Raw genomic sequence first — 57340 nt, 5'->3', positions numbered from 1 at the left:
GTCGACGGGACCGTCACATGACCCGCAAGACGCTGGGTGGCCTCGAGACCGATCTCGCGGTGCCCGGGCTCTATGCTGTCGGCGAAGTCGCCGGTTTCGGCGGCGGCGGCGTGCATGGCTATGCGGCGCTGGAAGGCACGTTCCTCGGCGGCTGCATCTTTTCCGGCCGCAGCGCGGGACGGGTGGCGGCGGGCACGATTGCGTGAACGCGGTGCGCGGGTGATCGCCGGTTCGGCGACAAGGCTGTAGGCTTTTTCGGTCGATCGTTTCCGACCGACGTTCCAACGCCAATCACAACGGGAACAGCATGCGCATCATCGTCTATGGGATTGGCGCCGTCGGCGGCGCCATCGCGGCCCAGCTGAGCTTTGCCGGACATGAAGTCATCGGCATTGCGCGCGGCAGGCAGCTCGACGCCATCCGCGCCTCGGGACTGACGCTCTCCAGCCCGCAAGGCTCCAGGACCGCCCAGTTTCCCGTCCATGCCGATCCGGTGGAGATTTCGTTTGAGCCGGACGATGTCGTATTCCTGACGATGAAGACGCCCGATACGCTCGGCGCGCTGCAACGGCTCAACGCCGCCGGCATGACGACGCAGCCGGTGTTCTGTTTCCAGAACGGCGTCGCCAACGAGGCGCTCGCCTTGCGTTTCTTCGCCAATGTCTATGGCGCGACGGTGATGCTGCCGGCCGATTACGAGACGCCCGGCCAGGTCGCGGCCTATTTTTCGCCCAAGATCGGCGCCTTCGACATCGGCCGCTATCCTTCCGGATCCGACGAGACGGTCGAGAAACTGTGCGGGGTGCTCAGCGCGGCCGGCTTCATCGTCGACCTGCGGGACAATGTGATGAGCAGCAAATACCGCAAGCTGCTCGCCAACCTTCGCAACATCATCGACGCGGCGCTGGGCGACACCGAGTTGCAGCGGAAATGGTATGCCAAGGCGCGGGCCGAAGCCGAGGCGGTGCTGACTGCCGCCGGGGTCGACTGGGATAGGACCGACGCCATGGCGCGCGAGGAACTGACGATAACAGCCATTCCCGGCCGCACCCGCGTCGGTTCCTCGACGCTGCAGAGCATCGTGCGCGGCACCGGCTACCTCGAAACGGACTTCCTCAATGGCGAGATCGTGCTTCTCGGGCGTCTGCATGCCATCGCGACGCCCGTCAACGCTGCCCTTTGCCGGCTGTCGATCGAGCTGGCCAGCGGCCGGATGCAACCGCAATCGGCCGGTGACGATACGATCGCTGCGATGATCGACGCAATGGATGCGTCGAGGAGAGGTTGACCCGTCGTAACAATCGGTGTGGCGCGATTTTCTCGAACGTCACTCTTGCATAGTTATTTTATGACTAGTATACTTATAACTATGAAACCGCCAAAACGTTCTCCCATCGCGCTTGCCGTGCTGACCATGCTGTGCGAGGCGCCGATGCACCCCTACCGCATGCAGCGCCTCATCAAGGAGCGCGGCAAGGATGAGGTTATCAACGTCACCCAGCGCGCCAGCCTTTATCAGACGATCCAGCGGCTGGAGCGGGAAGGCCTGATTGCGGCGCAGCGGACCGCGCGCGACGAAAAACGCCCCGAGCACACCGTCTATGCGATAACCGAAACGGGCCGCGCCATCGCCGTCGAATGGATGCGGCAGATCCTGTCGACGCCGACGAACGAATATCCGGAATTCCCGGCGGCGATTTCATTCCTTCCCTTGCTTTCGCCGGACGACGTGCTGCGTCAGCTCGAAGCGAGGGCCAAGGCCATCAAGGCGGAGCTCGAGCGGATCGACGAAGGCCTGAAGCAGGCTGCGGCCGTACCAAGGCTGTTTCTCCTGGAGATGGAATATCTGCGCGCCGTGCAGACCACGGAACTGTCCTGGGTGACGTTCGTCGTCGACGATCTGCGCTCCGGGCGCCTGACATGGAGCGAGGCCTGGCTGCGCCAGATCGCGGCGCAGTTCGCAAGCGAGCCTGCAAGCAGTTCGGAGTAAGCCATCATGCATATCCTGATCATCGGCGCCGGCACCGGCGGCCTGGCCCTGGCGCATGCGCTCAAGCAGGCAGGCATCGCCGTCTCGGTCTATGAACGCGACACGGCGCCCAACGCCGATCAAGGCGGCTACCGCGTCGGCATCAGCCCGGCCGGAAGCCGGGCGCTCAAGGCTTGCGTGCCGGCGTCGAATTACCAGCTGTTCGTCGCCACCTGCGCCCGGCCGCCGCGCTGTTTCAACATGCTGACCGAGCAGTTTTCCGAGGTGCTTTGCCTCGAACTGGACGGCGAGGCGGTCGACCTGATGGACGGCGAGAAGAACGTGATCCGCAAGACGCTGCGGCAGGTTCTGCTCAGAGGGCTCGAAGACGACGTCTTCTTCGGCAAGCGCTTCGTCAGCTATGCGCAGAACCCGGACGGATCGGTCACCGCCCGCTTCGCGGACGGAACCGACGCGACCGGCAACGTCCTGGTCGGCGCGGATGGATCGGGATCGCCGGTGCGCAACCAACTTCTGCCGGACGCAAGGCTGGAAGACACCGGCATCGTCTCGCTCGGCGGCAAGCTGCCGATGACCGCGGAGAGCAAGGCGCTGCTCACCGACAGGATGTTCCACGGCATGTCGCTGATCATGGCGCCGCGCGGTTTCGGCGGCATCGTCCATTCGCTGGAGTTCGCGCAAAATCGAGCCAATGCCGACATTGCCCGGCGCTGGCCGGACTTCGCCGAAGCGCTCGACGACGACAGCATCGGCTGGGGCCTGTGGGGCGCCCGCCAGAATTTTCCAGCGGATCCATCGACGCTGAACGGCGAAGACTTGCGGCGCCTGGCGCTGGAACTGACGCGCGACTGGCATCCGCATATGCGCCGGCTGATCGAGATGACCGAGCCTGCCATGGTGCAGTATATCGGCGTCAGGACCTCGGTGCCGCCGCCGCCCTGGGAAAGCTGCAACGTCACCTTGCTCGGCGACGCCATCCACACCATGACGCCCGGACGCGGCGCGGGCGCCAACACGGCGCTGCGCGACGCCGCACTTCTCGGCCGGTTGCTGATCGAAGCCAGTCGCGGCGAGAGGTCACTGCTGCAGGCGATCCACGACTACGAAGCCGAAATGCTTCGCTACAGCGCCGAAGCCGTCAGGGAATCGAAAAAACAGATGAGCGCGGCCGACCTGATCCACAAGCCGGTGATCGGCGGGCTGCAGCTGGCAGCGATGCGAGGGGTGATGCGGATCATCAATGCCGTGCCGCCCTTCAAGCGGCGGCTGCTGCAAAATATGATGCGGGTCCGCGGCGCGAATTGACGGGCGCCGATGCCGCAATCCGGGCGTCGCCAATCCGGCCCACCGGTCTATAGTGCCGGCCGACGATATGAGCGACAGGACACCCCATGCTCCCCTCCGGCGGACTCGAGCGGCTGACCGCTTTCTCGGATGGCGTGTTCGCCGTTTTGATCACCGTGCTGGAGCTGCGGCCACCGGAAATCCCGACCTTCGCGGCGCTGCTGGCGCTGTGGCCGACATGGTTGAGTTATGGCGTCAGCTATCCCTTCATCGCCATCGTGTGGGCGAACCACCATCATGTCCTGCGCCACGCGGCAGAGGTGACGACCGGTCTGATGTGGCACAATTTCTCGCATCTTTTCTCAGTGTAGCTGCTGCCGCTGGCGACCGCCTGGATGGCGACGAGCGAGCTCTCGCCGCAGCCGGTCGCCTTTTATGCCGGCGTCTTCTTCCTGTGAACCTCACCTATTTCCTAGTGAACCTCACCTATATTTTTCTTATTCGCGAGCTCATCGAGCCGCTGCCCGTCGATGCCGTTCCCCTTACCGTGCGCAAGGCGATGCGCATCCGGTCGGTAGCCACGCTCTGCCTGTTCGGGATCGCCGCGATCATCGCGCTGAAGTACCCGATCGTGGGCCTGGCGACCTGTTGCTGCTGCCTGGCCGTGTACCTTAGGCCGCAAGCGCCCGGCACGAGGAGATAGGCGGAGACCGGCGAGAATTCCGCCGGCGCCGTGGTAGTCATTGCCAACAGCAGCTCATGCAAAAATGAGTCGGTCGTTTGGTCGCGGCAAGTTAGGCTCGCTTGGAAGCAGCAGACAGGCCTATTCAGCCGATTACTGCACGCCGTCGGCCGCCTGGCGGATCACATCGTAGACGCGGCGGGGCTGGGACAGCATCGGTACGTGGCCGTTGCAGGTCGGGGTGGACTGTGTGGTCCTCGCTGCCGATTATGTAGTAAGTCGGCTTTGTTTTCCACGCCGCACCCGGAACAGGCTGACCGAACAGGTCGGCAAGAGGCGCCATTTGCGTTGCCCATATGAGCTTCTGCTCCGCTTCGGTGAGATCGCCAGCGAATTCCGGGAGGCCGGAACGACCAAGAAACAGCCGGCCGTCGGTCAACTCGATATGCTGGAAGACAGCGGTCTGGGGGAATTTCGTCTGATCGGCCTGCGTCGTCTCGCCGTCCTCCGGCGCCAGCGCGCAAATATAGACGAGCGCCTTGACGCGCTCATCCGTGCCCGAAGCGGTGATGACGGTGCCGCCATAGGAATGCCCGACCAGCACCACCGGACCGCTCGCGCGGCCGAACGAAGTCCGCGCCGCCGCGGCGTCGTCGGCGACGGTATTCAAGTGGTTCTGCGTCGAGATCACTTCGTAGCCGTCGGCGAGCAGCAGTTCGATAACTTTGCTGAAACAGGATCCGTTGGCCCACAGGCCATGGACGAAAACAATGCTGGGTTTACCGGGCATGCAGCACCTCCAGGGACAATCGCTCTCCTGAGTCACGCCGTATGGCAGGATCCCGGTCAGGAAAGGACAGGCCAATTTTCCAGCTTAGGAACTCCGCCAGGCAATTTAGGCCGCTACGGTCTCTTTTCAATCTTGCCTGGTAGAATTTCGCCTGGCGGCAATGTGGCGATCGCTGTCTGATCCTGAGATGGACGGGCCGGCTCGCCTGCGCAATTGTACCAGATCGTTCAGCGCTCGAAGCTCCAGCATCTTCGCACCTTGGCCACGGGCAGTCTCTACCGCGCGTTCAAGTGCCTCAGCGGCGGCTTCCGGGGAACTTCCCGACTGTAAAAGAAGAGCCGCTTTGATCCGGTGGAGTTCCGCATCGAAGAAGTGCGCGTTTACGGCCGCGCTGCTAACAACCGCTTCGTCGATATGGCGAAGCCCCTCGCTTGGCTCCCCTGCTTTGCCGCAGGCTTCTGCAAGAAGGCCGAGCGCATAACCGCGAAAAAGCTCCGCGCCTGTTGCGACATACGCCTTGATTCCCTCGTTGAGTATATTGATCCCTGCATCGGTTGAGCCTTGCTCGGCGATGGCCCAGCCACGAAGGATGGTGCCCCAGGACATCCAGTACAAAAGGCTATTCTCGGTTGCTATCGAAACGGTGCTCGTCGCAAGCTCCTCAACAATTTCTGGTTGGTGGAGGCCTTGGTGGACGGCTGCCGACATACATAGTGCGTAAGTGAGGCTGAGCGGATGCGCGAGCGTTTCTGCCAGACGGATTGCTTCGCGACTTCGCTCAACTGCACGCTCGTAATTACCAGCGCACCATTCAAGCCAGGCAAGATTGGCAAGTCCGGCAACACCTGCGTCGGATCCGTATGTGAGGATGTTTCGGCGCGACAATGTTCGATCGTAGCCATCGAGGGCAGCCTCGAGCTGCATTCTGCTGGCAGTGAATTCGCCGAGGCAGAAGAGACACCAGCCGAGGGCGCGGCGGGCTTCGACTCGGATTGATAGATCATTACCCCGATCTGCCACCTCAAGCAGTTGTTCACCGATCTCTCGAGCCGCTTGAACGGGGCCTCGCACCTGGTAGTAGGACTGCAAGCCACGGAGGGCGGCAGCGAGCTGTGGGGTGTCTCCTATTGACTGGCACAGCAGACGCGCCCTGGCGTAGATGTGCTCCGCCTCTGAAGCAGCCCAGCCTCTGATCGCGGTCAGCGCAGTACCAAGCCCGATCAAGAGCGAAGCCTCCCGTTGCTGGCGTTGGCGTAAGGAAGGGAGGCCCATGATGGCAGCCAATGCCTTTCGAAAGTGAGCTTCCGCCTCTAGGTTCGTATAGCGGCTCAGTGCTCGTTCGCCGGCTGTTTGCCAGTAGTTTATGGCGCGCTCCGTATCTCCCGCGAGGTTGAGATGTCCAGCTATAAGCTCGGGCTGCCGCTCCGCGAAATCCGGGAACTGAACAATCAGCGCCTCAGCGGCCCGCAGATGATAACGGCGCCGCGAGCTTCGAAGCAGAGATTGGTAGGCTGCTTCTTGAATAAGTGCATGCTTGAAAGAATATGAAGCCTGCGGAGGAATGCCACGCTGTAACAGAATCTGACGGTCGACCAGCTGGGATAGAGCGCCCAGCAGCTCTACCTCAGAGGCCAACGTGACTGCCTTCAACAACTCGAACGGAAACTCGCGGCCGAGAGTTGCCGCGATCTGCGCGGTCGCTTTGATGGAATTCAGCCGATCCAGTCGGGCCATCAGGGAGTCACGCAACGTTACAGGGATGGCAGCCTCGTCGAGGAGGGCCGGGGTCGTCGCGCTATCGCCGGCCTCCACAAATTCAACAACGGTTTTGGTTAATTCCTCCACGAATAGAGGCACGCCGTCGGCCCGTTCAATCAGCTGGCTGCGCAACGCCGGTGACAACTCGGTGCCTTTGGTCAGATTGACGATAATCTCGTTGGTGTCGCCAGAGGAAAGGCGCGAAAGCGTAAATCGCATTGCGTGTGAGGGATCGACCCAAGGCTGGACGAACTCCTGGCGAAACGTCAGAAGGAGAAACAACTTCGCAGTCGGGACAAGCCGAAGAAGCTGCTTGACGACGTCGAGCGTTGAGGGATCAGCCCAATGGAGATCCTCTACAACGAAGATCAGTGGGCGACGCTCCGTGTCTCGAAGCAACCAAGTCAGCAGGATTTCAATCGTCCGCTCCCGCCGCCTCCGAGGAGGCAGATTGGTGGTATCCAATCCGGCAGGAATGGGGAGCGACAGCAGTGACGCAATCAGGGGCAGCGCTTCTTCCACGCGAAATGGTGATTGTTTTAGCGATGTTTCAAGTTTCGCGAGTCTTTCCGCCGTACCATCCGACGAGCTAATTGCAAGATGCCGATGCAGCAGATCGATAATCGGCAGGAACGCGCTGTCGGACGAATGCGGCTCGCAATTACACGCAAGCATGGAATGCTCTTCGGCTATGCTGGCGTGAAAAGCGTGTACGAGACGTGACTTGCCAATTCCCGGCTCGCCGCAGATCAACGCCACTTGGCCCTTGCCCTGCAGCACGCGCTCCCAACCCTCTTTGAGGTACGCCAGCTCGCGTGCGCGTCCAACGAGGGGAGTAAGGCTCCGAAGTTCGAATGCGTCCTGCCACGTGAAGGCTGATTCAACCAACGGTACGTAGAGCTGGATCGGACGCGATATGCCTTTGACGTGGCGCGCTCCCAAAACGCGGCATTCAAAGCGATGCTTGACCAGAGCGTATGTAGCATCGCTGATGACTACCGTCTGGGGCTCGGCGAGCGCTTGCAGGCGAGCTGCCACATTGGGGGTTTCGCCGACGATAGAGAAGATTTGCCGCTCAGAACCGCTAGGGAGATCGCCGGCAACCACCAATCCGGTATGAATGCCGATGCGAACCTGCAAGCTGGCACCGAAGCTATCGACCATTTCAGTGCTACGTTGCTGGAAACGTGAAATGATTTCAATCGCAGCGCGCACGGCCATTACCGGATCGTCGTCGGCTGCACCGGGATAGCCGAAGTAAATGAGGAGACCGTCCCCGAAGTATGACGCTATCCACCCGCCGCAATGTCGGACCACCTCATCGCAAGTGGACCGATAGGTGGTAAAAAGGTCGCGGAGATCCTCGGGATCGAGTCGCTCCGACAAAGCAGTTGACCCGACGATGTCGCAGAACACTACAGTGATCTGCCTGCGCTCTGCGGAGGCGATTGCGGCGTCATCGGGCAGAGGCGAAGGTGCGTTAGCGAGCTGTGCTCCGCAGTTGCCGCAGAACCGCATCCCAACTCCGTTCTCGAACCGACACCGAGGACAGCGCATATGGAGCGTCTCCAGCTTATAGACCTGCGAGTGCCTGTCCCGAGAAAGGATTGTGATGCGACTCCAAAGGTTGTCGAAGCCTTCTTGGGACCCGAAGTGGATCCCGCTGCAATCATAGCGGCGATGGCCTAGGTTAGAAACTCCAAATTAGCTCTGACCTAGCCGTCCGTTCCGAACCACGCGCCAACTCGTCCGCCTGAAAATCATCAGCGCGACCTCATGCCCTTCCGCAACGTTGCCGCTATGCTCTTGCGAGTTCGGCTCGGCCCCTGAGACGAACCAGGTTCGGTGCACCGATTGATGCAAAAACAAGGCGCCGTCTTCAAGGCTGCCGGTCGGAGCGTTTGGCAGCAGCGTGTTGGTTTCCCCAACGAGAGGTGCTATTCTCGTTGAGGAGGACTTGAGTTGCAACCCGTCTTGAACTCACCCCTAAGCATAACACTGTCGATAACTCAGACGTGCAATCTAGAGTGCAAGCATTGTTATGCAGATTGCCAGGCAGAAGAAGCCTCTGCCGAACTCACTACTGATGAATGGCGGCGTTTTCTCGACTATTTGGTTAAAAATAATTTCATTTCCGTTTATTTCGAAGGCGGAGAACCTCTTTTCCGGGAAGATTTCCTGCAAATTTTGGAACACTGCGCTCGCCGGATGATGACCATGTTGCGGAGCAACGGAACTCTCATCAATCGTGAGATGGCACATCGTCTAAAACAGATCGGAATAGGACGTGTGCTCGTTGACCTGATGGGAGCGAGAGCCGAGACACACGACTATTTCACCGGAGTCAGCGGGAGCTTCGTGAAGGCCTGCGAGGCGGTCCGCCACCTGCTTGAGGCAGGCATCGATACTGATGTGCTCACGATTCTAAATCGGAGAAATATGGGCGAGTTGCAAGAGTATTTGAAGCTTGCACACGAGCTCGGTGTGCCCCGCGCAGGAATTCTGCGCCTCTATCCTCTAGGGCGGGCCAAGTCCCGGTGGGACGAGTTGGCAATGTCCCTGCAAGAGCAGATGGCTGTGCTTGGCTCGCTTGTACCACCGCCCGGCCTTACCGTGATGAAGTCCTGGCATCCGAATGACCGGAACTGCTGCTGGCAGGCTGCCGCGGTAGATCCATTCGGCCGATCAATTGGCTGCGCCTATCTCCGCGAGTACGTCGATTACGGCAATATTCGCGAAGTGCCTTTCCTCGACACCTGGGAGCATTCCCTCTACCGGGAACTGCGCTCGGGTGTGGTCGAAAAGTCGTGCCCAACCTGCGATGCCGTTGAAGGAACGCGCGGCGGTTGCCGGTCGGTCGCCTATGCCTTTCATGGTCGTTGGGGGGCACCTGATCCATTCTGCTCGACATTGAATGAGGGAGTCGACTTGCGTGTCTTACCGTCGCGTCTCCTTTCGAAAGGTCGCTAACTTACGTGTTCGCCCCGTCGATGAGATGGGTATCTGCATAGTGTTCACCCCGGAGAACCCGAGGCTATACACGCTCAATTCGTCTGCGTGGCTTATAATGGAATTGTGTCACGGGCGAAGTTGGAGATCGCTGGAGCGTAGCTATTTTGCTACTATCGAGCCCTCGCGCTCGCGCGAAGCGGCGCGGTCTGAACTGCGGCGGGGCATCGACGACCTTATTAAGCAGGGCGTCATAGAGCTTGTAGAACCGGCTTGAATATGGGGCAGGAGAAACTATTCGGCGACCTAGGAGGACTGGCTAGTGGCACGCAATCCGACTATCGAACAGGTCAAGCGCTTGGTACGTCGGCAAGGAACCCCGGCGCCGCCGGCGGTCCAGCCCGTCGTCGTGGAGGTTCGCACGCACGGAGCTATTTCATTTACGCCGTGCGAGCCGGCTATTCCGTACGCCCTGGGTTGTATTCTGATTGAATGGACATTTGGCATCCCCTACGAGGATGTGCCCGTATTCCATAAGTTCCTGGAAGACAACGAGGCTTTTATTCGGCAAAGCGTGGAAAAGGTCGAGGGCGCGAGATACCTGGGAACGTATTGGTCAATTGGCCACCAATACCATTACAAAACATTTTGGTCATACGATTCGGAATCGGCGATTGGTAATCTTAATGACGCCATTCGACGTTCGCCCAACCTTTCCGAAGCAATCGCAAACCTCCGGACTCACTGGTCGAAGGATCCGTCCCGACAAGAGTTCAAATACCAGCCTGCTTCCCTGATCACCGCCGAAAAGCTGCAGGATTACGCGAAAGAGTATCCCGTGGTCGGCATGGGACTGGGCGCATCGGCACAGACCCGAAAACGACCGAAAAGCAAGTAGGTCGCGAGCGATTACTGCGTTTTGACAATCGATGCCGAAATGGCGCGCCCGAAGAGATTCGAACTCCTGACCCCCAGATTCGTAGTTTATTGTTGGCACTTCGCCCTGGTATCCAAGTTTTCGCTGCGATCCGATATTCGTGTTGTTTTTTAGTTATTTGCGCGCTACGTCGGTATTTTGCGTAGACAGACCACCTAACCCCGATGCAAGCTAAGACCGGCTGAAAAACCGGCTTACTTCTTGACCTATCACCACCTACCTTGCGGAACTACGCTATGGCCGACGTTCGTATCCTCCTCAACGACCGAACGATTAGCGATCTTGATCCGCCCAGTTCGGGGCAGTACCGCGCTCGTGATACTCAGCTGAAAGGGTTCCACGTCGTCGTCGGAAAGCGATCAAAAATCTTTGCTGTCCAAGGAGATCTAAGAATGGACGGAAAACGGGTCTCCTCGCTATCGGTGCGCATTGGCGATGCTGAGACCATGTCCACGCGCGAGGCGCGCGCAACTGCCAAGACCTACCTTGCGCAAATCTCAAAAGGCGAGCACCCGAATCCGAAAACCGTCGTGGCGGCTGATGATCCCGATCAGGCAACGTCTGATGCAGTGGGGCAATCCGGGCAACCGAATGCCGTTCCTAAGGGTGTCACGCTGCGGAGCGCATGGGAACGCTATCGCGATGCCCACCTCATTCGGAAGGGGCGGAGTGAAGGCACCATCGAAGGCTATCGAGACCACGTCGAGCGCCTCTTCAAGGATTGGCTTGATGCGCCCTTGCAAGAACTTGCGGAGGATCCTGCGAAGGTGATCACCAGGCACGATGAGATCACCAAGGAGCACGGACCTTACATTGCAAATGGTGGCATGCGTACACTGCGCGCCGTCTACAACCACGCGCGGAAGGCGCACCGCTACCTTCCCGCCGACAACCCGGCGAGCGTTGTGGATTGGAACTCGGAAGAGCGGAGAAACACGGCGATGGGGTCGGACGACTTGCCCCTGTGGTTCCACCAAGTCGCCGGCCTGCCCAGTCCGATACGACGCGAGTTCCATCTGTTCTCGCTACTGTCCGGGTGCCGTCCAACCGCCCTGATGGAGGCAAAACCGCAGCACCTCGACCTGCGTCGCCGCGTGCTGCACATCCCGCGGCCGAAAGGCGGCGCTGACCGAGCCTTCGACATTCCACTATCTCGCCAAATGATCTTGTGCGTTACGCGGGTCATGCGCTTTGCGCGCCACTGTTACCCGGAGCGAGCCAATGATTGGTTGTTTCCTGCGGAGAGTGAAAGCGGACATCTCGCCGAGCAGAAGGAGGACCGCGCCGTACTAGCAAAGTGGGGCAATGATCTTCGTCAGACGTTCCGAACGTTGGCGACGCCTGCAGGCGTCTCGGAATTCGATGCGCGGTTGCTGATGAATCACGCTATTCCGGGTGTCAACGCCGGCTATATTTCGCGCCACAAACTGCTTGAAGACCACTTGCGCACTCAGCAACAGGCGATTAGCAGCACCATGTTTGCGGCGCTTGGCAATTTGATCGCTAAGGACGGCACCATTCGTTCGTGGCTCGGCCCCCGCGCGGTACAGCGGGCAATAGAAGCCTCTAAACATAGCACAGAAGGGGACGCATTGCGCGCAGCAGCTTAGCGGAACATCGCTTTGAGCACGCCAACCGCAGTTATGAGCAACTACTTCCGTGCGCTGCGTGAGAGTGAGCAGGTTAGTGCCGGTCATCGCGCTCTATCTGGATTTGCGGAAGGACGCCGTCAACATGCGAGAACGCGGCGGTGACAAGCGGCCGAATAGTCCGTCACCTCAAACTGCAGAATTTGGTCAAGGCCAAGGGCCTGCAACAATCGCTTGAGCCTGACGCGGCGCGGCTAAGAGGTGGCCACCTTTTGGATAATCCGATCTATCAGCGCCTTGGCCGCCTTTCGGTTCGTCGAGCAATCGTAGATGAGCTCAACCATATGTTCGTACATTGCCCGTTTCGGGGCAGGTAGCCGCTCGAGCGGGCCGCCGTTTGCTTCGGCTTCACCCGCCATGTTTGTAAGGGCCGCGCGCAGACCAACAATTCTCCGTTCGAGATCCACCGCGACATCTGAGAGCGAATCTAAATTGGCTAGTTTATCCAAGCGCAAAAGGGTTGCCTCGATGGCAAGCACGCTAACTTTGCGCTGGGCGCGGCCTAACGCACCTTGCCGCAGAATTTCCAAGCGCCCGCGCACCTCTTCCTCCAACAAGTCAAACTCCCGCAATTTGGACCGCCTGGCCGAATTCGTACGACAGCGTCGGGCAATTTCTCGACCAGGCGGAGCAAGATGATTTAGCAAATTGCTGAAATGGCTGTTCTGCTCGAAGTGATCTCGTCGCCCGTTTGGCACAATGCGCGGATCAAAAACGTGAATCTCGCCAACAGACCAGGCATTGAAGCGACTTTCTGGAAACATCTCCTCCAGGATTGTATGGTCACCTATCTGCAGATTTCCAATCCGCAGGCGAACACCCTTGATCAGTGTCGCGACCGGAAGTGCGCCGTCATATTCGTGATGAAGGAACCAACCAATCGCTGCAATGCCACCCTCCATACCGGGAATCTCGACGAGCGATAACTCCTCGAAGGCGTTGGTCTTCCCTGGCGCCAACAAGAAGGTGTCTTGATGAGGCTTTCGCAAAGGCTCTCCGCCATTGATACGAATCTCTATCTCGCTTGGCTTGGTGACGGCTTGTAAAGCAGCCAAAATGTCGCCAGCAAAGCGGAACTCGGAAGAGAAGGGAATAGGCGCCACTTGCATGAGATAGTCTGCAACCATCGCGGCATTCATCAGCTTGTCGCTACGTTGACGGATGACTTTCGAAAGCTCGACCTCAAAGAAATGCAGCGGATAATCTGAGCCGGGCAAATGACGTAGGGACACTACCTCTGCGATAAGATCGCCGACATCGCCATCAAAGGCTGGATCGGCCAGAATAGTCTTGAGGCGCCGGCAATCCCACCGCAGTTCCGACACGTCGTCCTGCCCGATTGCACGTGAGCGGAATACAAGTTCCTGAGCCTGACCAAGTCCAACCAGTCGGCCAACACCACGGAAGCCACGCGCTCCCGTGCCACGCTTCTTGCTCGCCCCCAGTGTCGTCAGCCTACTTGCAAAATCAGCGGTGGCGACGCCAACGCCATTGTCCCGGATACGGATAGACCGGTTTGCCAGATCGATATTGATGTCGATCTGTCCGCTGACGACATCAGTCAACAGACCGTTCGCGCGCGCAGCATCGATGGAATCCGACGCATTCTGAATGTACTCTCGATATACGGTCATCGGTTCGACGTACATGGCCGTCGACACCAGTTCGATCACGTCCTTGCCTAGACGTATTTCATCCCGGGCTACGGCGGTTATCGGGGCCGACCGGAGTTTGATTTTCTGCGGGGTGGTTGTCATACGGCGGCCCCATGTTCTGGCGGCCGTGTTGCAAGCGAAGACACCGCGATGTTCTCCTCATAGTCTAGACCAGCATCCTCAACTCGCTCATCCTCAGCGAGCCCAAGGTCGACGAAATCGCGATTTCGCGTGCGCTGCTTCTCCCAGATAGCGAACAACTCGCTCTTTGGCCGAGGCACGTAGAAGCGCAGAATTTGCGAAACATCCGCGCTTACTGCCTGGTCCGGTAGGAAGGAAAACTCCCTTGGGTCGCATGATGAGAGCAGAGTAAGCAGTTCACCGCGCTCTTGAGCGCCTAGCCGTGAAAATGCCTTCTGAAACTCATCAAATTCAGGACGTCCGTCTCGATATTCGTACCAGTCGCGATTGAAGATGAAGTCGTGCGGTAACGCGAGAATATTCTCGTATTCGTCAGCGGTATCACCGAAGGCTCGTTTGAAAAACTGCGGCTCGCCACTAACAACGCCGTGGGTAGCCTGGAGAATGAGCTGCATGGAACGCAACTGATAGCGCGTCCATTTTGCGGCCACATGTCCCCGGTCAGGCCGATTGGTCGGCTGATAGCGCATGGGGAATGACCAGATTCGAACGCCAAGCTCCTCGTTCAAAGCTACGTTCATCCGCATACGCTCGAACAGATCTGAAGGATCGTCGTGGAAATTGTAGAGCATATAGTTGGATAGTTCGGTCAAGCCGAATTCATGTGCATAGCGGACAGCCTGCTCATAGGGCTTCTTGACCCCAAGATGGTCAAAAGCAATCCGCAGCGGCTTGAGGCAAATTGTGGACAGCTCGCGCAAATACATTGGATCCTTGCACAGAATCCGCGCATCCACCCCCTGATTGAAGTCAACTCGCCGCTGAACCGGAACCCGCATTCCTTCGCGCTGAAGCTTTGCGCCCGGGATGAAACCAAGGTCACGAATTTCGGCGATGATTTCCTTGAAACGGGCGCTCGCAACCACATTGTTGTCCATCAGTATCAGGTCCTTTTTTGGACCGTAACGAGAGTCGATCGCGCGCACGAGTTCGGTCAGCGAATCGGTATCTCGCTGCATTCCTTCCAGTTTCGGAACACCGCAAAAATGACATTTCCGAATGCAGCCGCGCGAGGTGTAGGCAAAGTACGCATCGCGCACTGCATACTGGTAGTCCACTTGGGCCAAGATGGAGTAATCGGGAATCAGATCTTCGATCGGCTTACCTGTGAAGTCATCCGAGTAGAGCTCTTCGGCGAACTCATCGAGCTGGAGCGCAATCGCTGGCGGCTCCGATAGGAGGCCCTTGATAAAGCGTATGCCGGCCCAACGGCGTTCCTCAAGAAACCGCTCATGCATCAGCGACGCAGCGATACCGCCCACGAAAACCTTGTCGGCTTGGCCATTCACCACAGTCAGAGCAAAATCGATGGTCTGGGCAATTTTGGGGTATTCGAAAGAGAAGAGGGTAGTTACGTAGACACGATCCCAAGCCTGACTGAGAACTGAGCGGTCCTGACCTTTGATGAACCTCACTACATCCCGCTGACCATCAGGCCCGTGATATTGTGCGATTTTCATCAGCCCCAGAGGCGGGTACTTGTTCTTGTAGTCAGGCTCGATGAGCAGAATGTTCTTATTAGCCATGCGCCACCTTCAATCGCGCTCGACGCCGGGCGTCACGAACTAGCCTAAGGGCTTCGCTAACCCCGCCTTCTCCCCCCAGACCCTTCAACGGGCCGCTGGTTGACCAATCAAATCCGGTCGCGAAGTCCGCAAGGCTTGCGGTAAATGTGGCTGTGTCTGGGATTTTGCCGGGCTGTTCGCAGACGATATCGGCGGCGAGTTCCATTAAAGCATAGACGCCGATACCTTTTGTCACGAGATACGACCGCGGCTTGGCAAATGCATCAGGCAGGACGGCGGCCACCGCCACCCAAAAATCATGAACCGTCTGAGCCGCCTGCTCGGCACTCATGGGCACGGACGGTTTTGTACGACGAAGGAAAACCTTTACCGCCTTTTGGACTGTGCGTAGCGAAGCACGCCGGTCGAGTCCTGACACCGGATTACCTCCGAGATCCAGGCGCCGATACCAAGGGGAAGTCACCTCATTCTTGAGAAATAGAGCAACCAGCAACTCAGGGCGCTCTGTGGCGAGGTCTTCACATAGCTGGGCATCATGAAAATCGAGCAGGCTGCGCGAAAGGCCCTTGGCCTTCCCGTTGATGATGCCAAAGATCTCCATCTCCTCACGCGCGTCCAACTCGATGAAGCTCATGAAGGGGAGATCAAGATCAATATCGGAAAGATAGCCGAGACGATGCTGGCAATCGACCTGAGCGAGAACCCTTGAATTAGTATCCACATGGAGGGCGGCCATGCCAGTCGGTAGGTCGATGAGACGCCACGCGCCATCGACACGCGCACGCAGGTTGAATGTCAGCGGAATGGTCGCGCTTCCGGTCCGCTGGATATAGCGACGAAAATCCAGGCTGTGCTGTGCATTGAAGCGGCGCTGATAGCCACGACCTGTTTGCTCGTCAAGAACGTCGGCGAAGCTGATCGTGTAAAGCGTCCTCGCCGACGCCGACCCGAGCAGCACCGGCCGCCCGGCGGACATGCCTCGCAGACAGTTCAGCACCAGATTCGCCATCCCGTGACTCCCTACGATGGCAAATCTGCAGCCGTTCAATGCAGTTTCGTCACCTTAAGAATTCCGATAGCCAATTTTTGAAGCGGTGTCGATCTAAAACGCGCTCTGAGGCGAAAATACCGGTCAGCCGATGGTGTTCTTTTTCTGTTCCAGCGTGTCCTTGAGCTTTTTGGCCTTCTTCTCGATCTCTTTGAGTTCGTATTGAATGGAGTCCCGGATGGCCTTTGGCGCTTCGACTAGGTCGTCTTCGGTGGAGGCGGCTGCGAGCCAATTGCGGAATCGCTTAAGCTTGTTAAGTGCATGGTTCTCGCCGCCGGCGGTCACAGCCGCCTCATGAGCCTCTGCAAAATCCCAGGTACCGGCCATATAGCGCTTCAATATCTTCGGGTTGGCAGCGCAGATGGTCGGGAGCTTGTCACGCAGATCCATTGCTTTGCCGAATCGACCGGCCTGAACCTCACCGACGACGAAATCGTCAAAGCCAGGCACCTCTTCTCTGGCCTTCTTGATCTTCCGCGACTTCAGGAGTTCGTCGTAATAACTCCAATGCTCGCGGTCCTGATCGTCGTGATCGATCATAAACTGGTAGACAGCAATCAGGTGCTTTACCTCATCCTTCGTTAGCCCGATCTCGGTGGCAACGACTGGCAGGTCCACCTGCTGGTCTTTGAAGCGCCGATAAACGAAGCCGGCCTTTTCGTAGGGCGCCCAATCCTTCTTTCCCTTGACGTGATATTGGGCGAGCAAGGCATAGACGAGCTTTTCGTCAATGTCCGCGGGCAAGAGGGTACAACGGACCTTTCCCCAGCGACTCTGATCCTGTCCGGCGAGATAGTGATAGGCCGCTAGCCGGCTGTTGCCCTCCAGGACGACAAAGTCGCCATCCCTCACTATCAAGGGATCAATGAGACCACCATTGGTTTGAATGTCCTGCACCAGCTCACGGACATGCTCTAGACCTTGCAGCCGCTTCAGGATTTCAGTTTGATTTGGAGAGTGCCCATCGCCCCGCACAAGGGAATAGATACGGGGATTGTCGACATAGAATTGGAGCGCGGTGTAGGTGATGTCGCGCGTGGTCGTGGCCACGTCGACGCCGCGCAGACGAAGCGTGCCGGTCAGCTCGCGGGTTTCAGCCTTCGTCGGTTTGTCCATGCGCCTCCAATATCTCCTTCACAATGCGCCCGAAATCATAATTCGCCAGTCTGGAATATTCGTTTTTGTCTACATCCGCCTGGGCGAGTTGAGCAGCGAGACGCTTTGCGGCTAGAAGCGCATCCACCCATTCGTCGACGGTGTCAGCTCCAATCAAATTCCAGACGTAGCAAGTCTGCGACTGTGAGATGCGATGAATCCGGTCTTGAGCTTGCAGATAGTCATCGAGACTAAAGGAGCGGTCGTAGAAGATGGCATGATTGGCGACCGTCAGAGTGAGGCCTTCCTTCGCGGCGCCAGGCGTTGCCACCAGTACACGACAATCAGGGTCTCGCTTGAAGACGGAAATGGCTTCATTCCGAGCCGCAATATCTAGCGCACCATGGACCTTGACTGCACCATAAGGCTTGAGGTGATTGGCAAGCTGGTCGACATTCGCGACAAAACTGCTCCACACGATCAATTTCGAGCCAGCAGATACCGCGCCCTCGACTAGCCTGTCGAGTGCGGCGAATTTCCCAGGTTGCTCCTCGTAGGATTCATCGATCAATCGGGGGTTTGAAGCAAGCTGCACGAGTCGTAGCAATCGCTTCAGTACCTCTTCGGCATCATCTTCAATCAGTTGGCTGCCGACGACAACCGACGCGCTGAGCTCATCCTTGATTTCATTGTAGAGCGCGCGCTGTCGTGGCGCGAGTTCCACCGGCACGTTCTGAATCCGCTTCTCTGGAAGCTCTATGCCCGTCGACGCTTTTGTCTCACGGACAGAGAATTCGCGGATGCGGGCAAATACACCCGCCAGCGCGTCCTCAAATCGCTCGCGGCGGCTGTCGTTGGCCCAAAGATCATTGGTGAGATCAAGTTGCTGCTTGAAGCTTGGGAAATCGGTTCCCAGAGAAGCACCTTGATCGAGGAAGAATACCTGTGACCATAGGTCATAAGGACGATTGGCGACCGGGGTGCCGGTCATGATGATGCGTCGGACAAACCTTGGTGCTAGCCGATGAAACGATTTTGCCAAGTCAGTTTCAGGATTTTTAATCTTCTGGGCTTCGTCGAGAATAACGCCCACCCGGCGTGTTTTGAGGAAGAGCTCCATTCGGCGCTCCTCGCTTCTGATTACCTCATAGTGCCCAAGATACAGCGGAGTTTGACTATTAAACGCGTAGAAATTAGACGCGTGATTTTGATCCATCACGCGAGGTTTCAGATAGGAATGTGCCCTAATTTCGTCGAGCCAGTTTTGCACAAGGCTCCGTTTTGTTACAAATAAAATGCTATCGACGACATCTTCACGCAGCCATTCGAGAGCAACATCGATGCCGATTTTGGTTTTTCCTAGTCCTTGCTCGTGAAACAAAGCTGCAAACGGCAGATGTTTGACTGCCTCAACCGCGTCAAGCTGATAGGCAAAACCTTTATGCAACGCACTCAGATTGAGGTCAGCCATGCGCCTAAGGCGGGGATGAGCTTCAGACGCCATCGATGACCTCAATGGAGACGCTTGCGTGGTGAGGAAGACGAATGCGATTCAAAATTGTCCATGATCGAGCAGAGGTGAACGGCGGGACCGACAGGTAGAAACTCGTATTGGGGCGCAGCGCGAGATAATTGAGAAATGCTCGTATTTGCCTTGCGGACCGTTGGGTCTCAAGGTCTAGGGGTGTCTTGGCCTCTCCGATTACCTCGAACGTCACTGGCAGGTCGCTCGCGAACACGTCGGGCATGTAACCCTCAATGGAGGTTGGGCGATTGATTCCGTGACTGTGGTGATCGGCCAAAAGGAGAAGCCCTCGCGGCGCGAGATGTTGACCGCGGATATGGACAACGAGACGTTCCACTAACCGCGAATGAAGCGCCGACTCACCCGACATTGCTCTGCTGGTTAATATCGGCGATTAGAGTTTGGAGAGCGTCAAGCGCATCCACGATATAGCGGATTGCGTCATCGTCGGGATTGGCTTGCAGTCTCTTCATTTCTGCATATGGCAATGTCTCGATCTTCTCCGTCAACGCTCGCGACAATTGGCTGATCGTAGCGTTGCGCAAGTCGGCGCTAACTTCCGGTTTTTCGATTGTATCGAGGGCGGCTTTGATGCCCTTCTTAAGGAAAACGCTGCGCGCAGCCTTGTCAGCGAGCACACGTGGAAGCTGGCGCACTGTGGCCAACCCGCCAATACGACCATCCTTGATCCAAGCCGCGAAGTCGTCCAGCGACAGCCCGGCCTTTAGGATAGCCGTCTTCACCTTATTGTTCTGCAGTTCGACAAAGCCGCTGAATCGCTGCGTGTCATAAGGTTCGCCCGGTTCGTGTAGCTTGCGGTAGTGGTTTTCCATATCAGCGTAGGCGTTGATTGATTTCTGAACGTCGCGCCGGTCGCCACCGCAGAGTTCCACCAGCCGATCAAGTGGCATCAGGTGCTTGTAGTGTAGCTCATATTGGTACTTGGCCTTCGAGTAAGCGTCCCAGGCACGTGGGCCGACCAGATGTGCCTGAAGACGAATCGCATCCATTCCGTCGCCTTGTAGACCTTCATGAACAATGGCTGGGATGTGCGACCAATCTCCCTCAACCCCCTCGGCATGAAACTGGCGGTAGATATAGAGTCTGGTGTTCCCCTCAATGCACACGAGTCGTCCGTCTGCCTGACGATTTACGATAATTGGCTGCATGATGCCGCCATAGGCCAGGATCGAATTTCGAAGCTTCTCCGGCGTAGTGGCACCCTTCCCCTCAGAGTCAAAATCGCCGGCGACATCAAGTGCCAGCGCGATCCGGTCGTCCGTGAGTTCGCCCTCATAGCCTTCAAGAAAGCGACGAATCCGTGGGTTCTCGCGGTCGAGTTCCACGTCATAGATTGCGAGATTGTGCTGCGCGCCCACCATGCTTCTTCTCCCCCGCTGAAAAAATCAGCTCATGCCCAGCAAGCTGATTATCAAATCTTTCTGCCAAGCGCACCAAATTCACTACTGTGCGGCTGACAATCGAGAGCGACTCAGTCAATAGCATCTCAATCCGTTCACCTCACTATGAAGTTGACCTTGAGATGGGGGCATGCTGATTTCGTAGCTGGGGCTACTCTGGGGGAACTAATGACTACGGAAGAGGACATACGACGCGAGCGTGTCAGGCAGTCAGAACGTACAGTTGATAACCTTAAGCGCCTCTATGCGGTCTTGTTTGCAATAAGTTTCGGCGTTGTTGCCGCTTCCACTTACGAAAAAATACAGAATTTTGACAAGATTGAACAATTTGGAATAGAATCAATTATCCTTCACGCGGAAATGACCATTGCTTTTATCATAACCGCTGGATTGTTTTATTACCAAGGCGACCGTTTTCTTGATGTAGTATATGCAAAGGAGCCACTGGCCCCTGTTGGACCATTTCAATTCGGTATAGACTACCTTGTGAACGTCTTCACGATGGTGCCATTCTTTCTTATGGCCCATGCTCTCGCGGAGAAGTTTACGAGTGCGGTTGGATTTACTTGGTTTTTTGTGTCGTATGTTCTTCTCATTGGACTGGGGCTAGCGCTTCTAATTTTCCGTGATGCTTTTTCGCTTATTCAGAAGCCGGCGAGCGAGTCGGCTCAGATTTCGGCCCTTAAAGTGTTTTGGCTCTCAATGAACAGCTTCTTGCTTTTATGCCTCGTGGGTATGTACGCACTTTTCATAACCATCGGGGATACCTGTCCGGCTAACTATCACGGGAAGTCCATCTTTGGCTTTCCCTTGGTAATGGGCATCCTTATTTTTTCGAGGGACTACCTCGATTTCACGCGAGGATGGGCTATATTGTATCCCGTCGATGGTAATTCCAGACACGCCGATTTGCTGGCGCCCATACCTTGGCTGACTCATAAGTCAGCCCGTGTAAGAGCACGGGTCTTTAGTCTTGTTGTCATAGCCTTATTGATATTCTTGATCTGGAAATTCGACCTCTGGGACCTTCCGGCTATCGCGTCGCGGTGCGCGCTTCCTCCGAGTTAGATTGTGCGAATTCGCAAGCTCAGCGGATCAAGAGGGAAGGTCGCAGGAGGCAACCACAGCCGACCTTGAATGCCGCCCGTAATCGGGGCGAGCGCTTGGCCGAGCAGCAAAGCTGTCAACTGGCGGTCGCCGGCGACTCGGCGGCAAAGTCTACTCCTGTGAATCAACGCAGGAGGCGGCTGATGGAATTCTTTTGCGGACTGGACGTAGCGATGGATGAGACAGCAGTGTGCGTCGTCGACGATCATGGCGTTGTGCATATCGAGACGACTTGGTGACCAATCCCGACGCGCTGTTTGCGGTGCTAAGGCCGTTTCTGCCGTGCCTTCGCTGCGTTGGCCACGGGCCGGCTCGTTATCGCCGTGGCTGCAGAAACTTGGCCTGCCGGCCGTCTGCCTGGAGACGCAGCACGTGCGCGCCGCGATGTCGGCCCAACGTAACAAGACCGACAAGGCCGATGCGCTGGGCATCGCCTACATCATGCGCACCGGCTGGTTCCGGCAGGCCCATATCAAGTCGGAAAGCTGCTACCGGACGAAGCTTCTGCTGACGCACCGGCGCAATCTGAAGGCCAAGTTCCTCGACCTGGAGAACGCCATCCGCCATTCGCTGAAGGCATTTGGCATCCAACTGGGCAAGGTCGGGCGACGGGCTTTCGAGCAGGCGGTGCGCACCGCGGTGGCAGAGGATCCGCTGTTGTCCGAACTGATGGACGCCATGCTGTCGGCACGAGCAGCGCTGTGGAGGCCGTATTGCCGGCTGCACGATCTCGTCGTCAAAATGGTGGCCCGCAGCTAACTGTGCCGACGCTTCATGGCCATCCTGGCGTCGGTCCGGTGACGGCACTTTCGTTCATGACAACGATCGATGATCCGTCGCGCTTCCGCCGCTCACGCGATGTCGCGGCCTACTTCGGGCTGACCTCGCGGCGATGGCAGTCGGGCACCACCTCGATCGACGTTCAGGGTCGCATATCGAAGGCCGGCGACTCGGACGTGCGACGCTCGCTCTACGAGGCGGCATCAGGGCTGATGACGCGCTTCAAGGCAGGGACAAGGTCAAGAGCTGGGGCCAGGCGATCGCCAAACGATCATGTCACCGCAAGGCCAGTGTCGCCGTAGCGCGCAAGCTGGCGGTGATCATGCGCGCGATCTGGACTGACAGAACGTTCTATGTCGGCGATCCGGCGACAAGACAGGCGGATGCCGGGCGGCGCGCTCATATCAATGATCGCCGGCTGCTGGGAGCGCATCGATGAACAGAAGACCGGCAGTTGAAATGCATGGCGCCGGCACGCTGACGAGCTCCATCTGACACAAGGAATCCGCTCCGGCGGATGAGGACTGATACTGACCAGGAACGACGGAACGCACGTTATCTTGCCTGCGGCCGCGCCGATCGCGAGACGGCCGGACCGCGCCGGATTGCCTGTGACGATGCTCCGTCAGTCCGATGGAGAAGTGCGCCACGACGGTTCCAGTACTGCCTTCATGCAGCCGGTAGACCCCATCGCAGAGCGCGGAAGACTGCACGGCGCATCGGAACTCAACGCAAGAGTACGAAATCGTGACGTAGAGCATAGAATAGTGTATTATCGTAATTTAGAAGAGTGACGACGACGGCAAACAAGTCTCGAAAAGCACGACCGATTAAGACGGCAAGATAAAAGGCCGCACATTGCGCGGTGGTCGGTTGTTTGTTTTTGCTTCGTTTTTCAACGTGTTTCGCACGTTGCTGCCTAAACGCGTAATGTGTCGTTTGCCTTCTACTTATTGAATTGGTAGAGGAATTTGCACCTTGCGCGGCATATTCATTCGGAGAAAGCCGCAACGGCCGCAGCAAAACGTCGTTTTGCAGGCGATGCTAATGTACAGATCCGGGCCGATTGCGATCCGTCCGCTAACGGCGCGACTGGCCAAGGGAGCGTATCTGTGATTTTCGGCCGAAGACGTCCTTGGCGCTGAGCGACTCAGGTTGGTGCTCGACTAGATACATCGAGAACAACGACAGCCGTAGTTTTGGCCATGTCCGACGGAAGGTCTGCGATAAGCATCGACTCGAGATCTTCCCATGTTCGGGGCCCGGCTAGTCCGCGAGGGTGGCGCGGAACCGGAAACTCGGTGCCAAACCAAAAGACGAGGTAGACGCCGTAGCCAGTTGCTCCCTGGTCCGAAGTGTATCCGCGCAGCTGATTATCTGGCGCCGTCCATAGCTCCGAGTTGTTGTGTCGCTTAGCCTCTATAGGCACGTTCTGCCCGAGGTAGCTCAATAACAAAATATCGGCACGGGTGTTGTCGCGACGACGGGTTTCGGGCGCCGCGGCGACGATCCCATATCGTTCAAAGCGGAGTTTCAGTAGCTCCAAAAGTCGGTCGCGGTCCTCATTTTCAACCTGCGGCGTTGTCGGTTTGCCGACCGAGTTCGTGTTCCAGTACCGCTTCCACGGCATATCATCGCCGGTGCGAATGGTTCGACGATAGCGACCGAGCTCTTCCTTAATGACCGCGAAAAGGTCCGCCGAATTTGCCGGCCGGCCCGCTTCAAGGGCCGTTCGTATCTGATAAGCGCTGGGCGGCGAGAACGTCCGGTCGCGCCGCAACCGCCGAAACTCGGCAAGGCCGTGCTTGAGATCGGCTGCCCACGCGCCGAGGTCGGCAGCACCAAATAGATATTCAAGGCGCCCGCCGCTCTCATCTAAAACAGACGTGGCGAGGTCGGAAATTGACATTCTGACGACACTGCTTGGTGTCCGCCCCGACATCCAGTCGCGAGGGTTGGGCGGGTTCGCCGGTCCCAGCGCCCGAATCGTCATCTCATCGACCATCGGACAATTTGGACAGACATCCTTGAGGCGCGCCGCCAGATCGTCGGGGGGCGCCAGCATCGCCGCTGAGATGCGCTCGGAACTGAGCGCCCCCGACTCCTGTTCTGGGTTCAGCATCAGCAAGGTGTAGTCAAGCAGCGGTCGCTGGGGAACCTCAGCTGTGTAGCGAGGCGAGATCTCCCTGACAATGGCCAGGAACTCGTCGGCGCGAAGGCTGCGCGCTGCGAACTCAAGCACCTCGCGCATAGCCTGTGCCGGTAAGACAACTTCGCGCAGGAGACGGCGGGCGCAATGGGCAATGAGCTCACGGGGTTCGGACCGAAAGAGGTGCCAGGCATGGTCGAGTCTGTCCGAACCCAGCTTCACCAGTTGCTTCCAATATCGGACCAGCAAATCAGTTCCGGCGATCGGATCTCGCGCCAGCTGGTCGACAGCCCAACCCGAAATCGATGGAGGCTTATCGTCGCTGAAGAAGGCCGTGCGCAAGGCGATCAAACTGATCTGCAAATGCGCGTCACGTACCGACGCCTCACGGCCCGTCGATAGAGCCCGGTGCAACCCCATGAAGACGATCTTCTCGGATTTGTAGTGCTGACCGTTCCGCTCAACACGGGCAAGCTCATCGACGCTTAGCTTCGGACCACCGGCAGTCACGAAGGCAATCGCCCCTTCGGCGATTGCGGTTGCGATCTCACTGTTCGTGCGCTCGACCAGCCGAGCGAGAGGATCAGAGGACTTCCTGCCGCTGGCGTCGTACAGTTCAGCGCCCCAGGCAAGCGCCCCTAATTCGGTCTCAGCGCCTACAGACAGAAGTGGCACGCGCGGACTCAGTTGCGCAATGTTGTCTGCTCTGCTGAGGGCCGCCTGTTCAGCGTCCTTGGCCCTACGCTGGGCGTGCTCGAGTCTGAAGTCTTCAATCGGATCAGCGATCAGGCCAGCAATGAGCCCGCCGGGATCGCCCAGCCGCTCGAGTTCGGAAAGCAGCGACCAAAAGGCTTGTGGACCGACATTCATTTGACGCGCAATTGCGCGCGCGAGCATCAAGAACCAGATCTGCTCCGACGCTCCCGTGGCTGCGGTTGCGTGGTGCAATATCGACTCGAAGATTGCGTTGCTCACATGCCGCCGCGACACAGAGACGTAAGTGTTCGTCGCCAGGTACGGCCCATCGGACCGGTCCGCGCGGTCCACTATCGCCCAGAAGAGTTCCGTCTCACGCTTCGTCGGATCGAGCTCTATCCAGCGGGTTAGCGCTTCTGCCGGGTCTGAGGCCAATGGTTCCCACAGATGCTCGCGCGAAGCCTCGATCCACGACCAAATCCGTTCTGCCGACGCATACGGCGAGTGGCTGATGCAAGAAGCGAGTGCGCGCTCCAAGAAATGCTCGGTCTCAAAGCATCGACCGCGCTCGCCGGCTGCCGCAAAAGGCACATCGAACATATCGAGCCTCGGCGAGTCTTCGAAGCTGAGCTGCAAGCCTGTAAGACTGATCAAGCTGCTCTCCTCATCGTCACCCCTGTCGCCGACGCGCTGCCCGAACTCATCGACGTCATGCAGCAGGCTTCGAATGTCCGCCGAACCGAATAGCTCCGCTGGCAACTCGCCCGCCAATCCGGCCTGCAGGGCGACGTTGAGCCGCGTCTTCGGCAGCATGGCAATGTCGGCTAAGAGTTGTCGCAGCGCTGCAGGAGGATTTGGTTCGCCGTTAGCCCAGATGCGCGCCGCTCGCGAGCGCTGCCAGAAGGGGCGAGCTTCCGACAATGCAATCTCTCGCATGTATGTGTGAAGACTCCGCACCGGCGCGCCTTCCTCAAGCGCGATCAGGACTGTCAGCACGAGATGGCCGCCATCGTCAGTACGATCGAGAATTCGGCGGAAGTCTTGCGCCAGGTCTTCGCCTGCGAGCCCGCCTACGGCTAATGCACGATCCTGCGAAGCCCGGAAAAACGGATCGTCTCGGTCAAGATTGAACAAAAGGGATTTTCGACCAGCTGTCGAAAACGCCGCGGCGTCGCCATAGGCGAGCACTGTCGCCGCGTCCTTTTCGATTAGCTGCCCGGCTCCCCCTTCGTCGCCAAGTTTCGATAAATGCGCTGCCAGCCATGCGAACAGCCCGCGCAGTTCGCTCGGCGCGTTGCCGTCCGCTCCACATAACAATGCAAGCACGCGAGACAGCGGGAAGGCGGGGCGGCCACCGGCGCCGACGACGAGCCGGGCCAAGCACTCCCCGGCTAGGTACTCCGCGACCGATCGATGCATCGGCAAGAAGGTATTGTCGTCTCCGCGAAAGAGCGCGGTATCGAGTGAGGACTCTGCGACGGTCTGATCGAGCGGCAGGTCTCGCACGCTCACCACGTCGGCCGGATTGGCTGACCGCGCGTTCGAGCGCCATAAGGCCTTGGCGCCGCTCAGAAGCAGGTAGCTGCACATCTCACCGGCCACAAGCCGCAGCACTTCCGCAGCCGGCCTCCTGTCGTGCGATCGCCCCTCATCGCTCTCGGCCGCAAGCTCCGCGGTTGCTTGTGCAAAAAGCTCAAGCCGACTCCCCGGCCAAGTTCCCGCGGCACGCCTCAACGCGGCCGACAGGAGAGCCAGGCTGAGCGGACTTTCAAGGAAGGCGGCAGCGCCGCGAGCCCGCGCGTTGGCCATGAAGGCCTGGGGATCGTCTTCGCCCAGATGACGGAGAACCGCGATCGCCTCATCCTCATCCAGCGGCTGCAGGTGGGCGACGACGATCTCGATTCCCGACGCGGCAGCCCTCAGAGCATTGATGTCGGACTGCTTGTGCCAGTCTTCGGCGCGGCAGGTCAGACGCCAGCGCGATATTCCACTGTCGCGCAGCACCTTGGAAAGCTGCAGAACCTTATCCTTGCCGTCGCCGCTCGACCTATATTCGTCCAGAGCGTCGACGTAGCCGGTCGATTGGCCGGCGGCCAAAGCTGGGTCGTTGACCAATTCCCGACAAGTGAGGACGTGGCCTCCCTCGGCGGTTGCCTCGAAGGCCAGCGCCGAGGATTTGCCAATTCCAGGCTCGCCGACGAGGACGACAAACGAACTCGCGCGCAGACCACTGAGTGGCAAGCGCGTTATTTTGCCATCGTCTCCAGTGACGACGACCGTACGATCGAGAGGTGCTGATGCCATTTCTTGCGGCTATCGTCGATGAGGAAGTCCCACAAAGCCATCTCCTGCCTAACTACCAGTGTCCGCTTTGAGGCGCAAAGCCGCCGCTCGCTCGCTACGGCGCTGTTGGGTGCGCGCTCGCGAGCGGCTCGGACGGTGTTAGCTAGATTCAGTTTGGTTCTGCTGCCAATTTCTTGATGGCTGCAGAAGGGTCGAACCCCAGGATTTTCGCCAGATCGATGAATTCGACTACGTCGACGCGGCGTTGGCCGCTTTCTAAGCGAGCTACAAACGACTGATATTCGCCTAGCCTCGCGGCGAGCTCGGTCTGAGTCAGCCCGCTAGCCTCACGCCTTTCAATCAGCATCGCGATCAAGAATTTGTGGCGCTGCGTTCCGAGCGTTTTGACCACAGACCTTGCCTCATCCGGTTCCAGATGAGGGCTTCAATTATATCTGATTTCCAGTTATCTTAAATTCAGATACGACCCCGCCGTGTCGAATTGGAGGAATCCAGGATGGCGCCATCAGCAGAAAAGAAACATGACCCTGCCATGGTCCTGTGGGTCGCATGGCGTCGAGCCCAACATACGTCTCAGGTGCTTTGCAGGGTGCAGCAGCGGTTGGAGACGAGAATCATCAGCAATACCGGGATTCAGGTATTGACCCAGGGCGAAATCACGAAGGAGCCCACGCCTGGGGTCGCACCGGACAGCGTCCGCCAATACGCTGTCGCTCAGGAGGCAGAAGTTTTAGCGGTGACGGAGGCCCTCAAACTTCAGGATGCGCTCCCAGAGGTGGTGGCTCTGTCCCTAGGTGGCATCTTGGCTAAGTTGGAGGTGATCGTTGGAGCGGACCGGGATATCGGCGATCCGACCGACTTCCCTTGGCCACACCTCGCTTCCGTTCTGCGCGATCTGAAAGCTATTGCGGGCGATTTGCCGGCATATCAGTCGGACCGCTCCACGACCCATGCTGACGTAACGAGGCACCTGAAGCAGGCAACCCAGCTCGTAGCGGCTGTGGAGGCAGAAGACGCTGCGGAAAACATACGCCAAACCGCGACATTGTTCGCGGAAACATCCGTTTTTCCAAAACCGGCTGAAAAACCGGCTGAATTCCGAGAACTAAGCCGGCGTAGACGCTCGCGATAGGTCAAAAAACTGCGGAAAATCAAGCGGATGAAATGGCGCGCCCGAAGAGATTCGAACTCCTGACCCCCAGATTCGTAGTCTGGTGCTCTATCCAGCTGAGCTACGGGCGCGCAACAGGCCGTGTGTGACACAAGCCCCGCGATCCGGTCGAGACGGCCGGCCGCGATGTGGAGTGTTCCCTAACGACTGAATTTCGGAAAAGCAAGCCGATCCCGGCAAAAGTTTTGTCGCAGGCGTTTTGGCGGCTGCCGAGCCCGGTGCGTCGGGTTTCGGCTCAAGCCGGGCGGCGCAGGCCGTTGCGCGCTTGATCCAGCCGCACCGGCTGATCGGGGATGGTGACGGCGAAGACGGTGCGGCCGCCGATCGATTCGACCAACTCCACCGTGCCGCCATGGGCGCGGATCAGTTCGTGGGCGATGGCAAGGCCAAGACCGGTGCCGCCGCTGCGCGCCGAACCGCGGAAGGCGGCGAACAGATTTTCGCGCGCCTTGGGCGGCAGGCCGGGGCCGGTGTCGGTGACGACGATGCGGCTGACGCTTCCGAGACGCTCGGACGACACCGTCAGGCGGCGCACCAGCGCGCTCTCGGTATCGGCGGCCATCGCCTGCACGGCGTTGCGGCAGAGATTGGTGAGCACGCGGAAGAGATGGTCGGAATCGGCATCGACCTCGAAAGCCAGCTCGACGGCGTTGATGAACTCGATGCCTTCCTCGATGTCGAGCAGGCCATGCACGTCCTCGACCAGCTGGTGCAACCTCAGCCTGCGGCGCGCCGGCGCCGGCTCCTGCGTGCGGCCATAGTGGAGCACGCCTTCGGAATAGCCGACGGCACGGTCGAGCGCGCGCAGCAATTTCGGCGCGAAGGACTGCACGGTCGGGTCCTTCACCTGGCGCAGCCGGTCCGAGATCAATTGTGCGGAGGCCAGGATGTTGCGCATGTCGTGGTTGATCTTGGACACCGCCAGGCCGAGGTCGGCGAGGTGCTTCTGCTCCGACAGCATTTTCTGCAGACGCCCCTGCATTTCAGCAAGCTCGCGTTCGGCGACGCCGATCTCGTCGGAACGCTCGGTCGGCGAAATGACGCGGTTGGGATCGTCCGGCGCCTCGGAGAAGGAGAGGATCGAGCGCGTCATCGAGCGGATCGGGCCGATCATGATCAGGTCGATCGCCGCATAGACCAGCATGGCGGTGAACAGCGAGATCAGCAGCGAGACGAAGGCGACGGCGCGCGAATATCTGAGCATGGCGTCGCGCAGCCGATAGTCCGGCATGATCAGCTCGAACTCCTTGTCGCTGTCGCCGACCGGACCGAAGACACGCAGCATGCGCTTGCCGCCGAAGAAAATGGTGTCGAGCGCGCCGGTCATGCCGTTGACCAGGCCGACATTGGCGATATCGATATGCTCGTCGACCTGCGGCGGCATGTCGGACACGACGAGCAGGCGCGAGACGCCGCCGTCGCGCACGGCGATCGCCTTGGCGCCGATGGCGATGAGCACGTCGTTCTGGGCGGCGTGCGACAGCGAGTTGGGCTCGCCCTGCAGCAGAACGATGGAGACGGCGGCGGCGGTGCTCAGCCGCTCCTTCAGCCAGTTGACGCGGTAGCTGGCGATCCAGGGCAGGAAGATCAGGACTTCGGCCAGTAGGACGAAGACGATGGTCAAAAGCAGAAGCTTGGTCGACAGGCCACGGGACAGCGGCACCCGGCGCGACAAATTCGCCGGCGCCGGCCTTGCCTTCTCATCGGTGGACAGAGCTTCACTCGTCATGACGCGGTCTTCACGAAGCCTTGATCGGCCAACATTATGCGATTTGCGGCTTTTTTGCCAATTTCATCCGTTGGCCTGGTGAAAAAATGCCTCATCGCCGGGCGGATTGACTTCCAAAAACCTTCTTTCTATAAGCCCGCTCACGCTCGGGCCATTCGTCCCGGCGCGGTTTCGATCGCGCCTAAGCCGGCCCGGCAAAGCTCCTGTTACACCGTGACAGAATCAAGAAGGGCCGCACCCCGCGGTATTAAAACAAATGAAGCGTACCTACCAACCGTCCAAACTCGTCCGCAAGCGCCGGCACGGTTTCCGTGCCCGCATGGCCACCAAGGGTGGTCGCGGTGTCGTTGCAGCCCGCCGCAACCGCGGCCGCAAGCGGCTCAGCGCCTGAGCGAAAGACGAGATCGTTGCCCGCAACCGGCAAGCCAAACGGACAAGCTCCTGGGCGGCTTCTGAAACGCGCGGATTTCCTGGCTGTGCGCGGCGGTGAGAAACGCCGCGGGCGGCTTTTTCTCGTTGAAGTGCTCGACCGCGGCGACCAACTTGCGCCGCGCGTCGGCTATACCGTCACCAAGAAAGTCGGCAACGCCGTGGTGCGCAACCGCGTGCGGCGCAGGCTGCGCGAAGCCGTGCGCACGCATGCCGCCGATGACATGGCGCCTGGCAATGACTATGTCATCGTCGGGCGCGAAGACGTGCTCGCCGCTCCATTCGGCCAGTTGAAGGCCGAGCTTTCCCGCCGGCTGCGCGGAACACGATAGGCCAAGGGCTTCGATGGAAAACAACCGCAATTTCTACATCACCATCGCGCTGTCGGTGCTGATCCTGTCGCTGTGGCAGGTGTTCTACATGGGTCCGCGCATGGAGCAGCAGCGCGAGCAGGCCCGCATCGAACAGCAGCGCGCCGAGGCGCAGAAGAAGGAAGCGGCTGGCGCCAATCCCAGCGCGGCTGGGACGCCCGCCCCGGCGGCTGGAGCTATCCCGAACGCACCGGGCGGCGACGCCGTCGCCGTCGAGAGCCGTGACCAGGCCGTTGCCGCGACCAAGCGCGTCAAGATCGACACGCCCAGCCTCGAAGGCTCGATCAACCTGACGGGCGCGCGCCTCGACGACCTCAAGCTCAAGCACTATCGCGAGACCGTCGACAACAATTCGCCCGAGATCCAGCTGCTCAACCCGCAGGCGCTGCCCACCGGCTATTTCGCCGAGATCGGCTTCGTCGGCAGCGACAAGACCGGAACCGTGCCTGGCGCCGATACGGTGTGGACCGTCGACGGCAATCCGACGCTGACCCCCGACACTCCGGTGACGCTGACCTACACCAATGACAAGGGCCTAACCTTCAAGCGCACCATCTCGGTCGACAAGGACTACATGTTCACCGTTTCCGACACGGTGCAGAATTCGGGAAGTGCCGCCGTCAGCCTGTTCAACTACGGGCGCGTCACGCGCTACGACAAGCCGGCGGTCGCCAGCACCTATGTGCTGCATGAAGGCCTGATCGGCGTCACCGGCACCGAAGGGCTGACGGAATACAAATACGCGGCCATCGAGAAGGACAAGGAAGTCAAGCCGGGCAAGTCGACCGACGGCTGGCTCGGCATTACCGACAAATACTGGGCCGTCACCATGGTGCCGACCGAGAAGCAGCCCTTCCAGCCGCGCTACGGCTTTTTCGAGGACGGGCGCCACCGCTATCAGTCCGACTTCCTCACCGATGCCATCAATGTCGATGCCGGCCAGTCCGCCACCGTCGAGACGGAGATATTTGCCGGCGCCAAGGAAGTCGCCAAGATCAACGCCTATGAGGCTGACCGCCACATTCGCCAGTTCAACCTGCTGATCGACTGGGGCTGGTTCTATTTCATCACCAAGCCGATGTTCTGGCTGATCGATACGCTCTACAAATTCTTCGGCAATTTCGGGCTGGCGATCCTGGCCACCACCGTCATCGTCAAGGCCATCTTCTTCCCTCTGGCGAACAAGTCCTACGCCTCGATGGCGAACATGAAGAAGGTGCAGCCGAAGATGCTGGAGATCCGCGAGAAATACGCGGACGACAAGATGAAGCAGCAGCAGGCGATGATGGAGCTCTACAAGACCGAGAAGATCAATCCGCTGGCCGGCTGTTGGCCGGTGGCGCTGCAGATCCCGGTGTTCTTCTCGCTCTACAAGGTGCTCTACATCACCATCGAGATGCGGCACGCGCCGTTCTTCGGCTGGGTGCACGACCTTGCGGCGCCCGATCCGACGTCGATCTTCAACCTGTTCGGCCTGCTGCCCTTCGCGGCGCCCGCCTTCCTGCCGCATATGGGCGCCTGGGCGGTGGTGATGGGCATCACCATGTTCCTGCAGATGCGCATGAACCCGGCGCCGCCGGATCCGACGCAGGCCGCGATCTTCACCTGGATGCCGGTGATCTTCACCTTCATGATGGGCTCGTTCCCGGCCGGCCTGGTCATCTACTGGGCCTGGAACAACACGCTGTCGATCCTGCAGCAGGGCGTGATCATGAAGCGCCAAGGCGCCAAGATCGAATTGTGGGACAATCTGGCGGCGATGTTCAAAAAGAAACCATCGCCGGCGGAATAGAAGGCCTCTCACCCAACGCAGAACCCCAGCTTCGGCTGGGGTTTTTTGTTGCCTGATATCGACATTTCCGTCGGCGTCCGGCCGATCGCCCTGCCGTCGCGGCTGACCGAGGCAGACCCGCGCGGCGCATGCAGGCTTGGTCGGCACGCTCGGTGAAAAGGCGCTGTGGCTTAAAGCGCGTCGCGCTGAATCGGAATCAGGCGACGCGCTTTAAGTCTTTGTTTTGATGCATGTCGTTGTCCCAGAACCGCGACACACTTCTGGGCGACATGCATTAAGGTGGTGGCGGGGGAGCCGGCGCTGTTGGCGCTAACCTACGCGGTTAGCCGTATCCCTCCGTGACGTCGTCATACTCGGGCTTGGCCCGAGTATCCATGCCGTGACCTCTGCCGTGGAGTGCAATGGTGCAGAATTCTGCAACCGCTGCAACGCCTTGGCGTAACGGCATGGATTCCAGGGTCTGCGCCGCGTCGCTTCGCTCCTTGCTCCGCCCTGGAATGACGATCGTGCGAAGGTTTTCGCCAATCGCCGGCGTCTCCAACAAAAAGCCCCGGCACGAAACCAAGTTTCTCTACAATTTTCGGAAAAATTATCGAGGCCGTGAAACTCCGTGACGGAGTGCCTCGTATGATCCCAGTCCTCCCCAAAAAGCCGGACGGCTTCCGGCGCAGCGACGCCGGTGTTTGGGAGGCTGTCCGGCAGGCCGGGGTCCCGCGGCGGGACCCCGGCCTTTTTATTCCATGACGGCGCTGTGGTCGACCTTGGCCGGCGTGCCGGGCTTGCGCAGCAAGAGCACCAGCGGGATGGCTGCAAGCGACAGAACCATCATCAGCTTGAAGTCGTCGACATAGCTGATGACCGTCGCCTGCAGCGTGACCAGGCCGTCGAGCGCGGCGCGGCCGGCGGCGGTGTAGGGGCTCAGCGCCTGCGAGACCGCCGGATCGCTGAACGCCTGGTTGTAGGGCGTCACATAGGCGGCGATGTTTTCGTGGTTGATCTGCTGGTTCTGCGTCAAAAGTGCTGAAACCACCGAGATGCCGACGCTGGAGCCGATGTTGCGCGACAGATTGTAGAGGCCGGTGCCTTCCGAGCGCCGCTCCGGCGCCAGCGTGGCGAAGGTGATGGTGGTGAGCGGCACGAACAGGAAGCCGAGACCCGCGCCCTGGATGAAGCCGGTGCTGATGATCGTCCATTGCGAGACGTCGGGGGTCCAGCCGGTCATGTCGTACATCGCCCAGGCGGTGATGGCGAGACCGATGAACAAAAGCCAGCGCGTGTCGACCTTGCCGACCAGGCGGCCGACGACGAACATGCAGGCCATGGTGCCGAGGCCGCGCGGGCCCATGACGATGCCGGCGGTCACCACCGGATAGCCCATCAGCGTCTGCAGATAGGGCGTCATCAGCGCCAGCGAGGCGAGATAGGTGATGCCGATGATGAAGATGAAGATCATGCCGACGGCAAAGTTCCGGTCGAGGAACAGTTTTGGGTTAACAAACGTATCCCGCGCGGTGAAGGTGTGGACGATGAAGATGTAGAAAGCCGACGCGCAGATCAGCGCCTCGACGACGATCTCGGCCGAAGAGAACCAGTTGAGCTGCTCGCCGCGGTCCAAAAACATCTGCAACGCGGCAATGGCGACGCTGAGCATGCCGAAGCCCAGCCAGTCGAGCCGCGCCTTCAAGTCGAGCTTGGTCTCCTGGACGAACATCGAGACGCCGGCGAAGGCCAGCAAGCCGATCGGCACGTTGATGTAGAACACCCAGCGCCAGGAGACGTTTTCGGTCAGCCACCCGCCGATGACCGGGCCGAGCACCGGGCCGACCATGACCGAGACGCCAAAAAGCGCCATGGCCGAGCCGCGCTCCTCGACGCTGTAGATGTCGAGCAGGATCGACTGCGACAGCGGCACCAGGGCAGCGCCGAACAGGCCCTGCAGCAGGCGGAAGCCGACGATCTGCGGCAGCGACTGGGCAAAGCCGCACAGCACCGAAGCGACGACGAAGCCGGTGATCGCCACAAGCAGGATGCGCTTGCGGCCGAAGCGGTTGGCGAGATAGCCCGACGGCGGCGTCATCACGGCTGCGGCCACGATATAAGAGGTCAGCACCCAGTTGATCTGGTCGGCGCTCGCCGAGACGCTGCCCTGGATATAGGGCAGCGCGACATTGGCGATGGTGGTGTCCAACGCCTGCATGATGACCGCCAGGATGACGCAGGCGGTGATGGCGCCGCGATTGGCGACCACGGGCGCGCCTGTCGCGGAAGCGGTGGTCATGACTTCGTCTCGAAACGCTTGATGAGGTCGGTGACGAAATCGGGCAGGCCGCGGGCATGGCCGGTGTCGATGTCGACGACGGCGCTCATGCCACCGCGCAGGGGCGGCTTGCCGTCCGGATCGTTAATGGTCACGCGCATCGGGATGCGCTGCACGACCTTGACCCAATTGCCCGAGGTATTCTGCGCCGGCAGCAGCGAGAAGCTGGACGAAGACGCCGGGCTGATCGAGCCGACCGTGCCGTGCCAGACCGCGCCCGGATAGCCGTCGATCGTGATCGTCGCCTTCTGGCCGGGCCGCACATAGGTGAGCTCGGTTTCCTTCGGCTCGGCGGCGATCCAGATGTCGGTCGACGACACCAATGCGAAGGCCGGCTGCGAGGCCGGCAGGTATTTGCCCACCTGCAGCGCGTCGACATTGGTGACGATACCGTCGAACGGCGCCTTGACGGTTGCGTCGTTCAGGTTGCGCTGCGCATCATCCACCGCCGACTGGGCCTGCAGGTAGAAGGGGTTCTGTTCGACCGGCTGGTTGGCGTCGCCTCCGAGCTGGGCAAGCATCGACTGCGCCGTGGCCTTGGCGACGATCACCTTCTGGCGGGCGGCGACGAGATCGTGCTGGGCGCTGTCGAAGGTCGCCTTGGAGGCGGTGGAGGTCTTGAGCAGGTCCTGCTGCCGCTGGAACGCCGCCTCGTAGTAAGGGATGTCGGCCTCAGCCTGATCGATCGCCGCCAGCGACTGCTGGTAGCTCGCCTGCAGCGTCAGCACCTGGTTGCGCACCGTGCCGAGCTGCGCCTTGGCGCCGGCGAGCGCGGTCTGGAACGAGGCTGGGCGCAGACGGAAGAGCACGTCGCCCTTCTTCACCGCCTGGTTGTCGTGCACGTCGATCTCGTCGACGGTGCCGGAGACATCGGTGGAGACGCCGAGCGACTGCGCCTGGATATAGGCGTTGTCAGTGGTCATGACCTGGCCGCCGACGACATAGTAGTAACCGCCGGCCGCCAGCGCGATGGGCAGCAGCGCAAACAGGATCGGACGGGTGCGGCTGCGGCGCGGCTTGACAGGAGCCGGAGCGGCGACGGTGACGGCGGCAGGCTTCGGCGGCGCGGTCGGCGCCTCGAGGGCGGCAGGCTCCGGAGCGACGGGCGTTTCCAGCTCATCCTCCTCGATCGCGGGGCTGGGCGCACGCCTTTGCTCGCGCTGGCTGTCCAGGCGAATGACCTGGTCGCTTACTCTGTCGCCGACAGTGTCCTCGGCGGGCTTTCTGGGTGAGGTTCCTTCAGACATGGACTTTCTCCCGGTCGACGGCCGGCTGGGTACGGGCCTCGAGCAGATTGGAATTGGTCAAGCGTGTTGCGAACAGGCGCGCGACGTCGTGCAGCACGAAGCTGATCTTGGATGAAGTGGACATGGGAGGTCAGCGAGTCGGCGACAACTTTTCGTGAGCATGCTTATTATCATCATGCACATAATCCTGCTGGACGCGCAGCGCAAGACCGACTAAGGCGCTTGGTAAAAATATCGCATAGGCCAGAACCCGACCTGACCGGCCGGCTTCGCGGCAAGGACGAGACGATGAACCGGCTTAAGATCACCATGCTGGCGCTGTTAGCGGGATACGCTTTTCCCGCTGCCGCGAAGGAGGCCGTCAGCTGCGGCGGAGCGGCGATGCTGGGCGGCGCGCAGCTCAACTGCAGCCACGTGCAACCCAAGGCGCCGCCGCAATTCTGCACCTTCAGCTGGGCTCTGCACACAACGAGCGGCGACCAGAAAATCGTCGAGGGCAGCTTCTCGCTGCCGCCCGGCGCCTCGAACGTCCAGGTCTATCAGGGCAGCGGTTTCGACAGCGCCCTTTCCAACCCGATCGTCATCTGCCGCGGCAGCCATTGAAGGGTTGGTGCCGCGGCCGGATCACGTTAGTTTGATCGGATGTCGACGCCGCCGGCCATGCCGGACCACGCCTTCAGCCATGGAGGGACCGCGATGACCGGACCCAATCCCAACATCAAGCACCCGATCGCGATGCATCCGCGCGTCGGCTTCCTGAAGGGGCTGGTGACGGCGCCCAACATCGAGATCGGCGACTTCACCTATTACGACGATCCGGACGGTCCCGACAAATTCGCCGAGAGATGCGTGCTGCATCACTACGACTTCATCGGCGACCGGCTGATCATCGGAAAGTTCTGCGCCATCGCCGAGGGCGCGCGCTTCATCATGAACGGCGCCAACCATGCGATGTCGGGCTTCTCGACCTATCCGTTCAACATCTTTGGCCATGGCTGGGAGGAAGGGTTCGACCCGAAGAGCTGGGCCAAGGAGATCCGTGGCGACACCATCATCGGCAATGACGTCTGGATCGGCATGGATGCGGTGATCATGCCGGGCGTCAAGGTCGGCCACGGCGCCATCATCGCCGCGAAATCGGTTGTCACGCATGACGTGCCGCCTTATGCGATCTTTGCCGGCAACCCGGCCAAGGTGGTCAAGATGCGCTTCGACGATTTTACTGTCCGGCGCCTGCTCAAGGCCGCCTGGTGGGACTGGCCGGTGGACAAGATCAGCCGCAACCTCGACGCCATCCGTGGCGCCGACATTTCGAAACTGGAGGCCGCGGCTTGAACGCGCCAGACAAGACCACTAACGACACGGCGATCAGCCCCGAGCTATTCACCCGCGGCTGGATTTTCATCCGCGGCGTGCCGTCGATGAAGTTCCTGCCGCCGGAAGGCCCGCCGGAGATCGCCTTCGCCGGCCGCTCCAATGTCGGCAAGTCGTCGCTGATCAACGCGCTGGTCGGCCAGAAGGGGCTGGCGCGGACCTCGAACACGCCGGGACGCACGCAGGAGCTCAACTATTTCGTGCCTGACGGCTTCTCGGGCGAAGGCGCCGACCTGCCGCCGATGGCGCTGGTCGACATGCCGGGCTACGGCTACGCCAGCGCGCCGAAGGACAAGGTCGATGAATGGACCAAGCTGATCTTCGAATATCTGCAGGGACGCGTGACGCTGAAGCGCGTCTATGTGCTGATCGATGCCCGCCACGGCATCAAGGCCAAGGACGAGGAAGTGCTGACCCTGCTCGACAAGGCGGCGGTGTCCTACCAGCTGGTGCTGACCAAGACCGACAAGATCAAGGCGGCCGGCGTGCCTAAACTGATCGAGGCGACGCTGGCAAAGATCAAGAAGCGGCCGGCGGCGTTTCCCGTGGTGCTGGCGACATCATCCGAAAAGGCCGACGGGCTGGACGAGTTGCGCGCCGCGATCGCGCTGGTGGCGAACGGCGGCTAGAGCCCGCCGCAACCGCGTCAGATAAGACAAGGCAGGACCAGTTCCCCAGCACAGAGATTTCTTACCGGCCGACTGTGCGTGCACTGGCATATCCCATGCTTTGGAGATTGGCAGAAACGCCCATCGCGATCGTCATCCACGGGCGGAGCAAGGAGCGTAGCGACGCGCGCAGACCCGAGGATCCATTCCGTGACTTAGAAGCACCGCGGCGGTCCAGAATTCTGCACCGTTGCATACTTCGGTAGATGAAACGGCATGGATTCTAGGGTCTTCGCGACGGAGCTTCGCTCCTGCTCCGCCCTAGAATGACGAAGTTGGGGGAGGTGTTTGGGGCAATTTCAAACGCCACCGCTCACTCCGTCTCGTCGCGTTCCGGCTCGCGGTCGCGTCGGCCGGTGAGGATTTCGCGCTTGCCGACATGGTTGGGCGTGCCGACCAGGCCTTCCTTCTCCATGCGCTCGACCAGCGAGGCGGCGCGGTTGTAGCCGACGCCGAGGCGGCGCTGGATGTAGGAGGTCGAGCATTTCTTGTCGCGCTTGACCACTTTGACCGCCTCTTCGTAGAGCGCGTCGCCATCCTCTTCAGCGAGCGCGCTCTTGTCGAAGACCGGGGCGGTGTCGACCTCTTCCTCGGCTTCCTCCTCGTCGGCGGTGACGGTGTCGAGATATTCGGGACGGCCCTGCGCCTTCAGATGCGCCACCACGTGCTCGACCTCGAGGTCGGACACGAACGGGCCATGCACGCGCGCAATGCGGCCGCCGCCGGCCATATGCAGCATGTCGCCCTGGCCGAGCAGCTGCTCGGCGCCCTGCTCGCCCAAAATGGTGCGGCTGTCGATCTTCGATGTCACCTGGAAGGAGATGCGGGTCGGGAAATTGGCCTTGATGGTGCCGGTGATGACATCGACCGAAGGACGCTGCGTCGCCATGATCAGATGAATTCCGGCGGCGCGCGCCATCTGCGCCAGCCGCTGGATGGCGCCTTCGATCTCCTTGCCGGCGACCATCATCAGGTCGGCCATCTCGTCGACGATGATGACGATATAGGGCATCGGCGCGAGGTCGATCTCGCGTTCCTCGAACAGCGGCTCGCCAGTGCCCTTCTCGAAGCCGACCTGCACCTGCATGGCGACGACCTCGCCCTTGTCGCGGGCGCTGGCTGCGCGCTGGTTGTAGCCGTCGATGTTGCGCACGCCGAGACGCGCCATCTTGCGATAACGCTCCTCCATCTCGCGCACCGCCCATTTGAGCGCCGTCACCGCCTTCTTGGGATCGGTGACGACCGGGGTGAGCAGATGCGGGATGCCGTCATAGACCGACAGCTCCAGCATCTTCGGGTCGACCATGATGAGGCGGCATTCCTCCGGCTTCATCCGGTAGAGCAGCGACAGGATCATGGTGTTGATGGCGACCGACTTGCCCGAGCCGGTGGTGCCGGCAACCAAAAGATGCGGCATCTTGGCGAGTTCGGCGATGACCGGCTCGCCGCCGATCGTTTTGCCGAGGCCCAAAGCCAGCTTGCAGGAGGTGTTGCGGAAACCGACGGAGCCAATCAGCTCGCGGAAATAGACGGTCTCGCGCGTCTCGTTGGGCAGTTCGATGCCGATGACGTTGCGGCCCGGCACCACGGCGACGCGCGCCGAGACGGCCGACATGGAGCGGGCTATGTCGTCGGCCAGACCGATGACGCGGCTGGATTTCACGCCCGGCGCCGGCTCGAATTCGTAAAGCGTGACGACCGGACCCGGTCGGACATGGATGATCTCGCCCTTGACGCCGAAATCCTCCAGCACGCTTTCCAGAAGATCGGCGTTCTGCTCCATGCGCTCCTGCGACATGTAGAAGCCCTGGCCTTCCGGCGGCAGCTGCAGCAGCTCCTCGGAGGGAAGTTCGTAGCCGGCCGGAACGGTTGCGGGCGCGATCTTGCCCGCGATGGGCAAGGAGGGCGTCGGCTTGGCAGCCCGGGCGCTCGCGGCGCGAGCGGGCGGCGCGATCCCCGCCGGAACGGCTTCAGCGGCCGGCGTGACTGCCGGCGTCGACGCCGGGTCGGCGAGCGTCGCGTTGGAGCGCCATTCGATGACGCGATAGAAGGCTGCCGCATCGCTCATCAGAGCGGGGCGCGGCTCACTCGGCTGCGGCACTGCCTGGGTGGACACGGGCGGACGGATCGCACCGCCGGATTGCTGCGCCGCTTCGTTCTGGCGCCGCGCCAGGCGCTCGGCCAGGAACGGCATGCCGAATTCGAAGAAAGCGTGATCGGACAGATAGGACCAGCGCAGTCCGCTCGGGCGGGGCTTCTGCGCAGGCAGGGCGACGGGACGCGGCGACGCGGCGGGGGCAGCGGTGACAGCTGGCCGAACAGGGTTGGTCTTCGCAGGGGCCGGCGGGTTTGGGACAGGTTCGGCTACAGGGGCGACCTTACGCTGCGCGCCGTCTTCAACCGGCAGCGTCGAGCGCTTGACGATCTCGGTATCCGGGGTGCGCGTGAAGCGCACATTCGGCGCGAGAAAGAAATAATTCTGCCAGGCCGGCAGGCCGAACTCGTCGGCGGGCGAATCGGGCGATGCGTTGCGGGCGGCGTTCGATTCTGCCTCGGGCATGGCTCGCAGCGGCACCACCTGCCCTGCCTGCTGGGCCGCGCCGTGGCGCCCGGTTTCCCGCTCGTTGCGACGGTCGTCGTCGCTGTCATAGGCCGAAGCGCCTGGCAGATTGGCACGAGGGAAACGCATGGATGTCATACTGGAGACTCGCCGATTGCACGTCTCCCGAGACATAGAAAGCGATGGTTAACAGGTCCTTCCGAAAGCCCTCGGCGAGGCGGTCATCGGCAGACAAATTTCGTCAGAAGAAACTTGAATCGGAGGCGCGCCAAAAGCGCGCCGCAACTCTCGGGGCGCGCTTTTGTTACGGCTACCGGAAAACGCGTTCGGGGGCGTCAGGCCAGCTGCGACGCCCGCTCCTCGGCGAAGAGCTGCTCGCTGCCGTAGGCCTTCAGGAACACATCGACGCCGGAGCGCACGACCTTCTCGATCTCGGACTGGCTCGGCGCCTTGGTGCGGTACGAAAAGATGCACTGGCGGAACAGGCCGGCGAGGCAGAGTTCGGTGAACTGGTAGGCGGCGAGATCGACATCATCGATAGTAAGCAGGCCGCGCGAGACGGCCTCGTTCAGGAAAACCATCATCCTGTCGTGGCCGCGCTTGGGGCCGCGCTCGTAGAAGCGCGCGCCAAGCTCAGGAATCCGGTCTGCGGCACCGACCACGGTGCGCTGCGCCTGGATGACCCTGGCCGAGGTGATCTTGACCGAAAGCGCCATGCCGAACTTGACCAGCGTCTTGCGCAGGTCGTCGAAGTGATCGAGCACCTCATACAGGTTCTTGAAGATGGTGCCGCGCTCTTCCTCGATGAGAGCTTCGAACAGCTCTTCCTTGTTTTCGAAATAGACGTAGATCGTGCCCTTCGAAACACCGGCCTCGCGGGTGATATCGTTCATCGAGGCCGCCTCGAACCCCTTGTCTATAAAGACGCGGCGAGCGCCCTCGATGATCTGGGCGCGCTTCATCGGATCCTGCCCGGCCGCTGGGCGGCCCTTGCGCAAGTCGAGCAGATCGCTATCGGCTGTCGTGTCGACCATGGACGTTAATCCCTAGAAAATAATTCGAACCACTCGGTTCGATTTCCTCTTGATATGGGCCTCTTTCCGCGCTATGTCAATCACCAATTCGAACCGAACGGTTCAGTCTGACTGACAATCCTAGAGAGATTACCATGTCCTCGAACGCGCCCGCCACCGCCGAAGTCCGCACGTTTCCAAACGCCAAGGTCCAGCCCTCGACCGAAGCCCCGGAAACGCCCATCCAGCCCGCCGCTCCGGTCGAGGCGCCCGCCGCCGAAGCCCCGGCCAAGAAGAAGCGCTCCGTGCGCTCTTTCCTGTTGCCGGTCATCGGCCTCGCGCTGCTCGGCGCCGGCGCCTATTACGGCTATAATTACTGGACCGACGGCCGTTTCATGATCTCGACGGACGACGCCTATGTCCAGGCCGACATGTCGTTCGTTTCGCCGAAGATCTCGGGCTATATCGCCAAGGTGCTGGTGAGCGAGAACCAGCAGGTCAAGGCCGGCGATCCGCTGTTCCTGATCGATGACGGCGACTACAAGATCGCCGTCGGCCAGGCCGAGGCGCAGATCGCCACTCTGGCAAAGACGCTCGACCGCATCGATGCGCAGACCAAGGCCGCCGAGGCCTCGCTGGCTCAGGCCAAGGCCTCGAAGGTCGCCGACCAGGCCGCCGCCGACAATGCCGGCCGCGCCCAGGTGCGCGCCGCGCAGCTCCTGAAGACCCATGTCGGCACGCAGGCCCAGCTCGACGACGCCCAGACCGCGCTGGACCAGGCCAATGCAGCACTTGTCGGCGCCGACGCGCAGATCACCGCTGCCCAGGCCAATATCGGCGTGCTGGAAGCCCAGCGCGCGGAATCGGCCTCGACGCTGGCCTCGCTGCAGCTGACCCGCGACAAGGCCGCCCGCGACCTGTCCTTCACCGTGCTCAAGGCGCCCTATGACGGCGTAGTCGGCAACCGCTCGGTCGAGCAGGGCGACCTCGTCAGCCCCGGACAGAAGCTCGCCGTCGTCGTGCCGATGGACAAGCTCTACATCGTCGGCAACTTCAAGGAGACGCAGCTCGGCCATCTGGTGGCCGGCGAGAAGGTGCGCATCACCGTCGACGCCATCGACGGCCAGACCTTCGAAGGCACTGTATCTTCGCTGGCGCCGGCTTCGGGCGCGGTGTTCTCGCTGTTGCCGCCGGAAAACGCCACCGGCAACTTCACCAAGGTGGTGCAGCGCGTTCCGGTCCGCATCGACGTGCCGGCCGACGTGTTGAAGACGGGCAAGCTGCGCGCGGGCCTCAGCGTCGTCGTCGCCGCCGACAGCCGCACCGCGCCTGCCGCGACCACCAACTAAACACCTGGGGGGACGGCTCAGTGGCCGATTGAGCGCTGAGCCGTCCAGCCCGCTTTATCCGTTTCGACGCAATTCCGGACCGCTGACGCTTTCCTGGAATTGTTTTGGGAGGCCATGACATGGCAACCGCAACCATCACCGCAGGATCAGGGCCGGCTCGCCCAGTGGCCGCAGCACCGGCGCTCCCCGCCGACCAGATGCCGGTGCGCCGCGTCATCGCCTTCCTGGCGATGGTGTTCGGCATGTTCATGGCGATCCTCGACATCCAGATCGTCTCAGCCTCGCTTGCCGAGATCCAGGCGGGCCTTTCGGCCAGCTCCGACGAAATCCCGTGGGTGCAGACCGCCTATCTGATCGCCGAAGTGGTGATGATCCCTCTGTCGGGCTTCCTCAGCCGCATGCTGTCGACGCGCGTCTTGTTCACCACCGCGGCGGCCGGCTTCACCGCGGCCAGCGCGCTGGCCGCGACCGCCACCAATATCGACCAGATGATCGTCTACCGCGCCATCCAGGGTTTTATCGGCGGCGGCATGATCCCCAGCGTCTTCGCGGCCGCCTTCACCATCTTCCCGCCTTCCAAGCGCGCCGTCGTCTCGCCGATGATCGGCCTGGTGGCGACGCTGGCGCCGACAATCGGCCCGACCGTCGGCGGCTATATCAGCCACGCCATGTCCTGGCACTGGCTGTTCCTGATCAATGTCGTGCCGGGCATCCTTGTCGCCACCGCCGCCTGGGCGCTGATCGATTTCGACAAGCCGAACCTCAAGCTGTTCTCGAAGTTCGACTGGTGGGGCCTGGCCGGCATGGCCGCTTTCCTTGGCTGCATGGAATATGTGCTGGAGGAAGGCCCGAACCATGACTGGCTGCAGGAGCCGGCGGTGTTCGCCTGCGCCATCATCATGACCATCGGCGGCGTCATCTTCTTCTGGCGAGTGTTTACCGCCGAGGAGCCGATCGTCGACCTCAGAGCGTTCAGCAACGTCAACTTCGCTTTCGGCTCGCTGTTCTCCTTCGTCGTCGGCATCGGCCTTTACGGGCTCACCTATCTCTATCCGGTGTTCCTGGGGCGCATCCGCGGCTACGATTCGATGATGATCGGCGAGGCGCTGTTCGTCAGCGGCCTGGCGATGTTCTTCACCGCGCCGGTTGCCGGCATCCTGTCGAACAAGATCGATCTCAGGCTGATGATGATGATCGGCTTCTTCGGCTTCGCGACCGGCACCTGGTGGATGACGCATCTCACCGCCGACTGGGATTTCTACGAGCTGTTGATCCCGCAGATCCTGCGCGGCTGTTCGATGATGCTGTGCATGGTGCCGATCAACAACATCGCGCTCGGCACCTTGCCGCCGGACCGGCTGAAGAACGCGTCGGGCCTGTTCAACCTGACCCGCAACCTCGGCGGCGCCGTCGGCCTCGCCGTGATCAACACGGTGCTGATCGACCGCAATGCCTTCCACTATGCGCGGCTGGCCGAGCATGTGCAGTGGGGCAGTGCGGCGGCGCAGACGAAACTGCAGAATCTGGAGCAGAATTTCCAGCAGACCGCCGGGCTCGACGCCACGACCGCGGCGATTTCGAAACTGTCGGGCATGGTCCAGCAGCAAGCGGCGCTGCTGTCCTTCATGGACGTGTTCATGATGCTGACGGTTCTGTTCGCCTCGCTCGGATTCTTCGTGCTGTTCATCAACAAGCCGGCCCAGCAGGGCGGTGGTGGCGGCGGAGGCCATTGAGGAGCCGGAACCCCCGCCTGGCATCCTCACGCGTGACCCCGGAATCGGCGACGATTTCCGGGGTCATTCTTTTTGGAGAGGTCGGATACCGATCAGGCCGCCGCCGGCTTGAAGCTCAGCGCCACGCCGTTGATGCAGTGGCGCAGGCCGGTGGGCGGCGGGCCGTCGTCGAAGACGTGGCCGAGATGGCCACCGCAGCGGCGGCAATGCACCTCGGTGCGGGTCATGCCGAGCGAGCGGTCGACGGTCTCGCCGATGGCCTTGGGGATCTCCTGCCAGAAGCTCGGCCATCCGGTGCCCGAATCGAACTTGGTCTCGGACGGATAGACCGGCAGGTCGCAGCCGGCGCAGGCGAAGACGCCCTTGCGATGTTCGTTGAGCAACGGGCTGGTGCCGGGATATTCGGTACCTTGCTTGCGCAGCACGTCGAAGGCCTCGTCGGACAGGATGGCGTGCCATTCGGCATCGGTCTTGGTGACCTCGAAGGTCTCGGCGGCCAAAGCCGGCCCCGGCCCGCCCATGCGCAGCATCGCGCCGGATCCGGCGATGAGAGCGGCGGCGGCGGCTCCGCTCCAGAGAATGTCACGACGGTTCATGGCCGTTCCTCCTGACGTCTTTTGCCAAAATAGGGCGCCACCAAGGAAATCAAAAGCCGGTGACGGCCTTGTCTCTTTGTCTGAAGCAATTCCCGGTCTTGAAATCCGTCCCGGACCTGCTCCGGATGCTGCTCCGCGCCGCCCTTGCGGGACGGCGCGGAGCACACCCTTGCCGGCGGCGCGGATCTTGAATGTTGCGGCCGGCGCTCAGCCATGACTTCGCCGGCCGCGCCCGCTTTGTTACATCTTCGGCAAGAGAACCTTGTCGATGACGTGGATGACGCCGTTCGACTGGCGGACATCGGCGATGGTGACATGCGCGACATTGCCGTTCTCGTCGGTGACGGTGACCTTGCCGCCCTTGGCCTTCAGCGTCAGTTCGCAGCCGCCGACCGTCTTGACCTGGTGCGCGCCGCCATCGGCCTTGGCCATCTTGGCGACATCGGCGGCCAGCGCCTTGGCGGCGATGACATGGCAGGTGAGGATCTTGGTCAGCTTGTCCTTGTTCTCGGGCTTGAGCAGCGTTTCGACGGTGCCCGGCGGCAGGGCGGCAAAGGCCTCATTGGTCGGCGCGAAGACGGTGAAGGGGCCGGCGCCCTGCAGCGTGTCGACCAGCCCGGCGGCCTTGACGGCGGCGACCAGCGTGGTGTGGTCCTTCGAATTGACGGCGTTCTCGATGATGTTCTTCTTGGCATACATCGGCGCGCCGCCGACCATCGGATTGGCATAGGCAATGGCGCCGAGCGCGGAAAAGCCGATAGCAGAGGCGAGCAAAAGGGTGGCGAGTTTACGCATGGTGTCAGTCTCCTCGGGTTGATTTTCCCGTCCTTGGGAACGCGAGGAGATACGGCTCCTAAAAAACTAAGTTTCGCGCGGCCGCAAAGATTTCTTTTTGTGGAGCTGATTTTTCTGCAAGCTGCAATTCGGCGCACGAAAACCATCCGTCTCGCACCAAACGAATATATAGACTTCGGCTAATCTTTCAGATGGCTAAAGGGCTATCAGATGCCCTTCAGATCGCCCGCGGCGACGACCGGGCCGGTCGGCTGTCCGGTTGGCGAGCCGCCGGTCGGCTCGAGGCTGACGGCGAGCACGGCGCCCTGCGCCAGCTTCTGCTGGACGGCCGGCGCAACGGCCATGCGCACGGCCTGGCCGGCCGGGATCACGCCCATCGAGACCGGCGCGTTCTTGCCCTCGATCATCCACAGCTCGAAATCCTTGCCGGCGCCGCGGTCGCCGGAGACCAGCGAGAGGCCGACCTCGTGGCGGGCAGCGTCATAGACGGCAAGGTATTTGACGGGGCTGTTGTCGGCGGCCAGCGAGGCGACCAGCCTGGTCTCGGGCTGCGGCGCCGGCGGATTGACGTAAGGCAGGGCGACATAGACGGCCAAAGCGGCAATCGCAGCTGCGGCAAGGCCACGCCAGAAAGCGAGGCTCGCCCATACACCGCTGCCCTGCGAGCCGGACGTGGCGGCGGAAGAGGCAAACAGCCGGCGGTCGATCGCCACCTTGACCGATGCCGGCGGCTCGACCGCGGCATAACCGGCGGCCATCGGCGCGAAATGGACCTCCCAGGCATCGACCAGCCGGGCAAAGCCCGTCTCGGTGTCGATGCGGCGGGACGCGATCTGGCGTTCGTCGGCGGCGAGCACGCCGAGAACGTATTCGGCGGCGAGCAGGTCGTCGCCTCCACGTTCCGGTCCGTTGTCTTCCGCCAGCGTCATCTTTCCAGACATTCTCTAAGTTTCAGCAGGCTTCGCCGCAGCCAAGTCCGCATCGTGTTCAGCGGAACCTTGAAGCGCTCCGCCAGCTCGGCATAGCTTTCGCCGCTCAGATAGGCGCCCCGGACGGCCGCCGCCCGGTCTTGTTCCAGTTCGTCGAGGCAATGGTAGATGCGTTCGGACTCGCCGCCCGCCACAGCCATGGCCTCAGGTCCCGGCGTCGGATCGGCGACGTCGAGGGCCGTATCGATGTTGGCAGACGGGCTGCGCCGCGCCCGTATGCGATCGATCGCATGGTTGCGTGCAATGGCCACCAGCCAGGAAATCGGGCTCAGTTCGGAAACCGCGAAACGGTCGGCCTTCGTCCATATCTTGACGAAGACCTCCTGCAGCGCTTCTTCCGCGTCTCCCCGGTCCTTCAATACACGAAGGCAGACGCCAAAAAGTTTCGAGCTGGTCTGCTTGTAGAGCAGATCGAACGCAGCCCGGTCCTTCATCGAAGTCCGGACGATCAGCTTGCTGATGTCCTGCGGCGCCATAGCGGCAAATTAGAAGATTGCGATTGATTTGCAACCGGCAGCCGAGGTTGTCCACGAAAGGCGGCCATCGACGATCGCGGATCGATCGCCTCGCACGCCCGCATCGGCGTTGCCAAGCACACCGGCCGCTAGAGCGTTTAACCGTTTCACGGAAACGGCGAACCGCTCTATCTCTTTGTTTCGACGCAATTCCGGACGGAAAACCGCTCACACTTTTCCTGGAATTGCTCTAGCCTTTTCCAAAAAGGGGAGCGGCCATGTCGATCGAGCGCGTGCTTTGGGAACAGGATGCGACCGGCCTCGCCGATCTGGTGCATCGCGGCGAAATTGCGCCGCAAGAGCTGGTCGACGCGGCGATCGCGCGGGCCGAGGCGACGCGGCCGGACATCAACGCCATAGCGACACCGCTTTACGAGACGGCGCGGGCGAGAGCCAGGACGATCGACCGCACGCTGCCACTCGCCGGCGTACCGTTTGCGCTGAAGGATCTCGGCATCGGCCTCAAGGGCATGCCGATCCATGGCGGCAGCCGCATCCCGCCTTTCAGCGCCGATTTCAATTCGGTGATGGTCGAGCGCCATCTCGCCGCCGGCTTGATCCCGATCGCCACCAGCACCACGCCCGAGCACGGGCTCAGGCTGATGACGGAGTCGGCCCGCTTCGGCATCACCCGCAGCCCGTGGAACACCGGCCACACCACCGGCGGCTCGTCCGGTGGCGCCGCAGCCTTGGTGGCGGCCGGCGTGGTGCCGGCGGCGCACGCCTCCGACGGCGGCGGCTCGATCCGCGTCCCGTCGGCCTGCAGTGGGCTGGTGGGCTTAAAAACCTCGCGCGGCCGGGTGCCGCTGACGCCGCTGACCAGCGAAAGCTGGTACGGCATGGTCGTCGACCACGCCGTCAGCCGCTCGGTGCGCGATACCGCACTTCTGCTCGATCTCACCCATGGCGCCGATCCGCTCTCGCCCTATGCGGCGCCGGCGCCGAAGGGCACGTTTGCCGCGGCCGCGGCGCGCGATCCCGGCAAGCTCAGCCTTGCCGTCTACAGGAAATCGCCGCTCGGCCTGCCGATCTCGGCCGAGACGATTGCCGCGCTGGATACAGCCGTAGCGCTGGCGCGCGAGGGCGGGCACACGGTGGAAGAGATCGACCTGCCCTATATCGATCGCGATTTCGCCGCCGACTTCTGCAAGACGGTCGCCGCCGCTGTGGCGGGCACGATGCGCGGCGAGGCTCGGCGCCTGGGACGGCCGGTCATCGGCGAGGTCGAGCGCGCCACGCGCGTGCTCGCCCGGCTCGGCGAGATGCTATCGGCCGGCGAAGTCTATGAGGGGCTGCAGCGGCTTCACGCCACGTCGCGGCGGCTGATCGAAGAGACGGCGCGCTACGACGCCGTGCTGATGCCGATCATCGCGCACCCGCCGCTTGAATGCGGTTCGATGGACCCGAAGGGGGCGGACGAGTTGATCGAGAACCTGCTCGACAAATTGCGCCTGACCGGCCTGCTCAAGGTCAAGTCGTTCTTCGGCCAGCTGATGGACAAGAGCCTGTGGTTCACCCACTGGCCGGCGATCCAGAATGTCAGCGGCCAGCCGTCGATCGCACTGCCGGTGCATGTCACGGCGGCCGGCCTGCCGCTCGGCATCCAGGCCGTGGGGCGTCCTGGCGACGAGGAGACGCTGCTTTCCTTAGCCGCGCAGATGGAGAAGATTTCGGGATGGCTGGGGCGGCGGGCGCCGCTCAAGGTGCCTTAGCGATTCAGCACGGGGACTTTGAAAAGTTGCCGCTTATCGGCCGGCAGTATTTCACCGTTCCTTACCGTGAAATCAGCGCAAACGTTGGGGATTGGCTTAAGCCTCCCAACCTCGTCATCCCTGGGCGGAGCAGCCGCGAGGCGGCGTCGCGGAGACCCTGGGATCCATTCCGTGACCTTGATCGAAGAGCGCGGCGGAGCAGAATTCTGCACCGTTGCAACGCTCATGCGTCACGGAATGGATCCTCGGGTCTGCGCGCGTCGCTACGCTCCTTGCTCCGCCCGTGGATGACGACGGCATGGGCGTTTCGGCAAACCTCCAAGGCACACCGCCAGCCAACACAAACATAGCCGGCCGGACAAAATCCCCATGCTGGGTACTTAGCAGATTTCATCTTCGTGACCGCAAAGCCGTTTGCGACCCGCGGCAATTCCCGCTAAGAGGCCGCCATTCACGCTAGCTGGGATCGACACCGATGACGGACATCGCCGCCAACGCCGAAATGCAGGCCGCGCTGCTCTCCAGGGCGCTGCCCTATATGCAGCGCTACGAGAACAAGACGGTGGTGGTGAAGTATGGCGGCCATGCCATGGGCGACCATGAGCTCGGCAAGGCGTTCGCCCGCGACATCGCGCTTCTGAAGCAGTCCGGCGTCAACCCGATCGTCGTGCATGGCGGCGGGCCGCAGATCGGCGCGATGCTCACCAAGATGGGCATCGAGTCCAAATTCGAGGGCGGCTTGCGCGTCACCGACCAGAAGACGGTCGAGATCGTCGAGATGGTGCTGGCGGGCTCGATCAACAAGGAGATCGTGGCGCTGATCAACGCCGAGGGCGAATGGGCGATCGGACTCTGCGGCAAGGACGGCAACATGGTGTTCGCCGAAAAGGCGCGCAAGACCATGATCGATCCGGATTCCAACATCGAGCGGGTGCTCGACCTCGGCTTCGTCGGCGAGCCGGTCGAAGTCGACCGCACGCTGCTCGACCTTCTGGCCCGCTCCGAGATGATCCCGGTGCTGGCGCCGGTGGCGCCCGGCCGCGACGGCCACACCTACAACATCAACGCCGACACCTTTGCCGGCGCGATTGCCGGCGCCTGCCGCGCCTCGCGCCTGCTCTTCCTCACCGACGTGCCCGGCGTGCTCGACAAAAACAAGAAGCTGATCGACGAACTGACGGTGGCCGAGGCCAAGGCGCTGATCAAGGACGGCACCGTGTCGGGCGGCATGATCCCGAAGGTCGAGACCTGCATCGAGGCGATCGAGCGCGGCGTCGAAGGCGTCGTCATCCTCAACGGCAAGACGCCGCATTCGGTGTTGCTGGAGCTGTTCACCGAGCACGGCGCCGGCACGCTGATCGTTCCCTGACGGATCGTCAGCCGGCTAATCTTTTCTCTGCCGGCTCGGCTTGACCTTCGATAGCAGGCAAGGCCGGCTTGCGGACCGGCCGCCGCACAACCATCGATTCCTCCTCCGCATCTTGCGGCGCGCCCCAGAATTCCGCCAATGTCGGCCCGTCCGTCACGCGGCGGTCGCTGGCAAGAAAGCCCCACACCTCGCGGAACCAGACGCGGCGGCCCATCTTGGTGTACCAGCGCATCGAATGGCGCTGCTCGGGATCGGGATGGAAGAGGATGCGCGCCAGCGCCTTCGGCCGCGACTGCACCGCGACTTCGATCAGCTTGACGGCGAAGAACAGCATCCAGGGTTTCAGCCGCGTCATGTGCAGAACCTGGTGCTTGTAGTCCCACAGGCGCACGTCGCGCTGGATCACCATGCGGTCGCGGGCGATGCGGAAGAACGGCGTCCAGCGATGCGGCGTGACATAGAGCGCCTGGATCTGGTCGGGATCGTAGGCGATGAGCTGGCGGAAGCCGCGCCACAGGTCGCGCAAAGTTTCGTCCTCGAAACCGGCAACCCAGGTCGCCATCGACAGGATGCCGTGCCGGCGAAGCAACCGGATCGCCTCGCGGTCGGATTTCGTGCTGCCGCCCTTGCGGATCAGCGACAGCGTCTCTTCGTCGGTGTTCTCCATGCCGAGCAGCCAGCGGATGACACCGGCCGTGCGGTAGAGATGCAAAATATCGGCGTCGCGCACGATGTCGTCGGCGCGGGTCGAGCCGACGATCAGCACCGGCACGTTCTCGGCGATCATGGCGTCGAGAAAAGCGCGCCAGGCTTTTTTCGATGAGGTCGGGTTCTCGTCGGCGAGATTGATCAGCTCGACGCCGTGGGCGCGATGGAGCCAGGCGATCTCCTTGGCGAATTTGACCGGGTCGCGGTGGCGCCAGCGGGTCCAGAAGCCGCGCTGGCCACAATAGTTGCACAGATGCGGGCAGCCGCGCGAGAACTGCATGACCACCGCGCGCTTGCCGCCCCAGTAGGAGTAGCGCTTGTGGTCGATCAGCTCCCAGCCGACACGATAGGCGTCGAGATCGGCAATGGTCATCGCGGCTTGCGTGGCCACGGCACAGCCGAGGTCGTCGCGATAGGCGATGCCGGCGACGCTCGCCACCGGCTGGCGCATCTCGATCGCCTCGACCAGCGCCGTCACCGTCGCCTCGCCCTCGCCGCGCACAATGAAGTCGAAGACCGAGGTTTCGGCAAGGATGTCGCGCCAATGATAGGTCGGGAAAACGCCGCCATAGATGACGATGATGCCCGGCGCGCGCGCCTTGATCATCGCGGCAATGCGCAAGGCGGTAGGATGCGCCGAGGTCGAGCCGGAATGGCCGATCAGCACGAAGTCCGGATCGTTGCGCAGGGCATCGTCGACCAGCGCTGGGAGCGGCATCGGCCCGAACTCGGCATCGACCAGCCGTACCTCATGGCCGGAATCGATGAGCGGACCGCCGATCGCCAAGAGGCCGAGCGGCGGCAGATGGTCGTCGGGCACGCGGCTGCCGATGGCCGTGTGCGGCGGATTGATCAGCACGATGTTCATGGGCGGACCTCCTTGTTGGTCCGCTTGTGCTAGTTGTCGATGTCGAAGCCGCCTTGGCGCGGTTCAGCAGTTTCCGAGCAGCTTTTCGGGAAAAATCCGTGCGTTGAAATTTGCGCTAACGCCGCAGATGGCTGAGCGGCACGTGGCCCGGGCCCTTGATGTTCTGCAGCACGAGCTGGGTATGGACGTCGCGCACGCCGGGCAGCCGCATCAGCCGGTGCATGACGAAAGCGTTCAGATCGTCGACCGACGGCACCATGACATGCAGCAGAAAATCGTGGTCGCCGGTCATCGTCCAGCAGGACGAGACCTCGTCCATGCGCTGTACGGCGGCGATGAAGCTTTCCGGCGAACCGTCGCTGTGGCTGACCAGCCGGACCTGGACGAAAACCTCGACGGTGAGGCCGACGGCGCGTCGGCTTAGCACAGCGGCAAAGCCCTGAATGATGCCGGTTTCCTGCAGCGCCTCGAAGCGGCGCGCGCAAGGCGTGGTCGACAGGCCGATCTCCTGCGCCAACTCCGACACCGGCTTGCGGCCGTCGCGCTGCAGGATGTCGAGCATCTTTATCTCGAAGTCGTCAAACTGAGGCATTTTCACTCTCGCTCACCCGATGGTGAGCGTGTTTTACCTCGAAACCGGTGTTCGATCCATCAACAAAGCTGATTTGCCTCGCCAGCTGCCGCTAGACTTCCCGTCACGATCCAAGGATCACGATCTTCGAGGAGGAAAAGATGACGATCAGCGTTGCCGATTATGCCCGCGACTGCGCGGCGCAGGGGCTTCGCGGCGACTATTCGGTCTGCCGCAGCGATTTCACGGTGGCTCAAGGATATGATTATTCATCGGAAGAGCAGGCGGTGTGGCGCACGCTCTGCGACCGCCAGACCAGGCTGACGCAGAAACTGGCGCACCGCTCCTATCTCGACGGCGTCGCCGCGCTCGGCCTGCTCGACCGCATCCCGGATTTCGACGCGGTGAGCGAGAAGCTCGCCAGGCTGACCGGATGGGAAATCGTCGCGGTGCCCGGCCTGATCCCGGCGGGACCGTTCTTCGACCATCTCGCCAACCGGCGCTTTCCGGTCACCAACTGGCTGCGGACGAGGAAAGAGCTCGACTACATCGTCGAGCCCGACATGTTCCACGATTTCTTCGGCCATGTGCCCATCCTGACCCAGCCGGTGTTCGCCGATTTCATGCAGATGTACGGCCAGAAGGCCGAGGACGTGATTGCGCTTGGCGGCGACGAGATGATCACCAGGCTCTACTGGTACAGCGCCGAATACGGCCTCATCCAGGAGCCGGGACAGCCGGTCAAGGCGTTCGGCGCCGGGCTGATGTCGTCCTTCACCGAGCTGCAGTTCGCGGTGGAGAGCAAGGACGCGCATCAGGTGCCGTTCAAGCTCGAGACGGTGATGCGCACCGGCTACGAGATCGACAAGTTCCAGCGCGCCTATTTCGTGCTGCCGTCCTTCGACGCGCTGCGCGATGCCTTCGGCGGCTCCGATCTCGCCGGCATCGTCGGCCAGTTCAAGGGCCGGCCGGCGCTCGATCCGGCAACGGTTTAAGGTCGGTTATCGCCCAATCGATCTTAAGAGCGGTTCGGTCGTCAAACAGGCGGCCGGGCCGCTCAAAGCCTTTTCGAGCAGCAGCGATCTTGCGCCGCTCGACCCGCGCCATGAACCGGCGCGGGGCTCATGCGGGGCGGTCAGACGGAAATCACCTTGCTCAGGTGGTCGCCCAGGCGGCAGGCAAGCGCTGTGATGGTCGTGGTCGGATTGCACTGGCCGGAGGTGCAGAAGACCGATGAGCCGCCGATATAGAGATTGTCCATGCCGTGCACCTTGCAATTGGCGTCGACGACGCTCTTCAAGACATCGGTGCCCATGCGGGTGCCGCCCATGTGATGATGGCCGGCCGTCTCCTCGTTGGTCGGATAGTCGCTGCCATTGCTGATCCAGTCATCTATGCGCACGCGGCCGAGATTCTTCTGCGCCATCGTCGTGCCGAACAACCTCAGGCCTTCGAGCAGCGTGCGGCGCTCGAGCGGCGATTTCTTCCAATGCAATTCGATGCGCGGCACGCCGGCATGGTCGACATCGGTCTTGGACAATTCGATCTGGTTGGAGGCGAGCGGCGCCTGTTCCCAGGCGACGTAGAGCTGGGCGGCGCAGCGCAGCTTCTGGTCGAGCTTCGAGGACATCCACTCCGCCATGTCCGGCGCCGTGCAGGCCAGATCGGCGATCAGCTTCTTGACGTTCGGATAGGGCGACTCGATCAGGCGGATGCCGAAATTCATGATCTGCAGCCGCTCCATCGCGGCCAGCGTCGGCGAGAAGAAGGCTTCGTTGGAACCGTCGACCTCGAACTCGGAGTAGTTGGCGAGGATGGCGTTGCCGCCCTCGAAGGTCGGGTGCTCCATCCAGTAACGGCCAAGTGCTGCCGCATTCGGCACGACGCCACCATTCGAGCGCTGGTTCGACCATAAAAGCAGCCGCGAATTCTCCAGCCCGCCTGTGCAGGTGATGAAGTAATCCGCGATGAAGGTGCCGGCGTCCTGTCCGTTCGACCACAGTTTCGCGCCGGTGACGCGCTTGCCGTCGCCGGCGAGCTCGGTCGCATAGGTGTTGAGCACGACGGCGATGTTCTTGCTGGCGTCGAGCTCGTCGGCATATTTCTCGCCGAAGCGCACGGCCGGGCTCTTGATCAGCTGCACCCAGCGTATGTCGTCCGAAACCGGCACATCCGGACGGAAGTCCGGAAGCTCCAATATATCGTGGACTTCGCCGAGATAGGGTTCGATATCGGCGCGGCTGATCGGCCAGCCGGTGTCCGGCGCCCAGGCCTTGGGGTCGAAATCCTGCTTGTCGAGAACGCGGCACCAGCCGGCCCAATGGTTGGACGAACCGCCCATGAAGCGCAGCCTGGTGATGTCGAGGTCGAAGTAGAAATCGCCGACCGTCTTGCCGCGGTAGAAATCCTGCGACTCGTCGCTGAATTCGCGCGAACCGGCCTCGAGCACGACCACCGGTATGCCGACGGCGCCGAGCTTCCTGGCGATGGTGGTGCCGGCCGGGCCGGAACCGAGAATGCAAACCTTCGGTTTGAAGCCAGCTTGCTTATAGGCTTCGTAGCTGTCGAAGATCATGCGAGGTCGCTCCGCCGCAGGATCCAGCCATTGATCTCGACGATTTCGTCAGCGTCGACGATCGCCGGCTGGTTGCGAAACAGCGACAGCGCCGGCAGCGCGATCAGCGCCTGCACGATCGTGCGGCGCGACAGGTTTCTTATGAAATTGCTCATGACACGTCTCTCGATAGGGGGCCTCGATCCACGCATGCCGTTCCTGAGCGGCACACATGCCGACGAGCAGGCCAAATCCGTGCCAAAACTAAATGAAAACCCCGTTACACGGGTAAGTTTAGCACGGTTGAATATGGACGTGGTTAGGACTTTGCTACCGCGCCGAGGTTGCAGGCAAGCGTCAGGCCGCTTCCGAGATGTCGCGATCGAGGATCGAGACGTTGCGGCCGCGATGCTTGGCCTCGTAGAGCCTGCGGTCGGCGGCGCGCATCAACTCCGATACGGTAGCGCTCTCGGTGCAGGTGATGCCGCCGATGGAAACGGTGAGCGGGACGGTGCGCTCATCGACGGGGCGGAAGCGTATCAGCTCGACCTCGCGACGGATGCGTTCGGCGACATGCTTTGCTTCGACCTCGGTGGCGCCGACCAGGAAAGCCCCGAACTCCTCGCCGCCGATGCGGCCGAGCACGTCGCCGCTGCGGATGCCGCGTTCGATGGCGCCGGCGATCAAGAGCAGCGCTTCGTCGCCGGTCAGGTGACCGAAATTGTCGTTGATCTTCTTGAAGTGGTCGGCGTCGATGATCAGCAGCGCGCCGCGGTCGCTTTTGCGGCGCGAGCCGTCAAGCGCGGCGAAGAAGGTCTCGCGGTTGAGCATGCCGGTCATGTCGTCGCGGCTCGCCTTCTCCGACAGGCGCCTGTGGGCGGCGGCCAGTTGGGCATGAGCGCGAGCCAGCTCGCGATGCGCATTCTGCAGGCGCTCGCCCTGCCAGACGGTGCCGGCGCTGGCGGCCCAGGCAAGCATCAACGGGCAAAGGGTCGATGTCAGCCAGACGGTACGACCGATCGGAAAGCCCAGCGAAGGAACCACAATCAGCGTCAACAAAAGTGAGATTGCAACCGAAGCGAACGCCACGGCCGCGGACTTCAGAAGTATCCGACTCATCACTTGCTCCCAACGGAGAGCTTGTGTGCCAGCAAGCGTTAAAGGCGACCTTTCCGAGACGTTTAAAATTTGAAGTGAGACGCCATTTTCACACTTCGTGACCCGCATAAGTTGTGGATAACTCCGGCGCCGGCATGCCATAAGAAAATCATGACAACGACGCCCGACCCCGCCCGCTTCGCCCACGTCACGGACTGGGTGTTCGACCTCGACAACACGCTCTATCCGCATCACTCCAATCTGTT

48 protein-coding genes, 1 tRNA gene and 3 pseudogenes (2 of these 52 cut by a window edge) are annotated in these 57340 nt (G+C 61.2%); 26 read left to right on the top strand and 26 right to left on the bottom strand.

Annotation, left to right across the window (positions count from 1 at the left end; genetic code table 11):
• The 7 genes and pseudogenes from FJ988_RS11195 to FJ988_RS31150 all read left to right on the top strand — a co-directional run.
• Positions 1 to 21: the end of an ATP-dependent Clp protease adaptor ClpS gene (locus FJ988_RS11195; RefSeq protein ID WP_140817458.1), read on the top strand. 1626 nt of this gene lie to the left of the window's left edge; only the last 21 of its 1647 coding nucleotides appear in the window; its start codon lies off the left edge, out of view; its stop codon occupies positions 19 to 21.
• Positions 18 to 206 (top strand): annotated as a pseudogene (locus tag FJ988_RS11190) (FAD-binding protein); the annotation flags it as partial. The gene FJ988_RS11195 and the pseudogene FJ988_RS11190, both read left to right, overlap by 4 nt.
• Before the next feature lie 101 nt (positions 207 to 307).
• On the top strand, positions 308 to 1288 hold the full coding sequence (locus FJ988_RS11185) for a ketopantoate reductase family protein (protein WP_140817455.1): 981 nt from the start codon (positions 308 to 310) through the stop codon (positions 1286 to 1288).
• A gap of 81 nt (positions 1289 to 1369) precedes the next feature.
• Positions 1370 to 1990, top strand: coding sequence for a PadR family transcriptional regulator (locus FJ988_RS11180; RefSeq protein WP_140817453.1), 621 nt, complete (start codon positions 1370 to 1372; stop codon positions 1988 to 1990).
• A gap of 6 nt (positions 1991 to 1996) precedes the next feature.
• Complete coding sequence (locus FJ988_RS11175; protein ID WP_140817451.1) at positions 1997 to 3295, top strand: NAD(P)/FAD-dependent oxidoreductase; 1299 nt, start codon at positions 1997 to 1999, stop codon at positions 3293 to 3295.
• Positions 3296 to 3381: 86 nt separating this feature from the next.
• Positions 3382 to 3645, top strand: a complete 264-nt coding sequence (locus FJ988_RS31155; protein ID WP_246688509.1) for a TMEM175 family protein — start codon at positions 3382 to 3384, stop codon at positions 3643 to 3645.
• A gap of 83 nt (positions 3646 to 3728) precedes the next feature.
• Positions 3729 to 3977 (top strand): hypothetical protein, encoded by a 249-nt coding sequence (locus FJ988_RS31150; RefSeq protein WP_246688508.1) that lies wholly within the window; start codon positions 3729 to 3731, stop codon positions 3975 to 3977.
• 124 nt (positions 3978 to 4101) lie between these two features.
• Here FJ988_RS31150 and FJ988_RS11165 read toward each other — a convergent pair whose 3' ends face one another.
• Together FJ988_RS11165 and FJ988_RS11160 are read right to left on the bottom strand one after the other, a co-directional pair.
• The gene (locus FJ988_RS11165) at positions 4102 to 4746 is read right to left on the bottom strand and encodes an alpha/beta hydrolase (RefSeq protein ID WP_348644289.1); all 645 of its coding nucleotides are present in this window, start codon (positions 4744 to 4746) and stop codon (positions 4102 to 4104) included.
• A 126-nt stretch (positions 4747 to 4872) separates the two neighbouring features.
• A complete protein-coding gene (locus tag FJ988_RS11160; protein ID WP_181183503.1) occupies positions 4873 to 8022 on the bottom strand; it encodes an adenylate/guanylate cyclase domain-containing protein in 3150 nt (1049 codons plus the stop codon).
• 444 nt (positions 8023 to 8466) lie between these two features.
• Between FJ988_RS11160 and FJ988_RS11155 the strand changes: the two genes are divergently transcribed.
• The 3 genes from FJ988_RS11155 to FJ988_RS11145 all read left to right on the top strand — a co-directional run bounded on the left by FJ988_RS11155 (position 8467) and on the right by FJ988_RS11145 (position 12000).
• A complete protein-coding gene (locus tag FJ988_RS11155) occupies positions 8467 to 9474 on the top strand; it encodes a radical SAM protein (RefSeq protein ID WP_140817446.1) in 1008 nt (335 codons plus the stop codon).
• A 301-nt stretch (positions 9475 to 9775) separates the two neighbouring features.
• Positions 9776 to 10351: a hypothetical protein gene (locus tag FJ988_RS11150; protein ID WP_140817444.1), complete on the top strand. Its 576-nt coding sequence runs from the start codon at positions 9776 to 9778 to the stop codon at positions 10349 to 10351.
• 275 nt (positions 10352 to 10626) lie between these two features.
• On the top strand, positions 10627 to 12000 hold the full coding sequence (locus tag FJ988_RS11145; protein ID WP_140817441.1) for an integrase arm-type DNA-binding domain-containing protein: 1374 nt from the start codon (positions 10627 to 10629) through the stop codon (positions 11998 to 12000).
• Positions 12001 to 12233: 233 nt separating this feature from the next.
• On the opposite strand, the gene FJ988_RS11140 is transcribed toward FJ988_RS11145, so the two are convergent.
• From FJ988_RS11140 to FJ988_RS11115, 6 genes are all read right to left on the bottom strand, one after another.
• On the bottom strand, positions 12234 to 13796 hold the full coding sequence (locus FJ988_RS11140) for an ATP-binding protein (protein WP_140817439.1): 1563 nt from the start codon (positions 13794 to 13796) through the stop codon (positions 12234 to 12236).
• On the bottom strand, positions 13793 to 15421 hold the full coding sequence (locus FJ988_RS11135) for a radical SAM protein (protein WP_140817436.1): 1629 nt from the start codon (positions 15419 to 15421) through the stop codon (positions 13793 to 13795). Before FJ988_RS11135 ends, FJ988_RS11140 begins: the two co-directional genes overlap by 4 nt.
• Positions 15414 to 16430: a DGQHR domain-containing protein gene (locus FJ988_RS11130; RefSeq protein ID WP_140817434.1), complete on the bottom strand. Its 1017-nt coding sequence runs from the start codon at positions 16428 to 16430 to the stop codon at positions 15414 to 15416. The genes FJ988_RS11135 and FJ988_RS11130 overlap by 8 nt, the downstream gene beginning before the upstream one ends.
• 123 nt (positions 16431 to 16553) lie before the next feature.
• Positions 16554 to 17585 (bottom strand): ParB N-terminal domain-containing protein, encoded by a 1032-nt coding sequence (locus FJ988_RS11125; RefSeq protein WP_140817431.1) that lies wholly within the window; start codon positions 17583 to 17585, stop codon positions 16554 to 16556.
• Entirely contained in the window at positions 17563 to 19068 is a 1506-nt protein-coding gene (locus tag FJ988_RS11120) for a DEAD/DEAH box helicase (RefSeq protein WP_246688507.1), read from the bottom strand. Before FJ988_RS11120 ends, FJ988_RS11125 begins: the two co-directional genes overlap by 23 nt.
• Before the next feature lie 380 nt (positions 19069 to 19448).
• Positions 19449 to 20471, bottom strand: a complete 1023-nt coding sequence (locus tag FJ988_RS11115) for a hypothetical protein (RefSeq protein WP_140817427.1) — start codon at positions 20469 to 20471, stop codon at positions 19449 to 19451.
• A gap of 207 nt (positions 20472 to 20678) precedes the next feature.
• Here FJ988_RS11115 and FJ988_RS11110 point away from each other — a divergent pair, with 207 nt between their 5' ends.
• Positions 20679 to 21578, top strand: a complete 900-nt coding sequence (locus FJ988_RS11110; RefSeq protein WP_140817425.1) for a hypothetical protein — start codon at positions 20679 to 20681, stop codon at positions 21576 to 21578.
• Positions 21579 to 21760: 182 nt separating this feature from the next.
• A pseudogene (locus FJ988_RS11105) lies at positions 21761 to 22836 on the top strand (IS110 family transposase).
• A gap of 711 nt (positions 22837 to 23547) precedes the next feature.
• On the opposite strand, the gene FJ988_RS11100 reads toward FJ988_RS11105, so the two are convergent.
• Positions 23548 to 27546, bottom strand: coding sequence for a hypothetical protein (locus FJ988_RS11100; RefSeq protein WP_140817423.1), 3999 nt, complete (start codon positions 27544 to 27546; stop codon positions 23548 to 23550).
• A 148-nt stretch (positions 27547 to 27694) separates the two neighbouring features.
• Entirely contained in the window at positions 27695 to 27892 is a 198-nt protein-coding gene (locus FJ988_RS11095; RefSeq protein ID WP_140817827.1) for a helix-turn-helix transcriptional regulator, read from the bottom strand.
• A gap of 150 nt (positions 27893 to 28042) precedes the next feature.
• Between FJ988_RS11095 and FJ988_RS11090 the strand changes: the two genes are divergently transcribed.
• Positions 28043 to 28678: a hypothetical protein gene (locus FJ988_RS11090; RefSeq protein WP_246688505.1), complete on the top strand. Its 636-nt coding sequence runs from the start codon at positions 28043 to 28045 to the stop codon at positions 28676 to 28678.
• Positions 28679 to 28711: 33 nt separating this feature from the next.
• On the opposite strand, the gene FJ988_RS11085 is transcribed toward FJ988_RS11090, so the two are convergent.
• Together FJ988_RS11085 and FJ988_RS11080 are read right to left on the bottom strand one after the other, a co-directional pair.
• Positions 28712 to 28788: transfer RNA gene (locus tag FJ988_RS11085), tRNA-Arg, on the bottom strand.
• A 164-nt stretch (positions 28789 to 28952) separates the two neighbouring features.
• Positions 28953 to 30446: an ATP-binding protein gene (locus tag FJ988_RS11080; RefSeq protein WP_140817421.1), complete on the bottom strand. Its 1494-nt coding sequence runs from the start codon at positions 30444 to 30446 to the stop codon at positions 28953 to 28955.
• Positions 30447 to 30702: 256 nt separating this feature from the next.
• Here FJ988_RS11080 and rpmH point away from each other — a divergent pair, with 256 nt between their 5' ends.
• From rpmH to FJ988_RS31560, 4 genes and pseudogenes are all read left to right on the top strand, one after another.
• Positions 30703 to 30837 (top strand): 50S ribosomal protein L34, encoded by a 135-nt coding sequence (rpmH, locus tag FJ988_RS11075; protein ID WP_008833937.1) that lies wholly within the window; start codon positions 30703 to 30705, stop codon positions 30835 to 30837.
• Positions 30838 to 30853: 16 nt separating this feature from the next.
• Positions 30854 to 31207 (top strand): ribonuclease P protein component, encoded by a 354-nt coding sequence (gene rnpA / locus FJ988_RS11070; RefSeq protein ID WP_140817419.1) that lies wholly within the window; start codon positions 30854 to 30856, stop codon positions 31205 to 31207.
• A 13-nt stretch (positions 31208 to 31220) separates the two neighbouring features.
• A complete protein-coding gene (gene yidC, locus FJ988_RS11065) occupies positions 31221 to 33038 on the top strand; it encodes a membrane protein insertase YidC (RefSeq protein WP_140817417.1) in 1818 nt (605 codons plus the stop codon).
• A gap of 54 nt (positions 33039 to 33092) precedes the next feature.
• Positions 33093 to 33252: pseudogene (locus tag FJ988_RS31560) on the top strand (DNA polymerase III subunit epsilon); the annotation flags it as partial.
• Between the two features lie 519 nt (positions 33253 to 33771).
• Here FJ988_RS31560 and FJ988_RS11060 read toward each other — a convergent pair.
• From FJ988_RS11060 to FJ988_RS31375, 3 genes are read right to left on the bottom strand one after another with little or no spacing between them, the layout of a single operon-like run.
• Entirely contained in the window at positions 33772 to 35316 is a 1545-nt protein-coding gene (locus FJ988_RS11060) for a DHA2 family efflux MFS transporter permease subunit (RefSeq protein WP_140817414.1), read from the bottom strand.
• A complete protein-coding gene (locus FJ988_RS11055; protein ID WP_140817412.1) occupies positions 35313 to 36602 on the bottom strand; it encodes an HlyD family secretion protein in 1290 nt (429 codons plus the stop codon). The genes FJ988_RS11060 and FJ988_RS11055 overlap by 4 nt, the downstream gene beginning before the upstream one ends.
• On the bottom strand, positions 36595 to 36726 hold the full coding sequence (locus FJ988_RS31375) for a hypothetical protein (protein ID WP_281407747.1): 132 nt from the start codon (positions 36724 to 36726) through the stop codon (positions 36595 to 36597). The genes FJ988_RS11055 and FJ988_RS31375 overlap by 8 nt, the downstream gene beginning before the upstream one ends.
• 164 nt (positions 36727 to 36890) lie before the next feature.
• Here FJ988_RS31375 and FJ988_RS11050 point away from each other — a divergent pair, with 164 nt between their 5' ends.
• The 3 genes from FJ988_RS11050 to yihA all read left to right on the top strand — a co-directional run bounded on the left by FJ988_RS11050 (position 36891) and on the right by yihA (position 38605).
• Complete coding sequence (locus tag FJ988_RS11050) at positions 36891 to 37205, top strand: hypothetical protein (protein ID WP_140817410.1); 315 nt, start codon at positions 36891 to 36893, stop codon at positions 37203 to 37205.
• 93 nt (positions 37206 to 37298) lie between these two features.
• Positions 37299 to 37937 carry a CatB-related O-acetyltransferase gene (locus tag FJ988_RS11045; protein ID WP_140817408.1) on the top strand — a complete coding sequence of 213 codons (639 nt, stop codon included), beginning with the start codon at positions 37299 to 37301 and terminating at the stop codon, positions 37935 to 37937.
• Positions 37934 to 38605, top strand: a complete 672-nt coding sequence (gene yihA, locus FJ988_RS11040; protein ID WP_181183502.1) for a ribosome biogenesis GTP-binding protein YihA/YsxC — start codon at positions 37934 to 37936, stop codon at positions 38603 to 38605. Before FJ988_RS11045 ends, yihA begins: the two co-directional genes overlap by 4 nt.
• A gap of 352 nt (positions 38606 to 38957) precedes the next feature.
• On the opposite strand, the gene FJ988_RS11035 is transcribed toward yihA, so the two are convergent.
• Positions 38958 to 41342 (bottom strand): DNA translocase FtsK, encoded by a 2385-nt coding sequence (locus FJ988_RS11035; protein WP_140817406.1) that lies wholly within the window; start codon positions 41340 to 41342, stop codon positions 38958 to 38960.
• A 197-nt stretch (positions 41343 to 41539) separates the two neighbouring features.
• Complete coding sequence (locus FJ988_RS11030) at positions 41540 to 42238, bottom strand: TetR/AcrR family transcriptional regulator (protein WP_140817403.1); 699 nt, start codon at positions 42236 to 42238, stop codon at positions 41540 to 41542.
• Positions 42239 to 42372: 134 nt separating this feature from the next.
• On the opposite strand from FJ988_RS11030, the gene FJ988_RS11025 reads away from it, so the two are divergent.
• The gene (locus tag FJ988_RS11025; RefSeq protein WP_140817401.1) at positions 42373 to 43566 is read left to right on the top strand and encodes an HlyD family secretion protein; all 1194 of its coding nucleotides are present in this window, start codon (positions 42373 to 42375) and stop codon (positions 43564 to 43566) included.
• 119 nt (positions 43567 to 43685) lie between these two features.
• Positions 43686 to 45299 (top strand): DHA2 family efflux MFS transporter permease subunit, encoded by a 1614-nt coding sequence (locus FJ988_RS11020; RefSeq protein ID WP_140817399.1) that lies wholly within the window; start codon positions 43686 to 43688, stop codon positions 45297 to 45299.
• Between the two features lie 92 nt (positions 45300 to 45391).
• On the opposite strand, the gene msrB is transcribed toward FJ988_RS11020, so the two are convergent.
• The 4 genes from msrB to FJ988_RS11000 all read right to left on the bottom strand — a co-directional run bounded on the left by msrB (position 45392) and on the right by FJ988_RS11000 (position 48155).
• On the bottom strand, positions 45392 to 45895 hold the full coding sequence (gene msrB / locus FJ988_RS11015; protein WP_140817396.1) for a peptide-methionine (R)-S-oxide reductase MsrB: 504 nt from the start codon (positions 45893 to 45895) through the stop codon (positions 45392 to 45394).
• A gap of 240 nt (positions 45896 to 46135) precedes the next feature.
• Positions 46136 to 46690: a fasciclin domain-containing protein gene (locus FJ988_RS11010; RefSeq protein ID WP_140817394.1), complete on the bottom strand. Its 555-nt coding sequence runs from the start codon at positions 46688 to 46690 to the stop codon at positions 46136 to 46138.
• Positions 46691 to 46896: 206 nt separating this feature from the next.
• Positions 46897 to 47619, bottom strand: coding sequence for an anti-sigma factor domain-containing protein (locus FJ988_RS11005; protein WP_140817820.1), 723 nt, complete (start codon positions 47617 to 47619; stop codon positions 46897 to 46899).
• Positions 47616 to 48155 carry a sigma-70 family RNA polymerase sigma factor gene (locus tag FJ988_RS11000; RefSeq protein ID WP_140817391.1) on the bottom strand — a complete coding sequence of 180 codons (540 nt, stop codon included), beginning with the start codon at positions 48153 to 48155 and terminating at the stop codon, positions 47616 to 47618. Before FJ988_RS11000 ends, FJ988_RS11005 begins: the two co-directional genes overlap by 4 nt.
• A 257-nt stretch (positions 48156 to 48412) precedes the next feature.
• Between FJ988_RS11000 and FJ988_RS10995 the strand changes: the two genes are divergently transcribed.
• Positions 48413 to 49906 carry an amidase gene (locus tag FJ988_RS10995; protein ID WP_140817389.1) on the top strand — a complete coding sequence of 498 codons (1494 nt, stop codon included), beginning with the start codon at positions 48413 to 48415 and terminating at the stop codon, positions 49904 to 49906.
• Between the two features lie 475 nt (positions 49907 to 50381).
• The gene (gene argB, locus FJ988_RS10990) at positions 50382 to 51275 is read left to right on the top strand and encodes an acetylglutamate kinase (RefSeq protein WP_140817387.1); all 894 of its coding nucleotides are present in this window, start codon (positions 50382 to 50384) and stop codon (positions 51273 to 51275) included.
• 7 nt (positions 51276 to 51282) lie between these two features.
• On the opposite strand, the gene bchE is transcribed toward argB, so the two are convergent.
• Positions 51283 to 52851 (bottom strand): magnesium-protoporphyrin IX monomethyl ester anaerobic oxidative cyclase, encoded by a 1569-nt coding sequence (bchE, locus tag FJ988_RS10985; RefSeq protein WP_140817384.1) that lies wholly within the window; start codon positions 52849 to 52851, stop codon positions 51283 to 51285.
• Between the two features lie 115 nt (positions 52852 to 52966).
• Complete coding sequence (locus FJ988_RS10980; protein WP_140817382.1) at positions 52967 to 53443, bottom strand: Lrp/AsnC family transcriptional regulator; 477 nt, start codon at positions 53441 to 53443, stop codon at positions 52967 to 52969.
• Between the two features lie 140 nt (positions 53444 to 53583).
• On the opposite strand from FJ988_RS10980, the gene phhA reads away from it, so the two are divergent.
• On the top strand, positions 53584 to 54417 hold the full coding sequence (phhA, locus tag FJ988_RS10975; RefSeq protein WP_140817379.1) for a phenylalanine 4-monooxygenase: 834 nt from the start codon (positions 53584 to 53586) through the stop codon (positions 54415 to 54417).
• A 140-nt stretch (positions 54418 to 54557) separates the two neighbouring features.
• On the opposite strand, the gene FJ988_RS10970 is transcribed toward phhA, so the two are convergent.
• From FJ988_RS10970 to FJ988_RS10965, 3 genes are all read right to left on the bottom strand, one after another.
• The gene (locus FJ988_RS10970; protein ID WP_140817377.1) at positions 54558 to 55997 is read right to left on the bottom strand and encodes a GMC oxidoreductase; all 1440 of its coding nucleotides are present in this window, start codon (positions 55995 to 55997) and stop codon (positions 54558 to 54560) included.
• Complete coding sequence (locus FJ988_RS30805) at positions 55994 to 56152, bottom strand: hypothetical protein (protein ID WP_181183501.1); 159 nt, start codon at positions 56150 to 56152, stop codon at positions 55994 to 55996. Before FJ988_RS30805 ends, FJ988_RS10970 begins: the two co-directional genes overlap by 4 nt.
• A 181-nt stretch (positions 56153 to 56333) precedes the next feature.
• Positions 56334 to 57095 (bottom strand): GGDEF domain-containing protein, encoded by a 762-nt coding sequence (locus FJ988_RS10965; protein ID WP_140817375.1) that lies wholly within the window; start codon positions 57093 to 57095, stop codon positions 56334 to 56336.
• A gap of 150 nt (positions 57096 to 57245) precedes the next feature.
• Here FJ988_RS10965 and FJ988_RS10960 point away from each other — a divergent pair, with 150 nt between their 5' ends.
• Positions 57246 to 57340 carry the beginning of a pyrimidine 5'-nucleotidase gene (locus FJ988_RS10960; protein ID WP_140817373.1) on the top strand. Its footprint extends 613 nt past the window's final position, so 95 of the gene's 708 nt are visible here — the first part of the coding sequence; its start codon is at positions 57246 to 57248; the stop codon falls past the right edge of the window.

The organism is Mesorhizobium sp. CU3 (assembly GCF_006442965.1).
Taxonomy (GTDB): Bacteria; Pseudomonadota; Alphaproteobacteria; order Rhizobiales; family Rhizobiaceae; genus Mesorhizobium.
The sequence above is the reverse complement of the archived record's forward strand: the minus strand, read 5'-3'. Positions and strand labels throughout refer to the sequence as shown.

Excerpts from the sequence above, each read along its gene's own strand:
- FJ988_RS11185 (WP_140817455.1), top strand. The coding sequence starts at position 308 with ATGCGCATCATCGTCTATGGGATTGGCGCCGTCGGCGGCGCCATCGCG.
- FJ988_RS11180 (WP_140817453.1), top strand. The coding sequence starts at position 1,370 with ATGAAACCGCCAAAACGTTCTCCCATCGCGCTTGCCGTGCTGACCATG.
- FJ988_RS11175 (WP_140817451.1), top strand. The coding sequence starts at position 1,997 with ATGCATATCCTGATCATCGGCGCCGGCACCGGCGGCCTGGCCCTGGCG.
- FJ988_RS31155 (WP_246688509.1), top strand. The coding sequence starts at position 3,382 with ATGCTCCCCTCCGGCGGACTCGAGCGGCTGACCGCTTTCTCGGATGGC.
- FJ988_RS11165 (WP_348644289.1), bottom strand. The coding sequence starts at position 4,746 with ATGCCCGGTAAACCCAGCATTGTTTTCGTCCATGGCCTGTGGGCCAAC.
- FJ988_RS11160 (WP_181183503.1), bottom strand. The coding sequence starts at position 8,022 with ATGCGGTTCTGCGGCAACTGCGGAGCACAGCTCGCTAACGCACCTTCG.
- FJ988_RS11145 (WP_140817441.1), top strand. The coding sequence starts at position 10,627 with ATGGCCGACGTTCGTATCCTCCTCAACGACCGAACGATTAGCGATCTT.
- FJ988_RS11140 (WP_140817439.1), bottom strand. The coding sequence starts at position 13,796 with ATGACAACCACCCCGCAGAAAATCAAACTCCGGTCGGCCCCGATAACC.
- FJ988_RS11135 (WP_140817436.1), bottom strand. The coding sequence starts at position 15,421 with ATGGCTAATAAGAACATTCTGCTCATCGAGCCTGACTACAAGAACAAG.
- FJ988_RS11130 (WP_140817434.1), bottom strand. The coding sequence starts at position 16,430 with ATGGCGAATCTGGTGCTGAACTGTCTGCGAGGCATGTCCGCCGGGCGG.
- FJ988_RS11125 (WP_140817431.1), bottom strand. The coding sequence starts at position 17,585 with ATGGACAAACCGACGAAGGCTGAAACCCGCGAGCTGACCGGCACGCTT.
- FJ988_RS11120 (WP_246688507.1), bottom strand. The coding sequence starts at position 19,068 with ATGGCGTCTGAAGCTCATCCCCGCCTTAGGCGCATGGCTGACCTCAAT.
- FJ988_RS11115 (WP_140817427.1), bottom strand. The coding sequence starts at position 20,471 with ATGGTGGGCGCGCAGCACAATCTCGCAATCTATGACGTGGAACTCGAC.
- FJ988_RS11110 (WP_140817425.1), top strand. The coding sequence starts at position 20,679 with ATGACTACGGAAGAGGACATACGACGCGAGCGTGTCAGGCAGTCAGAA.
- FJ988_RS11100 (WP_140817423.1), bottom strand. The coding sequence starts at position 27,546 with ATGGCATCAGCACCTCTCGATCGTACGGTCGTCGTCACTGGAGACGAT.
- FJ988_RS11095 (WP_140817827.1), bottom strand. The coding sequence starts at position 27,892 with ATGCTGATTGAAAGGCGTGAGGCTAGCGGGCTGACTCAGACCGAGCTC.
- FJ988_RS11090 (WP_246688505.1), top strand. The coding sequence starts at position 28,043 with ATGGCGCCATCAGCAGAAAAGAAACATGACCCTGCCATGGTCCTGTGG.
- FJ988_RS11080 (WP_140817421.1), bottom strand. The coding sequence starts at position 30,446 with ATGACGAGTGAAGCTCTGTCCACCGATGAGAAGGCAAGGCCGGCGCCG.
- rpmH (WP_008833937.1), top strand. The coding sequence starts at position 30,703 with ATGAAGCGTACCTACCAACCGTCCAAACTCGTCCGCAAGCGCCGGCAC.
- yidC (WP_140817417.1), top strand. The coding sequence starts at position 31,221 with ATGGAAAACAACCGCAATTTCTACATCACCATCGCGCTGTCGGTGCTG.
- FJ988_RS11060 (WP_140817414.1), bottom strand. The coding sequence starts at position 35,316 with ATGACCACCGCTTCCGCGACAGGCGCGCCCGTGGTCGCCAATCGCGGC.
- FJ988_RS11055 (WP_140817412.1), bottom strand. The coding sequence starts at position 36,602 with ATGTCTGAAGGAACCTCACCCAGAAAGCCCGCCGAGGACACTGTCGGC.
- FJ988_RS31375 (WP_281407747.1), bottom strand. The coding sequence starts at position 36,726 with ATGTCCACTTCATCCAAGATCAGCTTCGTGCTGCACGACGTCGCGCGC.
- FJ988_RS11050 (WP_140817410.1), top strand. The coding sequence starts at position 36,891 with ATGAACCGGCTTAAGATCACCATGCTGGCGCTGTTAGCGGGATACGCT.
- FJ988_RS11045 (WP_140817408.1), top strand. The coding sequence starts at position 37,299 with ATGACCGGACCCAATCCCAACATCAAGCACCCGATCGCGATGCATCCG.
- FJ988_RS11035 (WP_140817406.1), bottom strand. The coding sequence starts at position 41,342 with ATGACATCCATGCGTTTCCCTCGTGCCAATCTGCCAGGCGCTTCGGCC.
- FJ988_RS11030 (WP_140817403.1), bottom strand. The coding sequence starts at position 42,238 with ATGGTCGACACGACAGCCGATAGCGATCTGCTCGACTTGCGCAAGGGC.
- FJ988_RS11025 (WP_140817401.1), top strand. The coding sequence starts at position 42,373 with ATGTCCTCGAACGCGCCCGCCACCGCCGAAGTCCGCACGTTTCCAAAC.
- FJ988_RS11020 (WP_140817399.1), top strand. The coding sequence starts at position 43,686 with ATGGCAACCGCAACCATCACCGCAGGATCAGGGCCGGCTCGCCCAGTG.
- msrB (WP_140817396.1), bottom strand. The coding sequence starts at position 45,895 with ATGAACCGTCGTGACATTCTCTGGAGCGGAGCCGCCGCCGCCGCTCTC.
- FJ988_RS11010 (WP_140817394.1), bottom strand. The coding sequence starts at position 46,690 with ATGCGTAAACTCGCCACCCTTTTGCTCGCCTCTGCTATCGGCTTTTCC.
- FJ988_RS11005 (WP_140817820.1), bottom strand. The coding sequence starts at position 47,619 with ATGACGCTGGCGGAAGACAACGGACCGGAACGTGGAGGCGACGACCTG.
- FJ988_RS11000 (WP_140817391.1), bottom strand. The coding sequence starts at position 48,155 with ATGGCGCCGCAGGACATCAGCAAGCTGATCGTCCGGACTTCGATGAAG.
- FJ988_RS10995 (WP_140817389.1), top strand. The coding sequence starts at position 48,413 with ATGTCGATCGAGCGCGTGCTTTGGGAACAGGATGCGACCGGCCTCGCC.
- argB (WP_140817387.1), top strand. The coding sequence starts at position 50,382 with ATGACGGACATCGCCGCCAACGCCGAAATGCAGGCCGCGCTGCTCTCC.
- bchE (WP_140817384.1), bottom strand. The coding sequence starts at position 52,851 with ATGAACATCGTGCTGATCAATCCGCCGCACACGGCCATCGGCAGCCGC.
- FJ988_RS10980 (WP_140817382.1), bottom strand. The coding sequence starts at position 53,443 with ATGCCTCAGTTTGACGACTTCGAGATAAAGATGCTCGACATCCTGCAG.
- phhA (WP_140817379.1), top strand. The coding sequence starts at position 53,584 with ATGACGATCAGCGTTGCCGATTATGCCCGCGACTGCGCGGCGCAGGGG.
- FJ988_RS10970 (WP_140817377.1), bottom strand. The coding sequence starts at position 55,997 with ATGATCTTCGACAGCTACGAAGCCTATAAGCAAGCTGGCTTCAAACCG.
- FJ988_RS30805 (WP_181183501.1), bottom strand. The coding sequence starts at position 56,152 with ATGAGCAATTTCATAAGAAACCTGTCGCGCCGCACGATCGTGCAGGCG.
- FJ988_RS10965 (WP_140817375.1), bottom strand. The coding sequence starts at position 57,095 with ATGAGTCGGATACTTCTGAAGTCCGCGGCCGTGGCGTTCGCTTCGGTT.